At 69.6% G+C, this 44,004-nt stretch carries 38 protein-coding genes and 4 tRNA genes; 21 read left to right on the plus strand and 21 right to left on the minus strand.

All coding sequences use genetic code 11. The features are described 5' to 3' along the window. The 4 genes from AN233_RS12020 to AN233_RS12035 form a co-directional block, all read right to left on the minus strand. A partial coding sequence (locus AN233_RS12020) for a hypothetical protein (RefSeq protein WP_125920030.1) occupies positions 1 to 1,513 on the minus strand: 1,513 nt, incomplete at its 3' end. 597 nt (positions 1,514 to 2,110) lie between these two features. Further along, positions 2,111 to 2,186, minus strand: a tRNA-Ile gene (locus AN233_RS12025). Between the two features lie 28 nt (positions 2,187 to 2,214). After that, complete coding sequence (locus AN233_RS12030) at positions 2,215 to 2,688, minus strand: group I intron-associated PD-(D/E)XK endonuclease (protein ID WP_058367025.1); 474 nt, start codon at positions 2,686 to 2,688, stop codon at positions 2,215 to 2,217. A 62-nt stretch (positions 2,689 to 2,750) separates the two neighbouring features. Next, positions 2,751 to 2,858: transfer RNA gene (locus tag AN233_RS12035), tRNA-Asn, on the minus strand. Positions 2,859 to 3,005: 147 nt separating this feature from the next. Here AN233_RS12035 and cca point away from each other — a divergent pair. Further along, positions 3,006 to 4,379 (plus strand): CCA tRNA nucleotidyltransferase, encoded by a 1,374-nt coding sequence (gene cca / locus AN233_RS12040; RefSeq protein ID WP_058367026.1) that lies wholly within the window; start codon positions 3,006 to 3,008, stop codon positions 4,377 to 4,379. 6 nt (positions 4,380 to 4,385) lie between these two features. On the opposite strand, the gene AN233_RS12045 is transcribed toward cca, so the two are convergent. The 4 genes from AN233_RS12045 to AN233_RS12060 form a co-directional block, all read right to left on the minus strand. Then, positions 4,386 to 5,390: a histone deacetylase family protein gene (locus AN233_RS12045; protein ID WP_058367027.1), complete on the minus strand. Its 1,005-nt coding sequence runs from the start codon at positions 5,388 to 5,390 to the stop codon at positions 4,386 to 4,388. A gap of 1 nt (position 5,391) precedes the next feature. Continuing rightward, the gene (locus tag AN233_RS12050; RefSeq protein WP_058367028.1) at positions 5,392 to 5,823 is read right to left on the minus strand and encodes a histone; all 432 of its coding nucleotides are present in this window, start codon (positions 5,821 to 5,823) and stop codon (positions 5,392 to 5,394) included. Positions 5,824 to 6,003: 180 nt separating this feature from the next. Continuing rightward, positions 6,004 to 7,485: a single-stranded DNA binding protein gene (locus AN233_RS12055; protein WP_058367029.1), complete on the minus strand. Its 1,482-nt coding sequence runs from the start codon at positions 7,483 to 7,485 to the stop codon at positions 6,004 to 6,006. 819 nt (positions 7,486 to 8,304) lie between these two features. Next, positions 8,305 to 9,198: a hypothetical protein gene (locus AN233_RS12060; protein ID WP_058367030.1), complete on the minus strand. Its 894-nt coding sequence runs from the start codon at positions 9,196 to 9,198 to the stop codon at positions 8,305 to 8,307. Between the two features lie 271 nt (positions 9,199 to 9,469). Between AN233_RS12060 and sufU the strand changes: the two genes are divergently transcribed. Both sufU and AN233_RS12070 read left to right on the plus strand, forming a co-directional pair. Next, positions 9,470 to 9,889 carry a Fe-S cluster assembly sulfur transfer protein SufU gene (sufU, locus tag AN233_RS12065; RefSeq protein WP_058367031.1) on the plus strand — a complete coding sequence of 140 codons (420 nt, stop codon included), beginning with the start codon at positions 9,470 to 9,472 and terminating at the stop codon, positions 9,887 to 9,889. A 77-nt stretch (positions 9,890 to 9,966) separates the two neighbouring features. Further along, positions 9,967 to 10,593, plus strand: a complete 627-nt coding sequence (locus AN233_RS12070) for an Sjogren's syndrome/scleroderma autoantigen 1 family protein (RefSeq protein ID WP_058367032.1) — start codon at positions 9,967 to 9,969, stop codon at positions 10,591 to 10,593. Between the two features lie 30 nt (positions 10,594 to 10,623). Here AN233_RS12070 and AN233_RS12075 read toward each other — a convergent pair whose 3' ends face one another. The 3 genes from AN233_RS12075 to AN233_RS18260 all read right to left on the minus strand — a co-directional run bounded on the left by AN233_RS12075 (position 10,624) and on the right by AN233_RS18260 (position 13,763). Further along, positions 10,624 to 10,884 (minus strand): hypothetical protein, encoded by a 261-nt coding sequence (locus AN233_RS12075; protein ID WP_058367033.1) that lies wholly within the window; start codon positions 10,882 to 10,884, stop codon positions 10,624 to 10,626. A gap of 163 nt (positions 10,885 to 11,047) precedes the next feature. Next, positions 11,048 to 13,495, minus strand: coding sequence for a DEAD/DEAH box helicase (locus AN233_RS12080; RefSeq protein WP_058367034.1), 2,448 nt, complete (start codon positions 13,493 to 13,495; stop codon positions 11,048 to 11,050). A 139-nt stretch (positions 13,496 to 13,634) separates the two neighbouring features. Continuing rightward, positions 13,635 to 13,763, minus strand: a complete 129-nt coding sequence (locus AN233_RS18260) for a hypothetical protein (protein WP_281176561.1) — start codon at positions 13,761 to 13,763, stop codon at positions 13,635 to 13,637. Between the two features lie 394 nt (positions 13,764 to 14,157). On the opposite strand from AN233_RS18260, the gene AN233_RS12085 reads away from it, so the two are divergent. The 6 genes from AN233_RS12085 (at position 14,158) to AN233_RS12110 (ending at position 20,844) form a co-directional block, all read left to right on the plus strand. After that, a complete protein-coding gene (locus AN233_RS12085) occupies positions 14,158 to 17,679 on the plus strand; it encodes an LAGLIDADG family homing endonuclease (protein WP_058367035.1) in 3,522 nt (1,173 codons plus the stop codon). A gap of 3 nt (positions 17,680 to 17,682) precedes the next feature. Then, the gene (locus tag AN233_RS12090) at positions 17,683 to 17,991 is read left to right on the plus strand and encodes a DUF7854 family protein (RefSeq protein WP_058367036.1); all 309 of its coding nucleotides are present in this window, start codon (positions 17,683 to 17,685) and stop codon (positions 17,989 to 17,991) included. 78 nt (positions 17,992 to 18,069) lie between these two features. Continuing rightward, positions 18,070 to 18,408: a DUF7855 family protein gene (locus AN233_RS12095; protein ID WP_058367037.1), complete on the plus strand. Its 339-nt coding sequence runs from the start codon at positions 18,070 to 18,072 to the stop codon at positions 18,406 to 18,408. After that, on the plus strand, positions 18,409 to 19,299 hold the full coding sequence (locus tag AN233_RS12100) for a DUF7856 family protein (protein WP_058367038.1): 891 nt from the start codon (positions 18,409 to 18,411) through the stop codon (positions 19,297 to 19,299). Positions 19,300 to 19,381: 82 nt separating this feature from the next. Next, entirely contained in the window at positions 19,382 to 20,182 is an 801-nt protein-coding gene (locus tag AN233_RS12105; protein WP_058367039.1) for a DUF7857 domain-containing protein, read from the plus strand. Next, the gene (locus tag AN233_RS12110) at positions 20,179 to 20,844 is read left to right on the plus strand and encodes a nucleotide-binding protein (protein WP_058367040.1); all 666 of its coding nucleotides are present in this window, start codon (positions 20,179 to 20,181) and stop codon (positions 20,842 to 20,844) included. The genes AN233_RS12105 and AN233_RS12110 overlap by 4 nt, the downstream gene beginning before the upstream one ends. Positions 20,845 to 20,871: 27 nt before the next feature. On the opposite strand, the gene AN233_RS12115 is transcribed toward AN233_RS12110, so the two are convergent. Next, entirely contained in the window at positions 20,872 to 21,171 is a 300-nt protein-coding gene (locus tag AN233_RS12115) for a DUF424 domain-containing protein (protein ID WP_058367041.1), read from the minus strand. Continuing rightward, the gene (locus tag AN233_RS12120) at positions 21,172 to 22,065 is read right to left on the minus strand and encodes a tetratricopeptide repeat protein (protein WP_058367042.1); all 894 of its coding nucleotides are present in this window, start codon (positions 22,063 to 22,065) and stop codon (positions 21,172 to 21,174) included. It lies immediately after the preceding gene. A 437-nt stretch (positions 22,066 to 22,502) separates the two neighbouring features. Between AN233_RS12120 and thpR the strand changes: the two genes are divergently transcribed. Further along, on the plus strand, positions 22,503 to 23,057 hold the full coding sequence (gene thpR, locus AN233_RS12125) for an RNA 2',3'-cyclic phosphodiesterase (RefSeq protein WP_058367043.1): 555 nt from the start codon (positions 22,503 to 22,505) through the stop codon (positions 23,055 to 23,057). A 36-nt stretch (positions 23,058 to 23,093) separates the two neighbouring features. Here the strand turns inward: thpR and serA are convergent, their stop codons facing one another. Continuing rightward, positions 23,094 to 24,698 (minus strand): phosphoglycerate dehydrogenase, encoded by a 1,605-nt coding sequence (gene serA, locus AN233_RS12130; protein WP_058367044.1) that lies wholly within the window; start codon positions 24,696 to 24,698, stop codon positions 23,094 to 23,096. Positions 24,699 to 24,914: 216 nt separating this feature from the next. On the opposite strand from serA, the gene AN233_RS12135 reads away from it, so the two are divergent. Further along, positions 24,915 to 26,204, plus strand: a complete 1,290-nt coding sequence (locus tag AN233_RS12135; RefSeq protein WP_058367045.1) for a hemolysin family protein — start codon at positions 24,915 to 24,917, stop codon at positions 26,202 to 26,204. Between the two features lie 44 nt (positions 26,205 to 26,248). Here the strand turns inward: AN233_RS12135 and AN233_RS12140 are convergent. Next, a tRNA-Val gene (locus tag AN233_RS12140) sits at positions 26,249 to 26,322 on the minus strand. A 138-nt stretch (positions 26,323 to 26,460) separates the two neighbouring features. Between AN233_RS12140 and AN233_RS12145 the strand changes: the two genes are divergently transcribed. The 3 genes from AN233_RS12145 to AN233_RS12155 all read left to right on the plus strand — a co-directional run bounded on the left by AN233_RS12145 (position 26,461) and on the right by AN233_RS12155 (position 30,519). Next, the gene (locus AN233_RS12145) at positions 26,461 to 26,940 is read left to right on the plus strand and encodes a DUF192 domain-containing protein (RefSeq protein WP_058367046.1); all 480 of its coding nucleotides are present in this window, start codon (positions 26,461 to 26,463) and stop codon (positions 26,938 to 26,940) included. A gap of 430 nt (positions 26,941 to 27,370) precedes the next feature. Continuing rightward, a complete protein-coding gene (locus tag AN233_RS12150; protein ID WP_058367047.1) occupies positions 27,371 to 29,221 on the plus strand; it encodes a UvrD-helicase domain-containing protein in 1,851 nt (616 codons plus the stop codon). Next, positions 29,218 to 30,519 (plus strand): M24 family metallopeptidase, encoded by a 1,302-nt coding sequence (locus tag AN233_RS12155; protein ID WP_058367048.1) that lies wholly within the window; start codon positions 29,218 to 29,220, stop codon positions 30,517 to 30,519. The genes AN233_RS12150 and AN233_RS12155 overlap by 4 nt, the downstream gene beginning before the upstream one ends. Positions 30,520 to 30,562: 43 nt before the next feature. Here the strand turns inward: AN233_RS12155 and AN233_RS12160 are convergent, their stop codons facing one another. Then, positions 30,563 to 31,489 carry a hypothetical protein gene (locus tag AN233_RS12160; protein WP_058367049.1) on the minus strand — a complete coding sequence of 309 codons (927 nt, stop codon included), beginning with the start codon at positions 31,487 to 31,489 and terminating at the stop codon, positions 30,563 to 30,565. Positions 31,490 to 31,544: 55 nt separating this feature from the next. Between AN233_RS12160 and AN233_RS12165 the strand changes: the two genes are divergently transcribed. From AN233_RS12165 to AN233_RS12185, 6 genes are all read left to right on the plus strand, one after another. After that, positions 31,545 to 31,925, plus strand: a complete 381-nt coding sequence (locus AN233_RS12165; RefSeq protein WP_058367050.1) for a Rid family detoxifying hydrolase — start codon at positions 31,545 to 31,547, stop codon at positions 31,923 to 31,925. After that, positions 31,926 to 32,174, plus strand: coding sequence for a hypothetical protein (locus AN233_RS12170; protein WP_058367051.1), 249 nt, complete (start codon positions 31,926 to 31,928; stop codon positions 32,172 to 32,174). Between the two features lie 27 nt (positions 32,175 to 32,201). Next, positions 32,202 to 32,283: transfer RNA gene (locus AN233_RS12175), tRNA-Ser, on the plus strand. Between the two features lie 175 nt (positions 32,284 to 32,458). Beyond that, positions 32,459 to 32,620, plus strand: a complete 162-nt coding sequence (locus AN233_RS17415) for a hypothetical protein (protein WP_176696690.1) — start codon at positions 32,459 to 32,461, stop codon at positions 32,618 to 32,620. 354 nt (positions 32,621 to 32,974) lie between these two features. Then, complete coding sequence (thsB, locus tag AN233_RS12180; protein WP_058367314.1) at positions 32,975 to 34,627, plus strand: thermosome subunit beta; 1,653 nt, start codon at positions 32,975 to 32,977, stop codon at positions 34,625 to 34,627. Between the two features lie 156 nt (positions 34,628 to 34,783). Next, on the plus strand, positions 34,784 to 35,776 hold the full coding sequence (locus AN233_RS12185; RefSeq protein ID WP_058367052.1) for an ornithine cyclodeaminase family protein: 993 nt from the start codon (positions 34,784 to 34,786) through the stop codon (positions 35,774 to 35,776). A 94-nt stretch (positions 35,777 to 35,870) separates the two neighbouring features. Here the strand turns inward: AN233_RS12185 and AN233_RS12190 are convergent, their stop codons facing one another. Both AN233_RS12190 and AN233_RS12195 read right to left on the minus strand, forming a co-directional pair. After that, a complete protein-coding gene (locus AN233_RS12190) occupies positions 35,871 to 37,289 on the minus strand; it encodes a PAS domain-containing sensor histidine kinase (protein WP_058367053.1) in 1,419 nt (472 codons plus the stop codon). Positions 37,290 to 37,353: 64 nt separating this feature from the next. Next, entirely contained in the window at positions 37,354 to 38,733 is a 1,380-nt protein-coding gene (locus AN233_RS12195) for a tRNA(Ile)(2)-agmatinylcytidine synthase (RefSeq protein ID WP_058367054.1), read from the minus strand. A 157-nt stretch (positions 38,734 to 38,890) separates the two neighbouring features. Between AN233_RS12195 and AN233_RS12200 the strand changes: the two genes are divergently transcribed. Further along, positions 38,891 to 39,862, plus strand: coding sequence for a transcriptional regulator (locus AN233_RS12200; RefSeq protein ID WP_058367055.1), 972 nt, complete (start codon positions 38,891 to 38,893; stop codon positions 39,860 to 39,862). An 18-nt stretch (positions 39,863 to 39,880) separates the two neighbouring features. On the opposite strand, the gene AN233_RS12205 is transcribed toward AN233_RS12200, so the two are convergent. The 3 genes from AN233_RS12205 to AN233_RS12215 all read right to left on the minus strand — a co-directional run. Beyond that, positions 39,881 to 41,155, minus strand: a complete 1,275-nt coding sequence (locus AN233_RS12205) for an MFS transporter (protein ID WP_058367056.1) — start codon at positions 41,153 to 41,155, stop codon at positions 39,881 to 39,883. A gap of 102 nt (positions 41,156 to 41,257) precedes the next feature. Then, a complete protein-coding gene (gene citZ, locus AN233_RS12210; RefSeq protein WP_058367057.1) occupies positions 41,258 to 42,406 on the minus strand; it encodes a citrate synthase in 1,149 nt (382 codons plus the stop codon). Positions 42,407 to 42,604: 198 nt separating this feature from the next. Further along, a partial coding sequence (locus AN233_RS12215; RefSeq protein WP_245626070.1) for a PINc/VapC family ATPase occupies positions 42,605 to 44,004 on the minus strand: 1,400 nt, incomplete at its 5' end.

The following is a 44,004-nucleotide window of genomic DNA, read 5'->3' on the forward strand; positions in this document are numbered from 1 at the left end:
CACAGGGAGGGGCTTCGGCTGAATCTGGTATGGGCGTTTCTCCAGAAACGGTGTGGTTTGGCGCCTCGGTCTCTGTCGCGCACAACGGACACGTATCCGGTTCCGTGTGGTCGCATTCCCGCGCTCTCGTGGGCGACCCGATCGAGCCTGCCGACCTGGCAGACGGCCAGCGTTCCTCGAGGGTGCGACCGCCGTCGTTGGAGTCGTCGTCGGTACCGTCGTCGGATTCCGACCGGGAGAGGCGGGCGCCCGAGAGCGTGCGCTCGGATTGGTCGATACTGTGGGGCGAGCCGCACTCGGCGCACTCGTAGTTTACCCCGTGCTTCGCGGATTGGACGATCGCCTCACCGTGAGCCTTCGCCTGGTCGGTCTCAGGGTCGAAATACTGCTGCTGGCAGGCGTCAGCCTTGCAGGCGGCGGTCGCCCATCGCGAGCGGCTGTATTTCTGGGTGGTCGTTGCCCACTGGGAGGCAGCCCACATGAGGTATTCGTCGGAGCGTTCGAGGAGGTCCTGGTCGGGAGCGACGGCGAGGTAATCGGACACGTAGCCGGCGAAGTCCTGAATGTCATCAGCCTCACGGACAGTTACTGAATCCTCGAGTTGGTGAGCTGACCAAGAGGCACCGTCGCACTCGGAGACGTGCTTCGCAACGACCGAGCGGAAGGTCTCCGGTCCAATGGAACCCCCGTAGGAGACCGCGGTTTTGTCGAAGATAACGACAGGATGGGAATGTGAGTAACCCGTTGCCGCCTTTTGCGGACCGGGATGGGGTTCCGATTGCCACCACCAGGCGTATTCTCCGGACGAGAGACCGAGCTTGTCCTCGAGGACGTACCGGAGCGTCCGCTTCACGGAGTTCGTCGAGCCGGACCAGGCGTCGCGAATTTCCCGGTCGTGGTCAGCCATCGGCCGGTGAGACCCATCAGGTTGCAGAGAGGTAGAGGTGAGACCGAACAGCACCGTCACCGGTTCGGAGAACTCGGCTTCACAGGCTCTGCCACAAGGATATTCGCCACCCATAAATTGGCGCTTTAGGGCCTTGAGTCGGGCGTACTGTTGGGTTTGATACTCCGGCGTCAGACTGTTGTCCATCCCGACGAGGAAGGACTCGTAATCGCCCCGGACCTCCGAGCCGCGAGCCATACGAAGGAACTTGTCTCGATAGCTCTCGTACCAGTTGAGCATCTCCTCGATGGCGACGATCAACGGGAGCGCACCACGGGAGATGACTTCTTCGACGACTTTCTCTTCCGTTTCGCCGATTTGGACGGTCCGAAGGACGGTTTCAGGCTCCTCGAGGACTTCCTCTCGGAGCTTGCGACCGTGCTCAGTCGAGACGGGTTCGAAGACCCGATCTTCGTACCGGTCGATGATACCGCTCACCCGTTCCTCGACTGTCGGGAGATCAGCTGGTCGGTGAGTGAGTTCCGGTGTGTTGGGGCCTGAAGCGTTCGACGCGGGGTTAGTCCCGTTGGATAGCCGAGAGGCGGAAGAGTCGTCGGGCGCGCTCATCACACACCTCCAGAAGAGCGTACGCTCAGACGCCGCTGCGGCTCACCGCCACTCGTTTGCCGGTCGCCGGCCGGGCGACCGCCGTAGCCGCCACCCGTTCCCACCGCGCCCGCCCACCTCCACGTACCGGGCGTGCGGCTTCGCCGTTCCGGGCTTTCGCAAGGCTGGTGGGGGAGCGCGGGGCAGGAGGGAGATCGCCTCGAGCCCCGCGGTGGGGAGGTGACCTGGAAGAGAGTTGGCCGACTCACTTCTCTGGGTGGGGGAAGTGATCGGGCCGTCGCGAGCAACCGAGACGGTGACCGTACTCGAGGTCACCGGTCGGATTGCGCGTGCAGCGCGCGCCGCACTCGTGACAGAAGAACTCCCCTGGTCCGTCCGCGGAGAGGGGAGCTCCGTCCGCGAGGGAATCTCGGAGGCTCACCGAGACCACCCCGTTTGCACTCGGAAGTCCGCAAGACCGCAGCGACCCGGAACCAGTTCCCGGTCGATATACCACTCAAACGGGGGATTACGGGGATACCGAGCGCCCCGTTTTCGAAGGGTAGAACCCTTGCAGCGGGCATTATGGAATCCACCCAGTACCGGGTTTAAAAGGGATGGGCCCTGCCGGATTTGAACCGGCGCTCACCCCGTTATGAGCGGGGGGCTTTCGGCCAGACTAAGCTAAAGGCCCTCGATAATCGCTACCTGACGGCGCCTCTTTAGATTACCGGGTCGGGGTCGAGCTCTTGAAGTATCTCATCCAGCAGATAGTCCTCACGCCAGTTGATCCCGGTTTGCTGTCCGTTATCCGGCTCATCGTGTCTGATCACCATCTTTCCACGTGACGCCCGAGAGACTGGAACGGCGTACACTTCGTCCGGAACAGGGGCATAGACCCCGAACAGATCTGCATCGCCCGCGTAATCGTCCCGTCGATAGCCATCGCTTTTCGCTTTTGTCGACACCGTCTCGAAACAGACCGTGCTCTCGGAATCCCGGTACGCCGTCTTTATCTGTATCCGATGGAATTGCCCATCGAGTTCGATAACGAGGTCGTACGGCTCGTTGTCGTAGGCGGGTTTCAGGACGGGGACTCCGCGGCTGAGGAGCTCCGCTGTCACGATGGCCTCCGTCGCCTGTCCGCGTAACTGTGGTCCGTCGAGGTCACGGTAGTGGGCGGCGCGGTCGGTCACGAGGAGAGTGGTTCGCCTTCGGAGAAAAACGTCCGTAACCAGCCGACGAAAGCGGAAGAAGACGCCGAAGCCAGGACTCGAACCTGGGACCGCCTCGTATCTGCGACGCACGGGGGCGAACCACCGAGCATCGTAACAGCGAGGCGCTCTACCAACTGAGCTACTTCGGCACGCATTTCTCTGTAACGCGGACGTTTTGATAGGGCTTTCGTTTCCCCCCGACGGCGGCGCGTGTTACTGTGATCCACGATGCCGTGCCTCGACGGTCAGGGCCCCACGACCGACACGCTTTCACGCCGACGCGGAGAAGCCGGCCCATGAGCGAGGCCGACGACGCGGAACTCGCGGCGGTGCTGGAGTCGGTCCGTGAGCGCGTCACCCCGGACGCTGAGGAGCGAGAACGGCTCGCGTCGGTCGCGGCGGCGCTGTCCGACCGCGCCCGGGAGGCGGTCGCGGACCTGCCGGTCGAGGCGGACGTGGTGCAGGTGGGCTCGACCGCGCGGGGGACGTGGCTCGCGGGCGACCGCGACATCGACCTCTTCGTGCGCTTCCCGCCGGACCTCCCGCGCGAGGAGCTGGAGACCTACGGGCTGCAAGTGGGGCATCACGTCCTCCCCGAGGGGCACGAGGAGTACGCCGAACACCCCTACGTGAAGGGCGAGTATCGCGGCTTCGACGTGGACCTGGTCCCCTGTTACGACGTGGCCGACGCGACCGCCATCCAGTCGGCGGTCGACCGCACGCCCTTCCACAACGCCTACCTGGAGGCGCGGCTGGACGACGAGCTCGCGGACGGCGTCCGCCTTGCCAAGCGATTTCTGAAGGGGATCGGCGCCTACGGCAGCGACCTCCGGACGTGCGGCTTCTCGGGGTACCTCACCGAGCTGCTCGTCGCGGAGTACGGGGGATTCGTCCCGCTGATCGAGGCGACCGCCGACTGGCACCCGCCGGTCGAACTCGATCCCGAGGACCACGCCGAGCGGACGTTCGACGACCCGCTCGTGGTGATCGACCCCACCGATCCCGAGCGGAACGTCGCCGCGGTCTGCGACGCCGAGAACGTCGCCCGGCTCCAGCACCACGCCCGAGTGTTGCTCCGGGAGCCCGCCGAGGAGCGGTTCTTCCCGCCCGAACGTGACCCGCTCTCGCCAGCGGCCGTGCGCGAGCATCTCGACCGGCGCGGGACGACGCCCGTCGCGGTCGTCTTCGACGCGCCGGATCTCGTCTCCGACCAGCTGTGGCCACAGCTCCGCAAGTCGCTCACGGGGATCGTCGGCGGACTCGACGACCGCGGGTTCGACCCTCTCCGCTCGCGGGCGATGGTCGGCGGCGAGGACGGCCGGGCGGCGCTGTTCGTCGAACTGTCCGTCGCGGAGCGTCCCGCGGTCGAGCCCCACGGCGGGCCGCCGGTCCACGTCCGCGACCACGCCGAGGGGTTCTACGCGGCCTACGCCGACGACGCGGACGCGTACGGCCCGTTCCTTGATGGCGACCGCTACGCCGTCGAGCGGCCGCGGGAGTTCACGACTGCCGCGGCGTTCCTCGAAAGCGACGCGGTGTTCGATGTCGGGCTCGGGGTCCACGTCGCCACCGCGCTGGAGGAGCGGGAGGTGCTCGTCGGCGACGACGTCGCGTCGCTCGCGGACGGGTTCGGCGACGCGCTCCGGGACCACTTTGAGCCGCGGCCCTGAGCGACGCTACAGGTCGAACCGCGTCCGGAGGCTCTCCACGAGATCGGTCGTGGCCTCGTCGGGCTCCTCGTCGGGAACGACCGGGGACCGCCCGTCGAACGTCTCGTGAACCATCGAGACGCCCTCCGCGAGCGTGTCGAGGCCGTAGCCGCCCTCCAGCACGAACGCGAGCGCCGCGTCCGAGGCGTCCGCGATATCGCGAAGCAGATCGGTCATCAGCGCGTACCCCTCCGAGGAGACGCGCATCCGGGAGATGGGGTCGTGTCTGTGCGCGTCGAAGCCCGCCGAGACGATGACGAGGTCGGGGTCGAAGCGGTCGAGCGCGGGCGCGAGCGCTCCCTCGATCACGTGGGCGTAGTCCGTATCGCCCGCTCCGGCGGCGAGCGGCGCGTTGAGCGTCGTTCCGGCGCCAGCACCCTCGCCCGTCTCGTCGGCCGCGCCGGTGCCGGGGTAGAGCCCGTCCTCGTGAGCGGAGGCGTAGAACACGTCGCCGCGGTCGTAGAAGATGTCCTGCGTACCGTTCCCGTGGTGGACGTCCCAGTCGAAGATCGCGACGCGCTCCGCGAAGCCGTCATCGAGAACCGTCTGGGCTGCGACCGCCGCGTTGTTGAAGAAACAGAAGCCCATCGCGTCCTCCTCGACCGCGTGATGCCCCGGCGGTCGCCCGATCGCGAAGGGGGTCGTCCGGCCGTCGGCTCCCTCCAGCGCGGCGGTTGCGGCCCACTGCGAGAGCCCGGCCGAGGCGAGCGCGGCGTCCCACGTCGCCTCGCAGGCGACGGTGTCGGGATCCCAGTTGCCGCCGCCGTCCGCGCAGAACCGCTCGAACTCGCCGACGTACCCCTCGTCGTGGACCGCCTCCACGGCCGCCCGACTCGCGGGCGGCGCGTCGACGTACTCGACGCCGTGTCGCTTGTTGAGGCCGCGGCGGATCGCCCGGAGTCGGTCGGCGGTCTCGGGGTGTCGTTCGCCGGTGTCGTGGTCGAGACAGACCTCGTTGTAGCCGAACTGCATCCTACTCGAAGAGCGCGAAGTACGTCTCGATGTCCTCCGCCTGAATCGTCCGGCGGTCGGCGTGGTGCGCCAGCGTCGCAGCCGCGCTCGCGACGTTGTCGGCGTAGTCCTCGAGGATGTCGGCGAGGGCGATCCGGGCGTCCATTCCGACCCGGTAGCGGTCGTCGATGTGGAGCCGAGCGATGCGGTCGACCGGCGCGACCGGGAGCGTGAGGTCCTCGCGGTCGACGACCTGTTCGACGCCGAAATCCGCCGCCATCAGGGTCTTCCGACCGTCCGCCGTCGCCCGCTCGGCCGCGTCCTCGGCCAGCGTCGCGCCGTGCTCCTGTACGCGACGCGCGAGCGCCTCGGCCGCGCCGGCGCTCACGCGGAGGTTGCCCGCGTTGCGCCGGATTATCTGGTCGACCGGGGCGAACGGTAGCTCGACACTCATACCCACACACGGGGACCTGCCCCGTATAACGGTTTCCGTTGCGTCCCGGCGTAACGCCGTCTCAACCACCGATCCGTCCCATCGGCGCCGCTCAGACGCTCGTTTTCGCGACGGACTTCGGCCGGACGAAGCGGGCGGCGGACCGGACGATCGTCGAGGGGATCCGTGACCGACCGCCGGTCAGAAGACCTCGTCGGCGTCGATCGTGCCGTCCCGCTCCGTTCCGCGGACGGTCACCTCCTCGCCGAGCCGAAGGTTGGCGTCCGTCTCCACGCTCTTGGTCTTCCGGCCGTCGTCGAGCACGACCGGCTCGCCCGCCTGTACGACGGTTCCGGTGAACTCGACCTCGCCCGCCTCCGCGGTCGCCGCGGCCGCGCCGCCACCTGCGCCGCCGGCCGCGCCGCCCGTGGCGGTCTCATCACCGGAGCTTTGGTCGGAGGCACCGGAGGCGCCCCCCGACCGACCGTCGTCCGCGAACGCGCCGAGGCCCGTTTCGTCGCCCGACGCGTCCGCGGAGTCCGCGCTGCCGGCCGTCCCGCCGGTCGCCGCCTCGCCGTCGAGCACGCTCACCGTCGAGCGCCAGTTCGCGGACGCCTCGAGGTCGTCCTGCCAGCCGTCCTGGATCTCCACGTCGGTGAAGACGACGCGGTCGGCCAGGTCGATGTCGGCGTCGGCCTTGTCGCCCCACAGCGCGACGCGGATCTCGCCGGTGTCGTCCTTGATCCGGACGTTTCGGACCTGACCCTCGCTTCCGTCGTCGCGGTCGAAGGTGCGCTTTGGGTCGGTCTCGATGACGCCGCCCGCGATGTCGACGGTCCGGTCGAGCTCCACGTCCGCGATGTCGGTCGTCTCGGGGACGTACTCCACCTCCTCGTCGACGCGCTCGAGGGAGCCGCGGTCGCCGACGTGGAGCTCGAGGTCGCCGTCGCGCTCGCGGACGTAGCCGTCCACGACCTCGACGACTTCGCCCGGCTCGAACTCCTCGGCGAGGTCGGCCTTGCCGTCCCATAAGGTGATCCGGACGCGGCCGGTCTCGTCGCCGACGGTGAGGTTGGCGACGCGGCCCTCGCTCCCGTCGTCGCGGTCGAACGTGCGGACGGAGTCGGTGTCGAGCACCTTCCCGACCAGGTCCACGTCGGAGGCGCCGAGCGTGAGGTCCTCGACCTGGTAGGTGTCGAGCACCTGCACGTCGACCTCCGCGTCCTCGTCGATCTCGACCTTGTTGGCGCTCACCTCGAGGCCGTTGTACCCCTCCTTGGGGCGGCCCGCGACGCGGAGCACGTCGCCGACCTCCAGTTCTTCCTCCGTGGCGACGGCCATCTCGTCCCACAGCGCGACGCGGACGGAGCCGGAGGCGTCCGCGATCTCGACGTTGCAGACGCGACCCTCGCCTTCCTCGCCGTCGTCACCCTCGCGGTCGAAGGTGCGGATCTCCCCGATGGAGGTCACCTTGCCGAGGAACTTCACCTCGTCCATGCCCGGCTCGATGTCGGCGATCGTGTCGGCCTCGCCGTCCTTCAGCTCGTGGGCGATGAGCATCGCCGCGGTCTCCTCGTCCGCGAGGCCCCCCATCTGCTCGACCTTGTCCTCGACGGCCGCCTCGAACTCCTCGTAGGCGACGTCGGTGTCGAGGTCCTCGTAGACGTCCTCGATCACTCCCATAATCCTACGTCATGGGTGGGTGAGCCCGCGCATAAGCGTTGTCCTTGTCCCGGTGAGACGCCGCAGTCTCTCGGTTTCGACGCTCCAACGGCACGCTCGCGCGTCGGTCGCTGCATGCCCGAACGTGGCCGCGGTTTCGTACAAAAGGGTTCGGCAGCGGACCGGAAGCGACGGGCGGCCGACCGCCGCGTGGCCGCGTACTGTCGCGGCCCACCGCGGTGCTGTGGCACGGTTGCGGTCGGCGCGCGCGAGAAACGCGCGCGAGGGAGGTCGCGGGCCGGCCGCCTGCGGTGTCTCCGGCGCGCCACTGCACGCCGGAGGCCAGCGGGACGCGGTTTGTCCCGCGCTGCGGTTTCGCGGCCGGCCCGCGGCCGAGGATGGGGAGGTGCGAGGCCTACGGTGCGGAGCGGTGCGGGGTGGGACTGAAAGGGGCTGCCGGCTCGACCCGGCCCCGGCGCCTCAAGCACCGCAGCGAGCTGTGTCTCCAGCGCGCCACTGCACGCTGGAGGCTAGCGAGACGCGGTTTGTCTCGCCAAGCGGGGAGCGAGGAGCGCAGAGCGTGCCGCGGACGGTCGAGCCGGCTGGGGCTTTCTGGGTGGTGCTGTTCCAAACAGCAGGATCAACAGCATATACAGAAAACGCGTGGTAGGGAGAGCCGGCTGGGGCTTTCTGGGTGGTGCTGTTCCAAGCGGCAGGATCAACAGCAGAGCCACACAAATCGTAGCGGGAGTCGGCTGGGATTCACCGAACGTCTCACTCCCGATCAGCGGGGTCTACAGCCGAGTTCGAACCGCGGTTCAAAAAGTCGCTGCAGCCGGTTTACGCGTCGTCGCCGGTTTCGGAGACCTCGCCCTCGACCGTGGCCTCGCTACCGAGTTCGACCGTTTCGCCGGTCGCGTCGCCCGCGACCGTGGAGTTCTCGCTGACGACGACCGCGCCGTCGGCCGACAGCGAGCCCTCGACCTCGTTGCTCTCGCCGAGTTCGATGGAGGCGGCCTCCACGTCGCCGGTGACGGTCACGTTCGCGCCGGTGGTGAACGCGCCGGTGACGAGCCCGCCGCCGACGGTCGACTCGGCGCCGACGGTCACGTCCGCGCCGCCGGAGACGGTCCGCTCGACGGTGACGCCCTCGCCCAGCTCGACCGCGCCGGTCGCGCCGACGAAGCTCCCGAACGAGGCGCCGTCAGCTGCGGTCAGGGCGCCGGAGGCGGAGACCTGCCCCGAAACCTCGGCGTCGGCGCCGACCGTCAGGTCGCCGTTCGCGGAGATCGCGCCCTCGACGGTCGTGGCGTCACCGAGCGTCACGGCCGTTCCCTCCACGTCGCCGGTGACGGTCGCGCCCTCACGGACCTCGACCGCGCCGAGGCTGCGGACGGAGCCTTCGACGACGGCGCCGGACTCGACGACGACGCCCGCGCCGGCCTCGACGAACGCGGCGACCTCGGTGTCGGCCGCGACGGTGACGGTGCCGGACGCGGAGGCCTCCTCGCCCTCCCAGGACCCGTCGACCGTGAGGTCGCCCTCGGTGGCGTAGGTGCTCTCCTCGGTCGCCGTTCCGTCGTCCGCGGACCCCTCGGTTGCGGTCGGCTCGTCGTCGGTCGCTTCGCCGTCACCGCCGTCTCCGCCGGTGCAGCCTGCGAGCGCGGCGACGCCGGTGGCCGCGGCGCCGGAGAGGACGGTACGTCGGGTCAGCAGTCGCTTGCGGGAACGCATAAATCGGCCGACGGGAGCGAGGTATTTACCGCCGGGTGGTGTTCCCGGATCGCTGGATTTACCCCTTCCCTTCTCAGAGCATCGGGAGCTGTATTTTCATCACCGGGCCGAACCTTGTCAAGCGTTGTCAATTGTCTCACTGGGGGTTCGGCCGCGGACGCCGGTCTCCGCGGCGACCGCGGGCGCGGTGCCTCGTACCGACCGCGACGCTGCTCCGGAAGTTCCGGCCTGCGGAACGCTTTTCCACCGGTATGGTCTATCTCGGGTAACGATGGGACTGGGCTCGGACATGTACAGACAGCAGATCCTCGATCACTACAAGAACCCCCGCAATTACGGGGAGATGGAGGATCCGGACTACACCCACGTCGGCGAGAACCCCTCTTGCGGGGACACGATCCGGATGGACGTCCGGCTCGCGGACGACGGCGAGACGATCGAGTACGTCACGTTCACGGGCGACGGCTGCGCCATCTCGATGGCGTCCGCGAGCATGCTCTCGGAGCGCCTCTCCGGCATGACGCTCGACGAGCTGAAAGCCATGGAGACCGAGGAGATCACCGAGATGCTCGGCGTCGACATCTCCCCGATGCGGGTCAAATGCGCCGTTCTCGGCCGACAGGTCGCACAGGACGGCGCGAAGATCCACCTCGGCGAGATGGACCTCGACCGGACGAAAACCGAGGAGTAGGCAGCATCGGCGGCCCCGCAGACCGCCCCCGTTCGCGGCCCGCCGCGTTTTTGCCCGCGCACGGCGTTGTTCCGCTCATGAGCGACTTCGACAAGGAAGCGGAGCGCGAGAAGCTCCGCGAGAAGCTAGCGGATGATCAGGAGAAGCGGCAGCACACTCAGCAGCTCTCGGAGCTGCTGTTGAAGGGCGCGACGATGACGAACCGCCACTGCGACCGGTGTGGCGACCCCATCTTCCGGCACGAGGGCCAGGAGTTCTGTCCCTCCTGTGACGCGGGCGGGCAGGACGCTGCGGAACCGGCCCGGACCGCCGAAGCCGGCGACTCGGTTCGACCCGAAACGGGGGGCGGCGAGTCCGCGACCGCGGGGCCGCGATCCGCGAACGCCGCCCAGCCGGAGGCGGAATCCGGCGGTGTGGGGTCAGTCGGTTGGTCGGAGCAGGCGGCTGAGGGAGCGGAACAGGCGACAGAGGGCACGGAACAGGCGGGCGGGACCGCGGAGTCGCCCACGAAGGGCGGGGCGTCAGCCCCGGCACCGTCGGCATCCGGGTCCACGGAGGGAGATCTCGGCGCTGCCCGCGCGTCGCTCGCGCGGACGATCACGACGCTCGCGGAGCGCGCCCGAGCGGCCGAGGACCCGCGACGCGCCCGCGAACATCTCGAAGCGGCTCGCGAGGCGGCCGAGGCGCTGGCGGCATTGGGCTGACCCCGCCAGCGCGTCGCGCCCGGAAGAGCGTCAGTCCGACCGCAGCGCGAAGCCGGCGCGGGAGCCGTCGCGTCCGGTGGGAGTCACCGTTCCGGCGTGGTCGAGGCTCGCCGCCTTCTCGGCGGCCGCGAACCACGCCGTGCCGGAGCCGGCGTTCGCGTAAACGGCCCGCTCCGCGGTCGTGCGGTCCGCCGTCGACGCAGCCTCACGGATCCCGTAGTACGTGTCCGCGCTGCCCGAGGTGCCGTGTTGTGCCGCGCCGTAGACCGCTTCGTTCGTTTCTTTACTCATCTTCGAGTAATTCCTTCTGGTGATGGAACATAAATCCACCGCCGAAAATATGTATTTGATACTGTGTCCCTAATACGGCCTAAAGGATAACGCGACCGCGGAGGCGGACGCGGCTGCGAGCGCGGCCGCGTTGCCGAGCGCGCCCTCGGGGGTCGTCGCCGGGTTACTGGTACTCGCTGCCGACGACTTCGCGGATGCGCTCGGCGGTGACTGAACCGACGCCGTCGACCTCCAGCAAGTCCTCCTCGCGGGCGGTCATCACGCCCTCCACCGTCCCGAAGTGCTCCAGCAGCGACCGGGCGGTCACGGGACCGATGTCGGCGATCGCGGAGACGACGTACTCCTGCTGTTCCGGCAGGGTCTTCGAGCTCTTCTCGCCGTGGACGCTCACCTCGCGGTCGGCCGTCTCCTGTTCGCGGCGGGCGATGGTCTCCAGCAGTTCGGCGGTGTCCGCCTCGTCCTCGGTTCGCAGGACGCTCACGTCGAAGTCGACCGCGAGCGAGGCTAGCGCGCCGCGGATCGCGTTCGGGTTCACGTTGCGCTGGCCGTACAGGTCCGCACCCTCGACGACCATCACCGGGCGACTGTACGCCCGGGACATGTCGCCCACCTGCTCGAAGACGGAGCGGTCGCCGTCGAGCAGCGAGTCCACGAAGTCCGCCGCGGCCTTCCGCTCGACGGCGACCCGGTCCGAGAGCACGTAGTCGCCGACCGCGAGCGTCTCCAGCCGCGTCGTGAGCCCGTCGCGCTTCGAGAGGTCGCGGGCGATGTTCGAGTCGAGCTCGCGCTGGTCGACGACGACCTCGACGCCATCGTCCGGTTCCGGGGTGGCGACGACCCCCTTCTCCCCGTCGTCGGAACCCGTAGCGTCCGGGTCGTCTGCACCGGCCGCTTCCTCGGCGCTCTCACGCACCTCGCTGGCGTAGTCCGTGAGTCCAGCGTCTTCCTCGGCGGGCGCGTCCGTCTCTGTGTCCGTGTCTGTGTCCGTATTCGCAGCCGTGCCCGTCCTCGCGTCACCGCCGAAGGCGTCGAGTCCGGTCTGGTCGCCGCCCCCGACCGATTCCTCGATCTCGTCGGTGGCGGCTTTCAGGTCCGACAGCTCCGACTCCATCTGCTTCTCGCGCCGCCGCGAGATCCAGAAGAACGCCTCGTCGCGGGTGTCCTCGGCCATCAGCACGACGACCTGTCCCTCGGCCTGTCGACCGGTCCGGCCCTTCCGCTGGATGGACCGGATCGCGGTCGGCACCGGCTCGTAGAACAGGACCAGATCGACCTCGGGCACGTCCAGCCCCTCCTCCGCGACGGAGGTGGAGACGAGCACCTCGAACTCGCCGGCGCGGAACGCGTCCAGCGTCTCCTGCTGCTGTTTCTGGCTCATGCCGTCCGAGCCCTCCTTATCGCCCTGCCCGACGAACTTCCGCACGTCGAAGCTGGCCGAGAGGAAGTCGACGAGCGCCTCTGCGGTGTCGCGGGACTCGGTGAAGACGATGGCGCGCTCGCCCTCGTTGATCCCGAGCGTCTCCGCGAGCAGGATGCGGGTCTTCGAGAACTTCGGGTGGAGGTCGTCGAACGACTCGACCCGCCGCATCGCCTCGCGCACCTTCGGCTCCGCGACCATGCGCTGGCTCGCCTTCGAGGCGCCCGACGAGCGGGCCGCCTGCCGCTGGCGCTCGAAGTAGCGCCGGACGGACTCGACGGACTGGGTCTCGACCAGCTCGACGGCGCGGCGGAGCTTCATCACCTCCGCGTGCGTGGACATCCCCTTGTACCCCTCCGACTGGTCGTTGTCCATCATGCGCTTGAGCTTGCCGCGCATCTTGTTGAGCTGCTTCTGGGAGAGGTCCGGACTGGTCCGGTTGGTCACGCCGAGCTCCTTCAGCGTCTCCAGCCGGTCGGCGATCACCTCGTTGAGCGCGTCGCGGATCTCCAAGACTTCGTCGGGCAGGGTCACCTCCTCCCAGCGCACGTCCGTATCGTGGGTGTACTCGTCGACGTCCGCGTCCTCCTCCGTCATCACCTCGACGTTCGAGAGCCCGAGGTTCTCGCAGACGATCTCGATCTCCTCGGTGTCGCCGCCGGGCGAGGCGGACATCCCCGTCACGAGGGGATCGGCCGCGTCGGCGTGGTAGCGCTCCGCGATGTAGACGTACGCGTAGTCGCCGGTCGCGCGGTGGCACTCGTCGAAGGTGAGGTGCGTCACGTCACGCAGCGAGATCCGGTTGCCGACGAGGTCGTTCTCGACCACCTGCGGCGTCGCGATCACGATCCGTGCGGAGTCCCACAGCGCCGCGCGGTCGTCCGGCTTCACGTCGCCGGTGAACACGACGATCTCGTCGTCCGGGATCGACAGCGCCTCCCGGTAGAAGTCGGCGTGCTGCTGGACGAGCGGTTTCGTGGGCGCGAGAAACAGCGCCGTGCCGCCCGCTTCCTGAAGCCGCTCGGCGGTGACGAGCAGGCTCACCGTCGTCTTGCCGAGGCCGGTCGGGAGACAGACCAGCGTGTGGCTCCCGCGAGCGGCGTCGGCCAGCTGCAGCTGGTAGCGTCGCCGCTGTAGAAAGCCCGGTTCCAGCAGGGGGTGCTCGATGCTCGCCGCGTCGGCCTCCGTCGCCATCGTGCCTCCTTGTCCGCTCTCGCGGATAAGGCTTCGCGAAGCGAGGTGGAACTGGTCGGCGCACGGAGCGCTCCGGCGCTCTGCGGCGCTCCGCCGCGGCCGGCGGCGCGGGAACGCAGTCGCTCCGCGCTGTCTGCCCTTACGCGCCCTCGCTCGCGTCCGTCCCGGCGCCCGGTCCGCGGTCGGCGACCTCCTCGGGGACCTCCTCCCCGATGAGCGCCGCCCACTCCGCGACGCGGGCGCCGTTGTGTCGTGTCGACCCGCTCATCACGCGTGGGTATGTATCACACGTCCTAATAACCGTTACTCCGGTTCCAGCGTCTCGAAACAGGTGGCGAGCGAGCCGCCGTCGGTCGCGCACGTCGCTTCGCCGGTCGTCCCACACCGGCGCGCGCCGCGGCGGCCACGTCGCGCGTCGCCGCGACCGCGCGAGGTCGCCAGCGCGCTACTGCACGCTGGCTGCTCGAAAACCGCCGATTTTCGGCGGTGGCTGGGGAGGTGAGAGGCCGCCCTCGTCCGACAGCAGGTCCAGGACCCACCGAGCGACTGGCCGCGACGAACGGCGCTCCGCCGTCCCCTCGGCGATCGATCCGCACCGCCGCCGGTCCACTTCCACCCCGGAGGCATGAGGTTCATAGGTGATGGCGCCGAAGGGTGTCTCAATGGCTCAGGCCGGGAATCAGGACCTCACGGAGCGGTTCATCCAGTTCTACCGGAACTACTACCGCGACGAGATCGGGACGCTCGCGCAGAACTACCCGAACGAGCAGCGGTCGCTGTTCCTCGACTACGACGACCTCTACCAGTTCGACCGCGACCTCGCGGAGGACTTCCGCAGCCAGCCGGACCAGATGCGCGAGTACGCCGAGGAGGCGCTCCGGCTCTACGACCTCCCCGCGGACGTGAGCCTCGGGCAGGCCCACGTTCGACTGGAAAACCTCCCGGAGAGCATCGACATCCGCGGCATCCGCGTCCACGACAACCACATCGGCAAGCTCGTCTCCATCAAGGGCATCGTCCGCAAGGCGACGGACGTGCGCCCGAAGGTGACCGAGGCCGCCTTCGAGTGCCAGCGCTGCGGCACCATGACCTACATCCCGCAAGCCGACGGCGGCTTCCAGGAGCCACACGAGTGCCAGGGCTGTGAGCGACAGGGGCCGTTCAACGTCAACTTCGACCAGTCCGAGTTCGTCGACTCGCAGAAGCTCCGCATCCAGGAGTCCCCCGAGGGCCTCCGCGGCGGCGAGACCCCCCAGTCCATCGACGTGGACGTCGAGGACGACATCACCGGCAACGTCACGCCCGGCGACCACGTCACGGTCGTCGGCGTGCTCCACATCGAGCAGGTCCAGCAGGGCAACGAGAAGTCCGCCATCTTCGACCTCTACATGGACGGCGTCTCCGTCCGCATCGAGGACGAGGAGTTCGAGGACATGGACATCACGGCCGACGACGTCGAGGAGATCATCGAGCTCTCCAACCGCCCGACGCTGTACGAGGACATGGTGGCGTCGCTCGCGCCCGCCATCTACGGCTACGAGGAGGAGAAGCTCGCGATGATCCTCCAGCTCTTCTCGGGCGTCACGAAACACCTCCCCGACGGCTCCCGCATTCGCGGCGACCTCCACATGCTGCTGATCGGCGACCCTGGTACCGGGAAGTGCGTGGATGGGGACACGAGGGTGACGCTCGGGGACGGGCGTGAGGTCCCGATCCGCGAGGTGGTCGAGGACAACCTCGACGATCCGAAAGCCATCGATGACGGCGTATGGGACGCGGTCGACTTCGAGGTCCCCGCACTCCAGCAGGACGGGACGATCGGATCGTCGCGCGCGACGAAGGTCTGGAAGCGAGAGGCCCCGGAGCAGATGTACCGTATCGAGACTGCGTCGGGAAGAGAGATAGAGGTGACACCGTCGCATCCTCTGTTCGTCCAGCAGGATGGGCAGTTCGCCCCGACTACCGCGGACGAGCTCGAAGCTGGCGAATTCGTAGCTATCCCGAACCATCTCGACGTGCAGGCGGACGACTCACTTGACGTCGACTTCCGCCGCGCGCAGTCGTACAACGCGGTGCGTCTCGATCCCCCTTCGCAGTGGACGCCGGAACTCGCCCGCCTGATCGGCTACATCGTTGCGGAGGGCTACGTTGAGAAGCGTGGCGACCACTCCGGCTTCGTCTCGATCACGAACAACGACGAAGCTGTTCTCTCCGACGCACGGAGGGGACTTCACGCGCTCGGTCTCGAGACCACCACGCGAGAACCACACCCCGGGAAGGACGCACGCGAGTTGATGTGTTCCGCAGGCGAATTCGTCGACTTCCTCGGAAGCCTTGACGATTCGCTGCTCAAAAATTCCGCAGAGAAGCGCGTCCCGACACCGATATTCGGAGCCTCCGAACGGATCTCGAAGGCATTTATCAAAGCGTTCATCGAGGGGGAAGGACACGTCTCCACCACTCAGCGAGAGATAACCGTCGCATCGATCAGTGAGGAACTCCTCATCGACGTGCGATCCCTTCTGCTTCAGCACGGAATCTCGGCCCAACTCCACGAGCGCCATAACGGTAGCCACCGCCTCCGGATCAGCGGTACCCAGTTCGACAGATACGTCACCAAGATCGGGTTCATCACCGACCGCAAACAGCGTGCGGCCGAAGAGCACCTCAAAACGGATCGAAACACGAACCTGAACGTCGTTCCCAACGTGGGTCAAACACTTTGTCGTCTCCGTGAATCTCTCGGTCTCACGCAGTACGAGTGTGGTGTGCCACGCAACACGTATCGCCACTACGAAGCTGGGAACCGAAATCCGAGCGTCGATGCCCTTGCTCAGGTTCTCGACGCTTTCGAGGACGCCCATTCGGACTCCGACCGCCCCAGCCACGATGCGACTGCTGAAGCCGATGGTGGGTCGATCCTTTCCGGCATTGCTGCGCTCAGACAGTTCGTAGATGGAGATGCTCGTTGGGACCGCATCGAGTCCATCGAACTGGTCGATACGGGGGCCGACTGGGTGTACGACCTCGAGGTCGCGGGAACGCACAATTACGTCTCGAACGGGGTCATCTCACACAACTCCCAGATGATCAGTTATGTCGAAAATATTGCCCCAAGATCAGTTTATACGTCCGGAAAGGGATCAAGTGCAGCAGGGTTAACGGCCGCAGCTGTACGCGACGACTTCGGCGACGGTCAGCAGTGGTCCCTGGAGGCGGGCGCGCTCGTGCTCGCGGACAAGGGGATCGCCGCAGTCGACGAGCTAGACAAAATGGACTCGTCGGATAGGTCGGCAATGCACGAGGGGCTCGAACAGCAGAAGATCTCCGTCTCGAAGGCGGGGATCAACGCGACGCTGAAGGCGCGGTGTTCGCTGCTGGGCGCCGCGAACCCGAAGTACGGGCGGTTCGACCAGTACGAGCCCATCGGCGAGCAGATCGACCTCGAGCCGGCGCTCATCTCGCGGTTCGACCTCATCTTCACGGTGACGGACCAGCCGGACCCCGAACACGACTCGAAGCTCGCCAAGCATATCCTCAAGACGAACTACGCGGGCGAGTTGAACACCCAGATGACGGAGGTTCAGACGTCCGAGTTCACCAGCCAGGAGGTCGAGAACGTCACCGAGGAGGTGGCGCCGGAGATCGACGCGGACCTGCTGCGCAAGTACATCGCGTACGCCAAGCGGAACTGCTTCCCGACGATGACCGACGAGGCGAAGGGCCACATCGAGCAGTTCTACGTCGACCTGCGGTCGAAGGGGATGGACGAGGACTCGCCGGTCCCGGTCACCGCCCGCCAGCTGGAGGCGCTCGTCCGGCTCGCGGAGGCCAGCGCCCGCGTCCGCCTCTCGGACACGGTCGAGCTGGAGGACGCGGAGCGCTCGACGGAGATCGTGGAGTCGTGTCTGCAGGACATCGGCATCGACCCGGAGACGGGACAGTTCGACGCGGACGTGGTGGAGACGGGCACCTCGAAGAGCCAGCGCGACCGCATCAAGAACATCAAGGGGCTCATCGCGGAGATCGAAGACGAGTACGAGGAGGGCGCGCCGGTCGACGAGGTGCTCGACCGCGCCGGCGAGATCGGGATGGACCCCGGGAAGGCGGAGGAGGAGATCGAGAAGCTCCGCCGGAAGGGCGAGGTGTACGAACCGCAGCAGAACCACCTCCGCACGACCTGATCGATGGACCGCATCTCTGCCATCCGCAACATCGAGGACGCGATCCGGTCGTTCGAGGACGGCGAGTGCGACCTCTCCGAGACCGAGCGCCGGGTGGCGTCGATCCTCCGCACGTACGCGACGGAGTTCGACGGCGACGGCGACGTGTTCCGCGCGGTCGGCGACCCGCCCGCGGACGGGACAGTCGTGGTCGCCCCCTCGGAACCGGCGGCCCGCGAACGCGTCCGTGAGCGCACGCTCACCCGGAGCGGCGCGGACGGTGACCGGACCGCCCAGGACGGGGACTGCTCCTTCGAGATCGAACGTGTCTGAGAAGCGGTCCGCCCCACGGCTCCCCGACAAATATTCTCTTCCGATAAACTTAATTTAGAAACATTCGGAAAGGATCGTATGTTGTTGGTAGTGACGTACTCGTCGGACGCACGGACGGCGCTCCGGAACGCGTGCCGGCGCCACGAGGACAGCGTCGTCCGGCGGTTCGGCCGCGCGGCGTTGCTGGAGGCGACTGCCTACGGCGCGTTTCTCGCGCTCCGGCTTCGGGCCGCTCATCGAGGCGATGTGCAGGTCGAGCGGACGGTACCGTTCAACGAGTTCGCGGACGTGGACGCGTCGGTCCGCGAGGCGGCGGCCGCGTACGCGGAACGGGACGAACCGTCGACGCCGTACGCGAAGTTCGCCGCCGGGACGGAGCATCCGGATCCGGAGACGCTCCGCGCGCGTGACCTGTAGATGGAGGTACGCGTCGGAAGCGTCGAGGCGTCGGGGCGAGCGGTGGACCTGTCGGCCGCGGTGGAGCGCGGGGAGGTTCCGACCGACCGGGCCACGCTCGCGGAGGCGCTGGCGAGCGCCGTCGAGGCGGGAGCGGACCCCGCGTGTGTGGGCGTCCCCGTCGCGGTGTCGGCTTCCGACTCCGGCCCGGGGCACGCGGCTCTCGGGCTGGTTCCGGACGGTCGAACCGTCCGCGGGCGACTTGCCGCCGCGGCCCGCTCTCGGGGCAAGACCGCCTCGGTCGCGGAGGAGTTGGCCGCGCGCCGCGAGGAACTCGCGTCGCTGCCCGAACCGTCCGTCGACCTTCAAGAAGCCCGCGAACGCGCCGCTGATGCGCGTGGCGAGGAGGAGCGGCTTCGCGAGCGCGTGGCCTCGCTCCGCGGCGAGGTGAACGCCCGGCGGGACCTCGACGCCGCCACCGACGACGCGGAAGCCGCGCTTCGGGAGGCCGCGACGGCACTCTCGGAGGCGGAGACGGCGCGTATCGCCGCCGAACAGGCACTCGAACGCGCACGGCGGCGGGCACGGGAGGCGCGGGATACCCGTGAACGCCGCCTCGAACTCGCGGACGCGGTCGGGAACCTCGCGCGGGCTGCTCGGCGGGAATTAGCGGACGCCGTGCGTCCGGCGGTTCACGAAGCGCTCGCTGCCGTCCCGGGTCCTGATGGGTCCGTCCCGCCCACCGGCCACCGCGACCGGGACCTTTCCGCGATGGACCCCCCGACCGTCTCGCTGGCTGCGATCCGCGTCGCGGACCTGGACGCGCCGGTCGTCCTCGCACTCGAACGTCGCCGATTCGCGGACGCCGCAGCCGCGGCTCGGACGCTCGGCGTCCCCGTGATCCGCCTCTGATCGTCGCTCTATCCTGGGAAGTGCCGCTGGCCTCCGCGCGACCGAACGGACATTTATGTTCGAAAGCGAGCCACTCCGGCGCATGGACCTGCAGTGGACCCGCCGCCGCGAGGCGGGCGTCGCGTTCGTCGCCTGCCGCCTCGTCAATGACGCGAGCGTGCCTCGGAACGCTCGACTCGAGAACCGACTCGACGGGCCGGTACTTCCCCCACGTCGCGGCGGGGTACCCGAGGCGGGCTGGGACGCGGACGGGGCGACGCTCGCGGTCGACGCCGGCGAGACGCGTGCGGTCGGCTACGCCTGTCCGGCGCCGACCACGGAGAGCGACGGGGCGCCAGTCGAACTGGCGAGCGTCGAGCGCGCCGACGAGGTGGACACGAACGATACCGAGAACGGCCCCGACCCGACCGCAGCGATCCGGACACTCGGTGACCACCGCCCGCCGAGGGAAGCGTGTGACCCTCAGCTGACTGTGAACGCCCCACACGCGACGGCACCGCCCGAAACTGCGTCGTCGGCCGCAGAGGCGCCCGCGATCGAGTTCGATGAGGACTCCGCCACCGCGAGGTCATCGAGCGCCCAGTCGGGCGAGGAACGGGAAGACGGGACAACGGTTGCGCCCGCGGAGCCCGCTGCGGTCGAAGCGTGGCTGGACGCAGTCGAGCGGCGCGTCGCCCGGGCGGAGCGACTCGACGGCGCGGACGTGGCGACCGCGACGGAGGTGTTTGCGATAACCGGCGGGGCCGCGGCTGCAGCGGACCTCGTCGCCCGGGTCGAGTCGGATGCGGACCGATTGACGACGGTCGCCGAGCGGGCCCACACGCTCGCGGAGCGCGCGGCGGCGACGGAGCCACCGACCGACGCGTTCGATCGCCTGGTGTGATCCTCGCCGTCGCGGGCGGAAAGGGGGGCGTCGGCAAGACGACGCTGGCGTACAACCTCGCGGCCGCACTGTCGGCCGTCGTCGTCGACGCCGACCTCGGCATGGCCGACCTCCCAATCGGTCGAGGCAGCGGGCCGGACCTTCACGACGTACTCGCCGGTCGTGCGGACCCGGTCGAGTGCGTTCGCGGCGGACCGGTCCCGGTGGTCCCCTGCGGACGCTCGTTCGCCGGCGCTCGCGCGTGCGACCTCACCGAAGTCGCTGGCGCGCTCCGCGCGGTTGAGCGGCGTCACGAGACCGTCGTCGTCGACTGTCCGGCCGGCCGCCGGGCGGACGCCGGCGTGCCGCTGGCGGCCGCGGACGCCTGCCTGCTCGCCGTCTCCCCGCGCGCGTTCGCGCTGGCGGACGCGATCCGAATGCGGGAACTCGCCCGCGAGCTGGGCGCCGGGCTCGTCGCCGCGGCGGTCAACCGCGTCGTCGACCCCGCCGAGGTGCCGACCGGCCGCGTCGCGGACGCGCTGGGCGCGCCGACGCACGTCGTTCCGGCGGATCCGCGGGTAGGGCGTTCAGTGACCGAGGAGGAGCCCGTCGTCGACGCGGCGCCGGAAAGCGACGCGGCCGCGGCGGTGCAGTCGCTGGCCGAGCGCGTGCCGGCGGACTGATCGAGCGGAAAAGCGGACTGCGGGCAGCTACAGCCAGAGCAGTTGCGCGTGTCGGGTCTCGTCGAACTCCAGCACGGCGTCCTCGTCGACGAGGCCGGCCTCGACGGCGACGCCGACCGCTTCGGTGCCGACGATGTTCGCCACCTGCGCGCGCTTGAGTCCGGCGACGACTTCCTCGCGGGTCGCCTCCACGGCCTCGGGGCCGCCGTAGAAGTGCTCCTCGACGGTGATGGAGGCGCGCCCGTTCTCGTAGGTCTCGCCGATGCAGTCCGGGTCGCAGACGGAGACGAGCAGCCCCTCGTTCGTCTCGCGCTCGCGGAGCAGCACCTAGAACCCCTCCGGGCCCTCCCCTTCGAGCTGGCGTCCGTCGAAGGGGGACTCCTCGCCCTCGGGCTCGCCCGTCGGCGGAGCGCCGGCGCCCGGCGGGCCCGCTCCGCCGGGAGCACCGCCCGCTCCGGGCGCGCCGCCGGGACCGCCGCCGCCGTGCTCCTCGACGAGCTCCTGTTCCTGCTGTTGACGGAGCTCCTCTGCCTGTTCGGCGACCTCTTCCGCCTGTTCGGTCTCGCCCGCTTTCTCCAGCGCGCGGGCCTTCTCCTCCAGCACGTCGGCGTTCCGGTGGCCGAGGCGGATCGCGTTGTCGAAGCAGGTGACGGCGTCCTCCGCGAGCCCGCGCTCGACCAGGAAGAAGCCCCGGTTGTACCACGCCTGTGCGAACCGGGGGTCGATCTCGACGGCGCGCTCGGCGTGTTCGAGCGCCTGTTCGTGACGGCCGAACTCCCACAGCGAGTAGGCGAGGTTCGTCTCCGCGGTCGCGGCGTGCTCCGAGTCGTCGTCGATCCGGAGCGCCTCCTCGTAGGCGCCGATCGCCTGGTCGTACTCCTCCAGTTCCGCGTGTGCGGCGCCCTTGTTCACCCACGCCTCCTGCTCCTCGAGGGAGTCGTCCTCAGCGAACATGGCGGCGCGCTCGAACGTCGAGGTCGCCTCCTCGAAGCGATTGATCCCCATGTATGACAGCCCCACGTCGAGGATCTGGTCAACGTCGACCTCGTCGCTGGCGATGTTGCGACGGTCCAACTCGTCGGTGATGACGCGCGTGTCGACCGGGTCCTCCTTCGTCGGGTCGGCCTTCAGCTCCGGCGGGTCGAGCGTGAACTCCTCGTAGTCCTCGTCGAGCCCCTGCCCGGACGAGAACTCGTGGCGGTCGTCCTGCTGGTCGGTCATATGGACGCAAGTTGGCGGTCGCGGAGGGTAAGGGTTACGTCGCGGACGGCACGAATTGATAGATTCGGATAGTGCTTTCAGATTCTCAGTACGGCGTACCCGTGTGCGTCTCAGTTATGGGTCTGCTGATCGGGACAGCAACACCCAGAAAGCCCCAGCCGGCTCGACCCGCCGGGCCTCGCTGCGCGCTCGCGCCCCTCAGCACCGCCCGGCGCGAGTGCTTGCGTCGTCCGGGCGGGACCGAGCCGGCTGCCCCTTTCAGTCCCACCCCGCCCCGCTCCGCCCCGCACAGCACAGCAGCCTCACTCCTCCCCAGCCTCGGCCGCGGGCCGGCCGCGAAACCGCACCGCAGCCGGCCGGCCCGCGACCTCCCTCGCGCGCGTTTCTCGCGCGCGCCGACCGCTTTATCGGCCCGGGCGCGCTACTGTGGGGCGACCATGCGCGCGTTCTTCTCGGTCGATCTGCCGCCCTCGCTCGCGGACGGCGTCGCGAAGGTTCAGAAATCGCTTGCTGACGCCACGGGGCTCGACCCCGTCGACCCCGCGGACGCCCACGTTACGCTGGACTTCCTGGGTGACGTGGCGGACGACGAGTACGATGCGGTGATAGAGGCGGGCAGGGAAGCGGTCGAAGCGGCTGACGTCGGCCCGTTCGAGGTGGCGGTCGGCGGACTCGGCGTCTTCCCCTCGCTCGACTACATCAGCGTCGTCTGGGCCGGCGTGGAGGACGGCGCAGCCGAGCTCGCGAGGCTCCACGAGGCGCTGGAGTCGCGGACGACCGATCTGGGTTTCGAGCCAGAGGACCACGCGTTCACGCCGCACGTCACGCTCGCGCGGATGCGGGACGCCCGCGGGAAGGAGCTGGTGCAGAAGGTCGTCCGCGAGACGGACCCCGACGTGGGGCGGTTCGAGGCGACGGAGCTGCGGCTGACGGCCTCACACCTCACGGACGAGGGGCCGGAGTACGAGACGGTCGAGCGGTTCGAGTTATAAAAGACGGCGGACGCCGAGACGAGTAAGTCGAGTGCGCTACTCCTCGGAGCGACCGTTCGGCTCGTCGAGGACGATCTCGGTCACCTCGACGATCCGGTCGTCCGCGAGCAGGTCGGCGACCGCGTCGTCCGGCACGTCGGAGTCGAGGTTGTAGACGGTGATCGCCTCGCCGCCGTGGACCTCGCGGGCGTTGTACATCCCCGCGATGTTCACGCCGTGGTCGCCGAGGACGGTGCCGATGAGGCCGATGACGCCCGGCTCGTCCACGTTGCGCGCGACGAGCATGTGGCCGTACGGCACCGCGTCGACGCGGAAGCCGTCGATGCGGACGATCCGCGGGTCCTCGCCCGCGAACAGCGTCCCCTCGACGGCCAGCTCCTCGCCGTTCGCGCTCACCGCGACGCGGACGAGGCTCTGGAAGTCCTCGGTCTGGCGCGTCTTCGACTCCGTCACCTCGATGCCGCGGTCCTCCGCGAGCTGCGGCGCGTTGACCGCGTTGACCTGCCACTCCAGCGGCTCGAAGACGCCCTTCAGCGCGCTGGCGGTGACGAGCTCCACGTCCTCCTCGGCGATGTCGCCCTCGTAGGTGACCTCGATGGAGGAGACGCGGCCGTCGAGCAGCTGCGCGGCGACCTTCCCCGCGGTCTCGGCCACGTCGATGTAGGGCTTGATGCGCGGGAACGCGGTCTCGTCGACGGAGGGCGCGTTCAGCGCGTTGATCACCGGCTCGTCGCGGAACGCGGCGATGACGGCGTCGGCGGTGTCGGTGGCGACGTTCTCCTGGGCCGCCTCGGTCGAGGCGCCGAGGTGGGGTGTGACGACAACGTCGTCGACGTCGAGCAGCGGCGAGTCGGGGTCGAGCGGCTCCTCCGCGAAGGAGTCGAGCGCGGCGCCCGCGAGCGTGCCGTCGTCGACCGCCGCCGCGAGCGCGTCCTCGTCGACGATGCCGCCGCGCGCGCAGTTGATCAGGTAGCCCCCCTCGAGCTGGGCGAGCTCCTCCTCGCCGATCATCCCCTCGGTCTCGGGCAGCAGCGGGGTGTGGATCGTCGCGAAGTCGGCGCGGCCGAGCGCCTCGTGGAGGTCCTCCTCGAGCTCGGCGCCGAGCCGCGCGGCGCGCTCCTCGGAGATGTAGGGGTCGTAGACGACGAGATCCATCCCGAGCGAGTCGAGGCGCTTCGCGACCTGCTGGCCGACGCGACCGAGGCCGATGATCGCGAGCGTCTTGTTGTTCACCTCGGTGCCGAGGTACTCGCCTTTCGCCCACTCCCCGTCGACGAGGCGGCCGTGCGCCTGCGGGATGGAGCGCGCGACCGCGAACGTCATCGCGACGGTGTGCTCGGCGGCCGCGCGGACGTTCCCCTCCGGCGCGTTGGCGACGATGACGCCGTGGTCGGTCGCCGCCTCGATGTCGATGTTGTCCACGCCGATTCCGGCGCGGCCGACGATGACGAGGTCCTCCGCGGCCTCGAACACCTCGCGGGAGACGTCGGTTCCGGACCGGACGATCAGCGCGTTCGCGTCGGCGACCGCGTCGAGCAACGCGTCACCTTCGACTTCGTAGTCGGTCTCCACCTCGTAGCCCGCCTCGCGGAGTCGGTCCAACCCCGGGTCCGCGATGGGGTCGGTCACGAGTACCTTCATACTCCGAGCAACCGGCGGCGCGGGGTTAACGCTTTCCTCATCGCGCCGTTTTGCCGGGCGGTTCGATCCTCATTCGTGCGTATCAAACCCCTTCACTTCGACTGGAACCACCGTATTCGTGACTACACTATCGGTGGCTCGGTGATCCGCCCTCGGTCCGACTGTGATCGCCGGTCCGGGCTGGTCCCTTTTGTCGCACGGCGCGCAACTACGACCATGAGTCTCACCGTCAGCCTGCTCGGGATCGCGGCCATCGTGCTGTTGACCGCGATCAGCGCGTTCTTCTCCAGCAGCGAACTCGCGGTCTTCTCCGTGGCGAAGCACCGCCTCGACGCGGTCGTGGCGGCCGACGTGCCGGGCGCGGCGGCGTTGGCCGCGCTCCGAGCGGACCCGCACCGCTTCCTCGTGACCGTCCTCGTGAGCAACAACGTCGCCAACATCGCCGCGGCGTCGGTCGCGACCGCGGTGCTCGTCCAGTACCTCCCCGCCTCGCAGGCGGCGACGGGGTCGACCGTGGTCACGAGCTTCTTCGTCATCGTCTTCGGCGAGATCGCGCCGAAGTCGTACGCGGTCGCCAACGCCGAGCGGCACGCCCTCCGCGTGGCGCGGCCGATCCGGGTCATTCAGCGCCTCATCCGGCCCGTGCTGTTCGTCTTCGAAGTGACGACCGCGGCCGTGAACCGGCTGACGGGCGGCGAGGGCGAGATCGAGTCGTACGTCACCCGCGAGGAGATCGAGACGCTCGTGATCTCCGGGCAGGACGCCGGCGCGCTCGACGCCACGGAGGGCGCGATGATCCGCGGCGTGCTCGACTTAGAGGAGATGACCGTCCGGGGGATCATGGTCCCGCGGACGGACATGGTCGCCGCCCCCGTCGACGCCTCGCTCGACGAGGTGATCGACGCGGGGGCCCGAGAGGGCGTGACCCGACTGCCGGTGTACGGCGAGAACCGCGACGACGTGGTCGGGATCGCGGACATCCGGGACGCGCTGACCGCCCGCGAGGAGGGGGCGAACCTCGAGTCGGTCCTCAGGGAGCCGCGGTTCGTCCCGGAGACGAAGCCCGTCGACGAGCTCCTCGCGGAGATGCGCGCGACGGGCGCGGGGCTGGTGCTCGCGGTCGACGAGTTCGGCGCCGTCACCGGACTGGTGACGCTGGAGGACGTGCTGGAGGAGGTGGTCGGCGAGATCGTCGGTCGCGGCGAGACGCAGGCGGTCCGCGTCGCCGGGGACGGCGCCGCGGTCGTTCGCGGCTGGGCGACGGTCGGTCACGTCAACGAGACGCTCGGCACCGACCTCCCCGTGGAAGCCGGCTTCGAGACGGTCGCCGGCCTGATCCACCACCACCTCGGACGAATCGCGGAGGCCGGCGCCCGCGTCGAGCTCGCGGACGCCACGCTGGAGGTGGTCGAGGCGAGCGGCACGCGGATCAAGCGAGTGCGCGTGATCCGGAACGACGAGGCGATCGCCGGGGCGGAGAGCGGGGAGGGAGAAGCGGGCGTCTGAGGCCCCGCCACACCTGCGTCTCCGCGTTCGGTCCGCCGCGGAAGTGGGCTTGGGCGGGTTCGAACCGCCGACCTCAGCCTTGTAAAGGCCGCGTCATGACCAGCTAGACCACAAGCCCGCATCGTTCCGAAGCGCTCCCGCGGGCAAAACGGTTTCCCATCCGGACAGCGGCCGCGGCGGCTCTCCGCTCGCCGACCGCGGACCGGTCTTCACCTGCGGCGCAACCGCTATGCCTCGCCCCCTCCGAGTCGCGGGCGTGAACCGCCGTCACCTCGTCGCGGCCGCGGGCCTGCTGCTCGCGGTCCTGATCGTCGTCGCGTGGGCCAACCCCGCGCTGCTGATCGTCGGGTACGAGGAGGCGACCGTGACGGTGGCCGACGACGAGTCGGGCGCGACCCTCGCGAGCGTCGACGCCCGCGTCGCGGACGGGCCGGTGAAGCAGTACGTCGGCCTCTCCGCGACCGAGTCGCTGGCTCCCGATGAGGGGATGCTGTTCGTCCACGACGAGCCGGCCGAGCGCGCGTACGTGATGCGGGAGATGGCCTTCGCCATCGACATCCTGTTCGTGGACGCGGACGGCGAGGTGACCGAGATCCACCGCGGGGCCGCGCCCGAGGGCCCTCCCTACACGCGCTACGAGGGAGAGGGGCTGTACGTGCTGGAGGTCCGGGCCGGGTACGCCGACGAGCACGGTATCGAGGTCGGCGACGAGGTGCGGATCGAGCGAGCGGACTGACGATAGCGATCGGGTTCCGTGCCCGTCTTCGTCGTCGATCCTGCTGCGTGGGACAGCACGGTTCGGAACCCTCTGCCGAGTCAAGCGGACTGCTCCGTTCAGTCCTCCCTCGCACGGCACCGCGACCGCAATCGCCCCTCAACTGCCCCGAAATGGCCCTCCAACTGCCCCGCAATCGCCCCTCAAACCCCCCGAGACCCTCGTGATCACCCGATGACCGTCCCGCTTCACCCGGACGTTTTTCAGCGATCGGGAGCGACTCCCGCCGTGAATGCGGCGTGACCGTGGAGCGTGTGGCGCATCGTTCCGCTGGCTGTCCACCGCCGGTGTGCGCGCCGGCGCGCCCGCGTTTGCGGGGGCGCTGGCGCTCGTGACCGGGCGCGTTCGCGGAACCGACCGCTTATGATGCGCCGGGCCGTGAGCGTGGACAATGACCGACCCCGACACGACAGTGACGCGGCTCTTCGGTGGGCCGGGGAGCGGGAAGACCACGGCCCTCCTCGACCGCGTGGAGTCCATTCTGGAGGACGGCGACGCCGAGGTTCGCGACGTGCTCGTCGTCTCCTACACCCGGGCCGCGGCCGCGGAGATCCGCGAGCGGCTCGCGGAGCGACTCGACATCTCGCCGCGGAGCCTGCAGGGCAACGTGGCGACGATGCACGCGAAGGCGTACGAACTGCTCGACCTCTCGCGCGGCGACGTGGTCGGCGAGGACGACAAGGGCGACTTCTGTGAGGAGTTCGGGATCGAGTTCGAGGACGAGTACGGCGGCGCCGGCCGCCGGACCGCCCGCTCGACGACCATCGGCAACAAGATCATCGCCACCTCCCAGTGGCTCCAGCGGACGAAACGCGACGTGGCCGACTGGTACGACGTTCCCTTCCAGTGGAACGTCGAGGAAGTCCGGCTCCCGCCGGAGGAGGACCCCAACGCCCAGGAGGGGAACAAGTACACGCCGACGTGGCCCTCCGACGACGACCGCATCGACGTGCCCGAGGCGATCCGTGCGTGGCGCGCCTACAAGGGGGATCACGGGCTGGTCGGCTTCGCGGACATGCTCGAGCGCGTGAAGCAGCGCTCGCTCGTCCCGAACGTCGACTACCTCGTCATCGACGAGTTCCAGGACATCACCACGCTCCAGTATGAGGTGTACGAGGAGTGGCGCCCGCACGTCGAGAAGGCGCTGATCGCCGGCGACGACGACCAGGTCGTCTACGCGTGGCAGGGCGCGGACCCCGACCTCCTGCTCGACACGCCGGTCGACGAGGACGTGATCCTCCCGAACTCCTACCGGCTCCCCTCCGACATCCTCAACGTCGTCAACGCGGAGATCCGCCACATCGACAAGCGACAGGAGAAGGACCTCAAGCCGCGCAAGGAGGGCGGCGTCGTGGAGGGGATCGAGAGCCCCTCGATGATCGAGTTAGTGCGCAACGTCCGGTACACCGTCGACGACGACGAGGGCAGCCTGATGATCCTCTTCCGGGCGCGCTACCAGCTGTTCGACTTCATGGACGAGTTCATCGACTACGGCATCCCGTTCACCCTGCTGACGGACGGCCGGATGTGGACCGACCGCCTGCGCGACTACGTCCACGCGGTCGAGAAGTACGAGGCCGAGGAGCCGGTGAACGGACTCGAAGCGCGCCGGCTCGCGGACATGCTCCAGGAGTCCGCCTTCGGGACCAACGAGCGGGACGACTTCTACGACTTCCTGGAGGACCGCGAGGACAACGCCGGCGTCGACGACGCCGCGGAGTTCGAGGTAACCGCCGACGAGCTGAAAGAGTACGCGCCGTTCATGCCCGACACGGCGAGCGCCAGCGACATGGTGCGGAAGGTGACGAGCTTCCAGCGCAACTCGATGGAGGCGTACTTCGACGGCGACTACCGCGACGCGGACCCCGACCGCGTCCGCGTCGGCACCATCCACTCCGCGAAGGGTCGCGAGGCCGACCACGTGTTCGTCTCGACGGACCTCACCGAGAAGGTGGTCGAGCAGATGGCCGCGACCGTCGACGACCCCGCGGCCGTCGAGGGCGTCGAGGAGTTCACCAAGACCACCAGCCCGGTCCCCATCCTCACCGACAACGAGCGCCGCGTCTTCTACGTCGGCATGTCGCGGGCCCGCGAGCGACTCGTCCTGCTTGAGAACCTGATCAACGGGGCGCCGACGCTCCCCGTCAGCGTCCTGTTGTTCAACGAGCGACGGGAGGAGCCGGTACAGGAGCTGATCGACGAGGTACAGGAGGAACTGGCGGTCCCGGAACCGGAGCCGTGAGCGAGGGGAACGATGCGGCCGGCGACGACCGGCCCGCGAGCAACCGCTCAACACCGGGACGGGAGCCTGCCGACGCTCGACCGCGCCCCGACGCGCCGCCGACCGACCTGCGGTTTCTGCGCGACGCGCTGGCGGCCGCGGGAGCGGACGCGTTCGTCGCGGTCGGCGATCGCTTCGACGACGACCTGCGCTACCTCGCCCGCTTTTCGGGACCGGACCGCGACTTCGCGCTCGTCGTGACCTCGGAGACCGCGACCCTGTGTGCGCCGGCGCTGTTCGGCGAACAGGCGGAGCGGGAGTTCGCGGCCGCCGCGCCTCCGGTCGAATCGACCGACCTCGACCGACGCGTGGAGACGGCGACCGCCGGCGACCCGGCCGGCGAGCGCGCGGCCGCGGTCGTGACCGATCAGGCCGGCGAGGGGAGCGCGGTGTTGGTCCCGCAGTCGATCCCCCACGACGCCGCGGTGTATCTGGAGCAGGCCGGACACGCGATCACGTCCACGGACGCGGTCGCGGACGCCCGCGAGCGGAAGGCCCCGGACGAGATCGAGTGCCTGCGGCGCGTCCAGCGTGCGACCACCCGCGGGATGGCGCGCGCGGAGACGGTCCTCGCGGAGAGCGAAGTCAGTAGCGGACCGGGATCGGACCGGAACGACGAGGCCCCCGTCCTCGTCTGGGAGGGCGGTCCGCTCTCGACGGAGCGCCTGCGCCGACAGGTGAACGCGACGCTCGCCGCCTACGGCGTCCGCGACGCCGGCAACACGGTGATCGGCGCCGGTCCCTCCGCGGCGGACCTCCACTACACCGGCGTCGACCTCGTGCGCCCCGGTGAGACGGTGCTTCTGGACATCTCGCCGCGTGGGCCGCACGGCTACTACGGCGACATGACGCGGACGTTCGTCGTCCAGGGCGAGGGCGGGTGGGAGCGCCGCGCGTACGTCGCGGTGCGGGCCGCCCGCGAGGCGGCGCTCGCGGAGGTCGAACCGGGCGCGTCGGCCGCGACGGTCCACGAGGAGGCGGCCGCCGAGCTCGCGGCGCACGGCTTCGACCCGGCAGCGGGCGAGGGGGAGGCGGGCTTCACGCACGGCACCGGCCACGGCGTCGGCGTCTCGCTACACGAGGGGCCGTCGCTCTCAGCGAACACCGAGCTACGCCCGGGCCACGTCGTCACGGTCGAACCGGGCGTCTACGACCCGGCGACCGGCGGCGTGCGGCTGGAGGACCTGGTCGCCGTCACCGAGGACGGCTACGAGATCCTCCACGAGTACCCCCTCGGAAGCGTTCCGGAGCGGCGGTAGCGATCGCGGATCGGCTCCTCCGTCGCCGGCACACGACGGTCGTCTACCGTCGGTCCTCTCGACGCTCGATCCGGTAGTCGATCCGGAGGAACGTCGCGCCGAGGACCCACATCTCGTGCGTCGCGGAGAGCGGCGCGTCCGCGGCGAGCCCCTCGTTCCCGCCGGTTGCGTCGCTGTCCGCCCGGCGCACCACGAACCGCTGGCCGACCGGGAGCCGGAACGCGCCGACCGGCGTGACCAGAAATAGGCCAGGATCGCCGCCGCCCTCGGTCGTCCACTCGACCGCGTCCTCGCGATCGGAGCTCTCGGCGCCGTCGTCTCCGGCCCCGTCCACGTTCCGCGGGCGGAGGACAGTCGAGAGGTTTCCGCCCGGTAGCGGGACCGCGACGTTGACGAACCGCTCGCCGTCGGCCTCGTGAGCACCGTAAAGCGCGACGAAGACCGCCTCGCCCGCGACGTTCTCGCGGACCCAGCCGCGCACCTCCTCGCGCGGGTCCCCCGGCACGTCGACCGCGACGAAGCGCCCGCGGAGCGGCCGCCAGCCCGACCCGCCGCCGGGGAGGTTGAGCTGGCGGATCCGGCTCGTGACCGGTCCGACGAGGCGCGCGCCGAGCCGGAAGCCGCGACCCCAGCGCACGCGGTAGGTCATCCGGTAGTCGCCGGTCCGCTCGTAGAACGCCCGCACCGCGGGCGCGACCGCGTCGGGGTCGAAGGAGGGGCGCGCGAACGCGCCGAGGTCGTCGAGTTCGCCCGCCGGCGTCGGCGCGTCCGGGTCGACGTAGCCGGCCCGGCGGAGGAAGTCGCTCCCGACGTACCCCCCTGCCCGGACCGGTGAGAAGGGGATCCCCCGCGCGCCGCGGCGTGCCCGTCGAAGAAGGTCGACCAGCGCGAGCAGGACCGCGGCGAGCGGGTTGCGCTTCAGCACGCGGCCGACGAGCCAGACCCGGACGAACCGCGAAACGCGTCCCATACCGGCGGGCGGTCCCGCACACAGTTAAGTGATCGCGGGCGGCAGTTCGCGGCGTATGAAGGAGATCGTCCACACCGACGAGGCGCCGGCCGCGGTCGGCGCGTACAGCCAGGCGACGACGAACGGCGACCTCGTGTTCACCGCGGGACAGATCCCGCTCACCCCCGACGGCGAGCTGCTGGACGACGCGGACGTGGCGACCCAGACGGAGCGCGCGCTCGACAACCTCGTGGCGGTGCTCGCGGAGGCGGGCGCCGAGCCCGCGGACGTGCTCAAGACGACCGTCTTCCTCGCGGACATCGACGACTTCGACGAGATGAACGAGACGTACGCGACCTACTTCGAGGCGGAACCGCCGGCGCGGTCGGCGGTCCAGGCGGGGGCGCTCCCGAAGGGCGTCGCCGTGGAAATCGAGGCCGTCGCCAGCGTCGAGTAGATGGACGAGTCGGACGGGGCGTCCCCGAGCGTTCCCCCGACCACGCGAGCCCGCGCGAAGTCCGCGGCGCTGTGGGGGCTCGTCGGCGCGCTCGCGTTCCTCGCGCTCGCGCAGGGGTACGCGCTCGTCGTCGGTCCGCTTCCGGTCGGCGTTCTCGGGCTGCTCCCGATCGCGGCCCTCGTCGGCGTTGCCGTGGGTGCGATCGCCTACCAGACGGAGCACCGCCTGCGGGCGAAAAGAAGGGTTTAACAGTCCGACCGCAGTACGTCCAGTCGGGCCAGGATGGCCGAGTGGCAAGGCGCACGCCTGGAAAGCGTGTTCCCTTCCGGGATCGGGGGTTCAAATCCCTCTCCTGGCGTTTTCGTTTCTGATCTACAGATAAGCAAGGCGAGTGCCTCGGGGCTTGACCCCGAGGCGGTTCACTCGAATAGTCACGGCATTGTCCGACTCGACGGAGCATTTCCGAACGAACGGAGCCTGCACGACCATCGCGGAAAGGTTCATAAGCATGGGTGGTGTTACCACGAGTGACGATGCCAGACACGAAGGACGGCCGCGAACGGAAGGGGCGCAACAAGCGGAGACAGCTGGAGGCTCGCCTCAACGAGCGGGAGCTCACGGCCGAGGAGGAGCCCCCGGAGCCGGACGGGGTCGACTCCGACTATCTGACCGACCCGACCGAGCTGGATAGCTGATCCGCCCGGTCGCGGCCCGCGGATTTTCTGACCACGATTCGTCGCCAGCGACCGCGTCGCCGGTGAGAGTGGATCCACCGGAAGGAGGAGGTCCGCCGCCGGGAGGACGCCCAGACACAGAAACGGCCGAGGCCAACGGACACAGCACGGACACAGCTACTTAAACGCCCACGGAGCCGCACCTCATCGTGGCGGCGTATTGTGGTAACATCCAACACGGATCCGTGCAAAATCGGTCGCAGTACGTCGGTCTCCCGCATCGGACGAGCGCGACCCGGGCGTGACCCGAGTGGCCCGCCGACGAAGGTTTTATATAGAATCACAAACAATCCGTGGGTGTACATGAGCCAGCGAATGCAGCAGGGTCAGCCGATGATCATCATGGGAGAGGACGCGCAGCGCGTCAAGGACAAGGACGCGCAGGAGTACAACATCTCCGCCGCACGCGCGGTCGCGGAGGCCGTCCGCTCCACGCTCGGTCCGAAAGGGATGGACAAGATGCTCGTCACGTCGATGGGCGACGTCACCATCACGAACGACGGCGTCACCATCCTCCAGGAGATGGACATCGACAACCCGACCGCGGAGATGATCGTCGAGGTCGCCGAGACGCAGGAGGACGAGGCCGGCGACGGGACGACGACCGCGGTCGCCATCGCGGGCGAGCTCCTCAAGAACGCCGAGGACCTCCTTGAGCAGGAGATCCACCCGACGGCGATCATCAAGGGCTTCCACCTCGCGAGCGAGTTCGCCCGCGAGGAGGTCGACGAGGTTGCCGAGCCGGTCGACGCCGACGACACCGAGATCCTCCAGCAGGTCGCCGAGACCTCCATGACCGGCAAGGGCGCCGAGCTCGAGAAGGACGTGCTCGCCGACCTCGTGGTCCGCGCGGTACAGGGCGTCAGCGTCGACGCCGACGACGGCTCCACGGTCGTCGACCTGGCGAACCTGAAGATCGAGACCCAGACCGGCCGCTCGGCGGGCGAGTCCGAGCTGCTCTCCGGCGCGGTCATCGACAAGGACCCGGTCCACGACGACATGCCCTCGAGCGTCGAGGACGCGAACGTCCTCCTCCTCAACGAGCCGATCGAGGTCGAGGAGGCCGACGTCGACACCTCCGTCTCCATCGAGTCTCCCGACCAGCTCCAGCAGTTCCTCGACAAGGAGGAAGAGGAGCTCCGTGGGAAGGTCGACAAGATCGTCGAGTCCGGCGCCGATGTCGTCTTCTGTCAGAAGGGCATCGACGACCTCGCACAGCACTACCTCGCGAAGGAGGGCATCCTCGCGGTCCGCCGGACGAAGAAGTCCGACCTGAAGTTCCTGAAGAACGTCCTCGGCGCCAACATCGTCTCCGACCTGGACGACCTGACCGCCGACGACCTCGCGGTCGGTAGCGTCACCCGCGACGACGAGGACGAGCTGTTCTACGTCGAGGGCGAGGACGCCCACGGCGTCACGCTCCTCCTCCGCGGCTCCACCGAGCACGTCGTCGACGAACTCGAGCGCGGCATCAACGACGCCATCGACGTGGTCTCGACCACGGTCTCCGACGGCCGCGTCCTCGCGGGCGGCGGCGCCATCGAGGTCGAGCTCGCCAGCCGCGTCCGCGACTTCGCGGACTCCGTCGAGGGCCGCGAGCAGCTCGCCGTCGAGGCGTTCGCGGACTCGCTGGAACTCGTCCCGCGCGTGCTCGCCGAGAACGCCGGCCTCGACGCCATCGACCTGCTCGTGGACCTGCGCGCGGCCCACGAGTCGGGCGACTCCCGCGCCGGCCTCAACGCCTTTACGGGCGACGTGGAGGACACCTTCGAGGCGGGCGTCGTCGAGACGGCCCACGCCAAGGAGCAGGCGCTCTCCTCGGCCACCGAGGCCGCGAACCTGGTCCTGAAGATCGACGACATCATCGCGGCCGACGAGCTGTCCACCTCCGGCGACGGCGAGGAGGAGGGCGGCGCGCCCGGCGGCGGCATGGGCGGCATGGGCGGCGGCATGGGCGGCATGATGTGAGCGTCCGGTAGGACAGACTCACCACCCAGCCGACCGGCCGCATCGCCTTTCGATCGACCGCTTCTTTCGACCTGTCTCGGACGCAGCAGCAGTCACGGCGCCACCACCCGACCGCGTTCAGCATGACCTAAATACCCGGCCGGAAAATTTTGCGGCATGGAAACGCTGCTTCTCAACAGCGCCGACGTCGACGAGAACGCGCAGATGGACCGCGTCATCGCGGCGGTGTCGGACGCGTTCGTCGCCTACGAGGAGGGCAACGCGCAGATGCCGGCCAAGTCGTACATCGACCTGCCGCAGTACGACGGCGACTTCCGGTCGATGCCGGCCTACCTCGACGCGGGCGACTGGGACGCCGCGGGCGTCAAGTGGGTGAACGTCCACACGAACAACCCCGAGGAGTTCGGCCTCCCGACCGTGATGGGGACGATGGTCTACTCCGAGCCCGAGAACGCGTTCCCGCTGGCGATCATGGACGGCACGGAGCTGACGATGAAGCGCACGGGCGCGGCCGCGGCGGTCGCGACCGACCACCTCGCGGTCGAGGACGCCTCCTCGCTGGGGATCGTCGGCGCCGGCGTGCAGGCATACACCCAGCTCGAAGCGATCGCGGAGATCCGCGACATCGAGACGGTCGTCGTCTCGGACCTCGACGAGGACCGCGTCCGGCGGTTCATCGAGACGTTCGAGGACCGATTCACGGTGCGTGCGGGCTCGATCGACGAGGCCGCGAGCTGCGACGTGCTCTCGACGGTGACGCCCGTCGAGTCTCCCATCGTGCAGGCGGCCGACATCGGCGAGCACACCCACGTCAACGCGATGGGCGCGGACGCCGAGGGCAAACACGAGCTCGCGGACGACCTGCTGCTCGACGCGAAGATCGTCATCGACGACCACGAGCAGTGCACCCACTCCGGCGAGATCAACGTCCCCTACGCGGACGGCACGCTCACGGACGACGACATCTACGGCGAGATCGGCCAGATCGTCACCGGGAAGATCGAGGGGCGGACCGACGACGACGGCGTCACCGTCTTCGACTCGACCGGGCTCGCGATCCAGGACGTGGCCGCCGCCCACGTCGTCTACGAGTACGCCGACGACAACGACAACGGGTACCCCTTCGACCTGCTCGGCCTCGCCGAGTAACGCCGCACGCGGTCGCCGGCCAGCGAGCGCTCCCCCGTGGTCACCGCTCCGCGGTCGCCACGCCGCGACCGCGAACCGCCGGCCGGTTTCTCGATCAGTCCTCGACGCGCGGCAGCCGGATCTCCACGACGGTCCCGCGCGGGCGGTTCGCGGAGACGGAGACGGTGCCGCCGGAGCCGGTGACGATCCACGAGGTGACCCACAGGCCGAAGCCGTCGGAGTGGGTGAGCTGTGACACGTCGGCCTCGCCGTGGAGCAGGCGGCGCTCGTCCTCGGGCAGCCCGGGGCCGTCGTCCGCGACCCGGACGACGACCGCCTCGGGACAGCACGTCACGTCGACCTCGACGCGGGGCGCCTCCCGGTCGCTGTGTTCGACGGCGTTCGTGAGCACCTCCCGGAACGCGTCCCCGACGGTCGGAAGCGCCCGGGCGTGGGCCTCCTCCGGCACCGTCGCGCGGACGGTGGCGTGCGGGTACTCGTCGCCGAGGTCCGCGAGGAGGTCGCGCACGCGGGCGGCGACGTCGACGGGCTCGGTCTCGCCGTCCCCCTCGACCACCGACTGGACGTAGCGCGCCCGGTCGCCGTAGGAGGCGAGTTTCCGGGCGCGACGGCGGATCGTCTCGACCCACGCCCGCACGGCGGCGTCGTCCACGCTGTCGGCGATCCGGCCGGCGGTGCCGTGGATCACGTTGACCGCGGTGCGCACGTCGTGGCGCAGCACGCGGTTGAGCACGCTCAGTCGCTCCCGGTTGCGGCGCTGTTCGGTCAGGTCCGTGAAGATGCAGTAGCCGCGCCGCTCGTCGGTCCCGCCGGACGATTCGGGGACCACGTACACGCGGAAGTCCCGCATGCCGTCGACCGCGCCGCGGCGCACCATGTACGTCCGGCTCTCGTCCTCGCGGAGCGGGTCGTCGAGGGGCACCTCCTCGGCGTCCTCCGGCTTCCGCACGTGTGCGCCGAGGCGGTCGCCCGCCGCCTCCGCGGCGTCCACGCCGAAGGTCGCCTCGAACTGCGGGTTGACCGCTCGGGCGAGCACCTCGCCGTCGGCCATCTCGACCTCGGCGATCGGCGTGGCGACGTTCTCGAACAATGCGGAGAAGCGGTCCCGCTCGCGCTGGAGGTCGCGCCGCCGACGCCGGCTCCGCGCGTCGTACCGCCCGATCAGCAGGCCCGCGACCGCCGCGGCGACGACGGTGTACCCGATCACGTGGATGGGGTCGACCCCCTCGGAGACGAACTGGACCAGCACGACCCAGCCGATGAAGACGACCGCGAGTGCGGCCGAGACGGTGCTCCAGAGCACGACGTGGAGCGGTCTGCCGGTCTCCTCGGCGAACAGCAGACGGACGCCGTATCCGAAGACGACGACGCTCATGAGCAGCGGGACCGCCATCTCGGCGCCGATCGACAGCAAGGACCGACTCGGAAGCTCCGCGAGGCTCGACAGCGGGATGACCGAGAGCGTCGCCCCGAGGAGACAGAACAGACCGGCGGCGACGCGCGAGGAGTCCATCGATTGATCCTTTTCACCGTGGAATAAAGAACCTGCTGAACGAAACGTCTCCTTCGGGTCCCGCTTACCGCTCCGGGTGCGTCGGCGCGTCGAACCCGCCGCGAACCAGCGGTTTGGCGACGTGGCGGCGGGCGCAGGGCGGCACCTCGTACCAGCCGGGGTCGAGCGCCCGCTCGACCGGCACCGCGACCTTCCCCGGCGCCGCGGTGCCGCAGTCGCGACAGCGGTACCCCTGCCCGCGACCGGCCGAGGACATCGTCCGCCCGCAGTCCGGGCAGGTCGGCGTGGCGAGCTCGCTCCCCACGAGCTCGCGGACCGCGACCTTCTCCAGCTTCAGCGTTCCCGCCTCGTGCTCGCCGCAGGCGGTCAGCCGGTCGCCCGGGCGCAGCGCGCGCACGCGGTCGCGGAACCGGTCCGTCGGCGCGAACGCGGCCCCCTGCGCGACCGCGTCGGCAGGGAAGTCCGCGGCCGCCACCGCGGAGGGGTGATCGAGGCCGTCCGGCACCGCGTCGGACCGGACCAGCGGGACGAAGACGTGACCGCCGCGGCGCGTTTCGGGCTCGTCCGCGACGACGCAGTCGACGCGGTAGCCCGTGCCCTCGCGGAGCTCCCCAATGCGGCCGGGCGCGATATGCGCGTCCGTCCCCTGATTCGTCAGAAACGTCGCGGCGCGGTCCACGGACTCGCCGTCGATGCGGGCCGCGACCGCCCGGCAGGCGTCGGGGTCGTCGCCCCGGATCCCGTAGAGGATCGGTCCGGGGGCGTTGGGGACACAGACCGCCTCGCCCGTCCCGCGGTCGACCGTGTCCCAGACCGTCGGGTAGCCGGATTCGGCGGCCGCGAAGACGGACTCCTCGTCCACCCTTCGTGGCGTCCCGCACCGCTCGAACCGGCGATACGCGACGTGTTCGTAGGTCCAGTCGTCGAAGGCGGCGAGCGCGCCGACCGCCGCGAGCGCGCCGATTCGGCCGCGGCCCTCGACGCTTCGGTTCCCCGCGTCCGCGTCCGGGTCGCCGCCGGCGCCGAAGCCGGCGTGCTCGAAGCCGTGTTCGTCGGCGAGCGCGATGGCCTCGTCGAGGTCCAGGCGCTTGCGGAGCGCCCGTCGGGCGAATCCGGCCACCTCGTCGGGAATCGCCGCGGGCGCGTCCGCCGGAAGCGGCGCGACGATGAGCCCCGGGGAGGTCCGGGGATCGTCCGTCTCCGAGAGCCCCGCCAGCAGGTCGCCCGCGAGCTCGAACGCCTCGTCCGCGGGCAGGTCCGTGTGGAGCGCGAGCGCCGCGTTCCCCCGCGTCTTGTGTTTCACGGCGGGGTTGAGGCGCACGAGGAGCCGCCGCTCGACGCGGCCGCCCGCGGCCGCGATCCGCTCGGCGAGCCGCGTCGCGGCGTAGGTCGTACACATCCCGCGCTCGCGGGAGTCGGTGTCGTCGATCCCGACGATGGTCACGGGCAGCGTAGGGGACGGACCGGCAAGCGGCTTTCGCGTCACGTTCCATATATAAACCTACCGCCGGTGAGGCGCGAAAAACCGCCAGAGCGCGCCGAGGCCAGTCCATACCCGGCCGGCACAACGTATTTATGTAGCGAAGGGCGTATCAACGGCTATGTCCCGGAGTGCGCTCGTCGGGAACGTCACCGCCATGCTGGAGGACGCGGGGTTCCTCGTGAGCGACCGGTGTGCGGTCCGGCCCAAGAGCTTCGACCTGGCCGCTCGCCGCGGGGAAGACCTGGTCCTCCTGAAGATCCTCGGCAACGTCGACGCCCTCGACGCCGAGACGGGCGCGGAGATGCGTCGCCTCGGGGAGTACCTCGACGCGACGCCGATGGTGGTCGGGCTGCGGACGCGCGACGAGGACCTGAAGCCGGAGGTCGTCTACTTCCGGCACGGCGTCCCCGTCATCAATCCCGACACCGCGGTGGACCTGTTCATCGAGGAGATCCCGCCGCTGATCTACGCCGCCCCCGGCGGCCTCTACGTCAGCATCGACGGCGAACTGCTCGCGGACGAGCGCGAGGAGCGCGGCTGGTCGCTCGGCCGGCTCGCCTCCGAACTCGGCGTCTCGCGACGCACCGTCTCGAAGTACGAGGACGGCATGAACGCCTCCATCGAGGTGGCCGTCCAGCTGGAGCAGATCTTCGACGAGCCGTTCTCCAGCCCGGTCGACGTGATGGACGGCGCAGAGGAGGTTCACGACGCGGACCCGACCCCCGACGCGCCCGAGGCCGACCCCGACGACGAACACGTCGTCCACGTGCTGACGCGCGCGGGCTTCACCGTCCACCCGACCGCCCGCGCCCCGTTCAAGGCCGTCTCGGAGGACGAGGACAGCCGCCGGATGCGCGTGCTCACCGGCCACTCCGCGTTCACCCCGGCCGCGGAGAAGCGCGCGCGGATCATGTCCTCCATCGGCGAGGTGGCCCAGACCCGTTCGGTCTACTTCACCGAGGAGGAGAACCGCCGCGAGTCCGTCGACGGCACCGCGCTCGTCTCCTGTGAGGAGCTCGCGGACATCGACGACCCCGAGTCGATCCGCGACCTGATCCGGGAGCGGGCCGAGCGCCCGAAGGACGCGTAGCGGCGCGGGGAGCGCCTACTACTCCGAGATCCACAGCCCAGCCGCCAGCACCGCGGCGCCGACCTGCGAGGCCGCCAGCAGCGCGAACGCGACCCGGAAGCCGGCGGCGTCCGCGAGGGTGCCGACGACCGCGGGCGCGAACGCGCCGGCGCCCATCAGCAGGGTGCGGACCACGCCGAGCCCGCCGCCGGCCATCCAGTCGGGCAGGATCTCCACGAGGTGTGCACCCCGGACCGGCCGGAAGCCGTGCGCGCCCAGTCCCAGCAGGACGACGACCGCGCCCAGCGCGACCGGGCCGGCGCCGACGGCCGGCAGGACGACCGCCGCCGCGAGCGCCGCGCCCGCAAGCGCCAGCGTCGCGACGATGACCGGGAGTCGGCCCACGCGGTCGCTGAGGTCGCCGGAGACGAGTTGGACCAGACTCACGACGAACAGCGCCGAGTAGATCAGGTTCGCGGTCGCGGTCGACAGCCCGCCGGCGTCCACGAGGTACAGCGGCAGGAATGCCACCGTCCCGTTGTAGGCGAACGAGAACAGCACCGTGACGCCGACGAACGCGGAGAACCGAGGGGCACGGAACAGGTCGACGTAGTCGCGGACGCCGGGCTCGCCCCGGTCCTCGTCGACGGCGTTCGGGTCGGTCCCCGGTTCCTCCCCGCTCCCGGCGTCCGGATCCGACCCCTCGGAGAGCCGGCGCGGTACGCGAATCTGGAACGCGGCCGCCAACCCGACCGCGACGACGCCGGCGATCAGGAACACGGCCCGCCAGTCGGCGCCCGGCAGCCGCGACAGCGCCGCCGCGAGCGCGGGCGGCGCGGACAGAAACAGCACGACGGCCGCGGGCGCGACCACGCCGCCGAACGCGCCGAACGTGTCGAGCGCGCCGAGAGCGCGTCCGGTCCGGGCGGGATACACCCGCGAGAGCAGGCGGACGGCGACGGTCTTGTGGGCGCCGGTCCCCGCGCCCATCACGAGCATCGCGCCGACGAGGACCGCGAACGGCGAGTCGACGACGAGCACGAGCGCGCCCGCGCCCGCGAGCACGGCGCCCGCGACGACGACCCGCACCGCGCCCAGCCGGTCCGCGAGGACGCCGCTGGGGAACTGCATCGCGGCGTAGACGATCATGAATCCGGTGAACGCGGTCCCGACCGCGGCGTTGCTGACGCCGTAGCTCGCCTGCAGCGGCTCGAAAAGCGGCGGGAACGCGTACCGCAAAAACTTCGCGAGGAACCAGATCAGCGCCGTCAGCACGAGCACGTCGTACTCGCGGAGACGGCCGAGCGCGGTCATCGTTCCCCCGGTGGCCGACGAGGGGGTTAAACCGTCCGACTCCGGCAGATCGGCGGCGCGACGCCGGACCCGCGGCGCGCCGACGCGTCGGCGTCCGACGGTCTACCGCTCGTCGAGCGGGACGATCTCGGCGTCCTCGGGACCGGTGTAGCGGGCGCGCGGGCGGATCAGGCGGTTGTCCTCCTGATACTCGAGCACGTGGGCGATCCAGCCGCCGGCCCGGGACATCGCGAAGATGGGCGTGTACATGTCCATCGGGATGCCGAGGTGGTCGTAGACGGAGCCGGAGTAGAAGTCGACGTTCGGCGCGATCCCCTTCTCGACGAGCCCCTCCTCGGTGAGGTACTCCTCGATGGCGGTGGTGTAGTCGAGCCACTTCGTGTCGCCGGTCGACTCGGAGAGGTCGCGCAGCTTCTCCTCTAAGATCTCCGCGCGGGGGTCCTTCACCTCGTAGACGCGGTGGCCGAAGCCGGGGATCCGGCGGCCGTTCGCGCGGGCGTCCTTCGCCCACTTGACGGGGTCCTTCCCGGAGGCGTCGACCTCGTGGAGGGTCTCCATCACGTCCTGGTTGGCGCCGCCGTGGAGCGGGCCGGAGAGCGCGCCGATGCCGCCGACGACCGCGGAGTAGATGTCGGCCATCGTCGAACCGATCACCATCGCCGTGAACGTCGACGCGTTGAGCCCGTGGTCGGCGTGCAGCGTCAGCGCCATGTCGAACGTCTCCTCGGCCACGTCGTCCGGTTCGACGCCGGTGAGCATGTAGAGGAAGTTGCCGGCGTGGGAGAGCTCCGGGTCCGGCGCGACCGGCTCCTCGCCCTGCCGCGCGCGCTCGAAGGCGGCGAGGATCGTGGGGATCTTCGCGGTGATCCGCCGGCCCTGTCGGAGCGAGTGGTCGAGGTCCTCCGGCTCGCCGTCGGCCTCGGGATCGTAGCTGCCGAGCATCGACACCCCGGTCCGCAGCGCCGCCATCGGCTCGGCGTCCGCCTCCGCGAGCGTCGCGACCGTCTCCAACACGTCGTCGTCGACCGCGCGCTCGCTCGCGAGGTCCGCCGCGAACGCGTCGAGCTCGTCCGCGGTCGGCAGCTCGCCGTGCCACAGCAGATAGAGCACCTCCTCGTAGGTAGCCTCGCGGGCGAGATCCCCGATGTCGTAGCCGCGGTACACGAGTTTGCCGACGCTACCGTCGATGTAGCTCAGCTCGGACTCCGCGACGAGAACACCCTCCAAGCCCCGCTTCAGCTCGTCTGACATACCCGAACGGTTCCCGCCACCCTCAAAAAAGCGTTATCGTTTAGGAGGGTTTTTGTTCGACAGTCGTCGAACCGCAGGGCGACGTTGCACGGCGACGGCGGGTCGCTCGGAGAACCCTTTTTCACGGCGCGGCGCCAAGACGAACGGCGACCGGCCGGTCGCTCCGATCCTGATACCTCCGTGCCGACCGCGCGCCGCTCACCCGCGCGCCGGGACGACGGTGATCCGCTGTTTGCGGTCGATGGCGTCCTCCAACTCCTCGGCGATGGCGGAGCCGCGGGAGACCTGTACCTCGCCGCCGCGGCCGACGGTCGCGGTGAACAGGTACTCGTCGCCCGCGCGCACCTCGACGGTGTCGCCGACGTGCTCGTCCATCGGGATGACGACGTGCCGGGAGGTGATCTCCGGCTGGACCACCTGCTCGCGCTCCGCGCCGACCTGGCCGTTGCCGGCCCCCGCGGAACCGGCCGGACCGGACGTGCCGCCCCCGCGACCGGGCTTCTCGTCGTGCGTGCGCACGTCGATGTCGATGCCGAGTCTGTTCTCGATGTCGGTGATGCGGCCGCCGCCCTTCCCGATGACGGAGGCGATGTCGTCCTCCTCGACGTAGACGACCGCGTCGTCGTTGCCCTGCAGTTCGACGTCGACGTGTCCGCGGGCGACCGACCGGATCTCGCGTTCGATCTCCTTTTTGGCGATGCGGCCGACGCCGGTCTCGGTGCTCCCCTCGCCCTCCTCGCCGAGCGGGACGGTGACGACCTGCCGGTTGAACGTGTAGATCTCGTACTCCGGCCGGCCGGTCTCGAAGTCGGTCACCTGAATGACCGGGCGCGCGAGGTCCTCGGCGGTGAGCCCCTCGGGCACCTTCACCTCCGTCTCCACGTCGTAGACGGTCTCGACCTCCCCGGCCTCGATGTAGACGACGGTGTCGACGATCTGGGGGATCATGCCGAGTTCGACGCGGCCGACGAGACGCTGGAGCGAGTCGATGGCCCGGGAGGCGTGGACGACGCCGACCATGCCGACGCCGGCCATCCGCATGTCCGCGAACACCTCGAAGTCGTCCGTCTTGCGGACCTCGTCGTAGATGGTGTAGTCCGGGCGGACCAGAAGCAGGGAGTCGGCGGTGTTGGCCATGTCGCCGCCGAGCGCGCCGTACTGGGTGATCTCCGGGCCGACCTGCAGGTCGCGCGGCTTCTCCATCGTCTTGACCGCGTAGTCGCTGTCGTTGAGGAACTCCGCGACCGCCTGTGCGAACGTCGACTTCCCGGCCCCGGGCGAGCCCGAGATCAGGACGCCGCGTTTCGACTCCAGGAAGCGCTCGCGGAGCTCGTCCGCGAACTCGTAGTCGTCGAGGACGGTCTTCGCGATGGGGCGGACGGCCGTGATCTCGACGCCGTCGGAGAAAGGGGGCCGCGCGACCGCGATCCGGTAGTTGCGGTACTGGACGATGTCCATCCCCTCGTCGGAGAGCTCGACGTAGCCGTCGTTGGACTGTCGCGCGAGGTTGACGATGGCGGTCGCCCACTCGCGCATCTGCTCGTCGCCGGTCGGCTCGTCGTCGATGACCTCGTAGCGCATCTCGCCGAGCGTGCCGC

Source organism: Haloparvum sedimenti (genome assembly GCF_001462205.1).
GTDB classification, from domain to species: domain Archaea; phylum Halobacteriota; class Halobacteria; order Halobacteriales; family Haloferacaceae; genus Haloparvum; species Haloparvum sedimenti.

What these genes read in the sequence shown, in the direction of transcription:
- cca (WP_058367026.1), top strand. Translation starts at nt 3,006, where the DNA reads ATGAGCGAGGCCGACGACGCGGAACTCGCGGCGGTGCTGGAGTCGGTC.
- AN233_RS12045 (WP_058367027.1), bottom strand. Translation starts at nt 5,390, where the DNA reads ATGCAGTTCGGCTACAACGAGGTCTGTCTCGACCACGACACCGGCGAA.
- AN233_RS12050 (WP_058367028.1), bottom strand. Translation starts at nt 5,823, where the DNA reads ATGAGTGTCGAGCTACCGTTCGCCCCGGTCGACCAGATAATCCGGCGC.
- AN233_RS12055 (WP_058367029.1), bottom strand. Translation starts at nt 7,485, where the DNA reads ATGGGAGTGATCGAGGACGTCTACGAGGACCTCGACACCGACGTCGCC.
- AN233_RS12060 (WP_058367030.1), bottom strand. Translation starts at nt 9,198, where the DNA reads ATGCGTTCCCGCAAGCGACTGCTGACCCGACGTACCGTCCTCTCCGGC.
- sufU (WP_058367031.1), top strand. Translation starts at nt 9,470, where the DNA reads ATGGGACTGGGCTCGGACATGTACAGACAGCAGATCCTCGATCACTAC.
- AN233_RS12070 (WP_058367032.1), top strand. Translation starts at nt 9,967, where the DNA reads ATGAGCGACTTCGACAAGGAAGCGGAGCGCGAGAAGCTCCGCGAGAAG.
- AN233_RS12075 (WP_058367033.1), bottom strand. Translation starts at nt 10,884, where the DNA reads ATGAGTAAAGAAACGAACGAAGCGGTCTACGGCGCGGCACAACACGGC.
- AN233_RS12080 (WP_058367034.1), bottom strand. Translation starts at nt 13,495, where the DNA reads ATGGCGACGGAGGCCGACGCGGCGAGCATCGAGCACCCCCTGCTGGAA.
- AN233_RS18260 (WP_281176561.1), bottom strand. Translation starts at nt 13,763, where the DNA reads ATGAGCGGGTCGACACGACACAACGGCGCCCGCGTCGCGGAGTGGGCG.
- AN233_RS12085 (WP_058367035.1), top strand. Translation starts at nt 14,158, where the DNA reads ATGGCTCAGGCCGGGAATCAGGACCTCACGGAGCGGTTCATCCAGTTC.
- AN233_RS12090 (WP_058367036.1), top strand. Translation starts at nt 17,683, where the DNA reads ATGGACCGCATCTCTGCCATCCGCAACATCGAGGACGCGATCCGGTCG.
- AN233_RS12095 (WP_058367037.1), top strand. Translation starts at nt 18,070, where the DNA reads ATGTTGTTGGTAGTGACGTACTCGTCGGACGCACGGACGGCGCTCCGG.
- AN233_RS12100 (WP_058367038.1), top strand. Translation starts at nt 18,409, where the DNA reads ATGGAGGTACGCGTCGGAAGCGTCGAGGCGTCGGGGCGAGCGGTGGAC.
- AN233_RS12105 (WP_058367039.1), top strand. Translation starts at nt 19,382, where the DNA reads ATGGACCTGCAGTGGACCCGCCGCCGCGAGGCGGGCGTCGCGTTCGTC.
- AN233_RS12120 (WP_058367042.1), bottom strand. Translation starts at nt 22,065, where the DNA reads ATGACCGACCAGCAGGACGACCGCCACGAGTTCTCGTCCGGGCAGGGG.
- thpR (WP_058367043.1), top strand. Translation starts at nt 22,503, where the DNA reads ATGCGCGCGTTCTTCTCGGTCGATCTGCCGCCCTCGCTCGCGGACGGC.
- serA (WP_058367044.1), bottom strand. Translation starts at nt 24,698, where the DNA reads ATGAAGGTACTCGTGACCGACCCCATCGCGGACCCGGGGTTGGACCGA.
- AN233_RS12135 (WP_058367045.1), top strand. Translation starts at nt 24,915, where the DNA reads ATGAGTCTCACCGTCAGCCTGCTCGGGATCGCGGCCATCGTGCTGTTG.
- AN233_RS12150 (WP_058367047.1), top strand. Translation starts at nt 27,371, where the DNA reads ATGACCGACCCCGACACGACAGTGACGCGGCTCTTCGGTGGGCCGGGG.
- AN233_RS12160 (WP_058367049.1), bottom strand. Translation starts at nt 31,489, where the DNA reads ATGGGACGCGTTTCGCGGTTCGTCCGGGTCTGGCTCGTCGGCCGCGTG.
- AN233_RS12165 (WP_058367050.1), top strand. Translation starts at nt 31,545, where the DNA reads ATGAAGGAGATCGTCCACACCGACGAGGCGCCGGCCGCGGTCGGCGCG.
- AN233_RS12170 (WP_058367051.1), top strand. Translation starts at nt 31,926, where the DNA reads ATGGACGAGTCGGACGGGGCGTCCCCGAGCGTTCCCCCGACCACGCGA.
- AN233_RS17415 (WP_176696690.1), top strand. Translation starts at nt 32,459, where the DNA reads ATGCCAGACACGAAGGACGGCCGCGAACGGAAGGGGCGCAACAAGCGG.
- thsB (WP_058367314.1), top strand. Translation starts at nt 32,975, where the DNA reads ATGCAGCAGGGTCAGCCGATGATCATCATGGGAGAGGACGCGCAGCGC.
- AN233_RS12185 (WP_058367052.1), top strand. Translation starts at nt 34,784, where the DNA reads ATGGAAACGCTGCTTCTCAACAGCGCCGACGTCGACGAGAACGCGCAG.
- AN233_RS12190 (WP_058367053.1), bottom strand. Translation starts at nt 37,289, where the DNA reads ATGGACTCCTCGCGCGTCGCCGCCGGTCTGTTCTGTCTCCTCGGGGCG.
- AN233_RS12200 (WP_058367055.1), top strand. Translation starts at nt 38,891, where the DNA reads ATGTCCCGGAGTGCGCTCGTCGGGAACGTCACCGCCATGCTGGAGGAC.
- AN233_RS12205 (WP_058367056.1), bottom strand. Translation starts at nt 41,155, where the DNA reads ATGACCGCGCTCGGCCGTCTCCGCGAGTACGACGTGCTCGTGCTGACG.
- citZ (WP_058367057.1), bottom strand. Translation starts at nt 42,406, where the DNA reads ATGTCAGACGAGCTGAAGCGGGGCTTGGAGGGTGTTCTCGTCGCGGAG.